The organism is Tenacibaculum ovolyticum DSM 18103 (assembly GCF_000430545.1).
GTDB classification, from domain to species: Bacteria; Bacteroidota; Bacteroidia; order Flavobacteriales; family Flavobacteriaceae; genus Polaribacter; species Polaribacter ovolyticus.
Genome location: NZ_AUMF01000013.1, coordinates 1 through 57,671, shown reverse-complemented (window position 1 = coordinate 57,671; position 57,671 = coordinate 1). Strand labels below are relative to the sequence as shown.

General features: G+C 28.9%; 56 protein-coding genes, 2 tRNA genes and 1 pseudogene (1 of these 59 running past the window's edge). 28 read left to right on the top strand and 31 right to left on the bottom strand.

Features of this window, described 5'->3' with window-relative positions:
- The 5 genes from porL to H518_RS0103795 all read left to right on the top strand — a co-directional run.
- Positions 1–342, top strand: the 3' portion of a protein-coding gene (porL, locus tag H518_RS0103810) for a type IX secretion system motor protein PorL/GldL (RefSeq protein ID WP_028887835.1). Its footprint begins 309 nt before the window's first position; only the last 342 of its 651 coding nucleotides appear in the window; the start codon falls outside the window, past its left edge; it ends in the stop codon at positions 340–342.
- Positions 343–389: 47 nt separating this feature from the next.
- A complete protein-coding gene (gene porM, locus H518_RS0103805; RefSeq protein WP_028887834.1) occupies positions 390–1,922 on the top strand; it encodes a type IX secretion system motor protein PorM/GldM in 1,533 nt (510 codons plus the stop codon).
- Between the two features lie 19 nt (positions 1,923–1,941).
- On the top strand, positions 1,942–2,643 hold the full coding sequence (gene porN / locus H518_RS19175) for a type IX secretion system ring subunit PorN/GldN (RefSeq protein WP_316929589.1): 702 nt from the start codon (positions 1,942–1,944) through the stop codon (positions 2,641–2,643).
- Positions 2,541–2,804 (top strand): type IX secretion system ring subunit PorN/GldN, encoded by a 264-nt coding sequence (gene porN / locus H518_RS21515; RefSeq protein ID WP_316929590.1) that lies wholly within the window; start codon positions 2,541–2,543, stop codon positions 2,802–2,804. The genes porN (H518_RS19175) and porN (H518_RS21515) overlap by 103 nt, the downstream gene beginning before the upstream one ends.
- Positions 2,805–2,881: 77 nt before the next feature.
- Positions 2,882–3,931 carry an NAD(P)/FAD-dependent oxidoreductase gene (locus H518_RS0103795; RefSeq protein WP_028887833.1) on the top strand — a complete coding sequence of 350 codons (1,050 nt, stop codon included), beginning with the start codon at positions 2,882–2,884 and terminating at the stop codon, positions 3,929–3,931.
- Between the two features lies 1 nt (position 3,932).
- Here H518_RS0103795 and H518_RS0103790 read toward each other — a convergent pair whose 3' ends face one another.
- Positions 3,933–4,319 carry a DUF983 domain-containing protein gene (locus tag H518_RS0103790; RefSeq protein WP_028887832.1) on the bottom strand — a complete coding sequence of 129 codons (387 nt, stop codon included), beginning with the start codon at positions 4,317–4,319 and terminating at the stop codon, positions 3,933–3,935.
- Positions 4,320–4,361: 42 nt separating this feature from the next.
- On the opposite strand from H518_RS0103790, the gene H518_RS0103785 reads away from it, so the two are divergent.
- The gene (locus tag H518_RS0103785) at positions 4,362–6,278 is read left to right on the top strand and encodes an ABC-F family ATP-binding cassette domain-containing protein (protein WP_028887831.1); all 1,917 of its coding nucleotides are present in this window, start codon (positions 4,362–4,364) and stop codon (positions 6,276–6,278) included.
- Positions 6,279–6,311: 33 nt separating this feature from the next.
- Here the strand turns inward: H518_RS0103785 and H518_RS0103780 are convergent, their stop codons facing one another.
- Both H518_RS0103780 and H518_RS0103775 read right to left on the bottom strand, forming a co-directional pair.
- Positions 6,312–7,448 (bottom strand): helix-turn-helix domain-containing protein, encoded by a 1,137-nt coding sequence (locus H518_RS0103780; RefSeq protein ID WP_028887830.1) that lies wholly within the window; start codon positions 7,446–7,448, stop codon positions 6,312–6,314.
- A gap of 141 nt (positions 7,449–7,589) precedes the next feature.
- Complete coding sequence (locus tag H518_RS0103775) at positions 7,590–8,339, bottom strand: NYN domain-containing protein (RefSeq protein WP_028887829.1); 750 nt, start codon at positions 8,337–8,339, stop codon at positions 7,590–7,592.
- Positions 8,340–8,510: 171 nt separating this feature from the next.
- Here H518_RS0103775 and H518_RS0103770 point away from each other — a divergent pair, with 171 nt between their 5' ends.
- Both H518_RS0103770 and H518_RS0103765 read left to right on the top strand, forming a co-directional pair.
- Positions 8,511–9,458 (top strand): 1-aminocyclopropane-1-carboxylate deaminase/D-cysteine desulfhydrase, encoded by a 948-nt coding sequence (locus H518_RS0103770; RefSeq protein ID WP_028887828.1) that lies wholly within the window; start codon positions 8,511–8,513, stop codon positions 9,456–9,458.
- Positions 9,458–10,249, top strand: coding sequence for a glucosaminidase domain-containing protein (locus H518_RS0103765; RefSeq protein ID WP_028887827.1), 792 nt, complete (start codon positions 9,458–9,460; stop codon positions 10,247–10,249). Before H518_RS0103770 ends, H518_RS0103765 begins: the two co-directional genes overlap by 1 nt.
- A gap of 167 nt (positions 10,250–10,416) precedes the next feature.
- Here H518_RS0103765 and H518_RS0103760 read toward each other — a convergent pair whose 3' ends face one another.
- Both H518_RS0103760 and H518_RS0103755 read right to left on the bottom strand, forming a co-directional pair.
- The gene (locus H518_RS0103760; RefSeq protein WP_028887826.1) at positions 10,417–11,541 is read right to left on the bottom strand and encodes a vWA domain-containing protein; all 1,125 of its coding nucleotides are present in this window, start codon (positions 11,539–11,541) and stop codon (positions 10,417–10,419) included.
- Between the two features lie 36 nt (positions 11,542–11,577).
- Positions 11,578–12,276 (bottom strand): SIMPL domain-containing protein, encoded by a 699-nt coding sequence (locus tag H518_RS0103755; protein WP_028887825.1) that lies wholly within the window; start codon positions 12,274–12,276, stop codon positions 11,578–11,580.
- A 200-nt stretch (positions 12,277–12,476) separates the two neighbouring features.
- Between H518_RS0103755 and H518_RS0103750 the strand changes: the two genes are divergently transcribed.
- From H518_RS0103750 to H518_RS0103740, 3 genes are read left to right on the top strand one after another with little or no spacing between them, the layout of a single operon-like run.
- Entirely contained in the window at positions 12,477–14,663 is a 2,187-nt protein-coding gene (locus tag H518_RS0103750; protein ID WP_028887824.1) for a tetratricopeptide repeat-containing sensor histidine kinase, read from the top strand.
- 2 nt (positions 14,664–14,665) lie between these two features.
- Positions 14,666–15,397 (top strand): LytR/AlgR family response regulator transcription factor, encoded by a 732-nt coding sequence (locus H518_RS0103745; protein WP_028887823.1) that lies wholly within the window; start codon positions 14,666–14,668, stop codon positions 15,395–15,397.
- 10 nt (positions 15,398–15,407) lie between these two features.
- Positions 15,408–15,923 (top strand): gamma carbonic anhydrase family protein, encoded by a 516-nt coding sequence (locus H518_RS0103740; protein ID WP_028887822.1) that lies wholly within the window; start codon positions 15,408–15,410, stop codon positions 15,921–15,923.
- Between the two features lie 327 nt (positions 15,924–16,250).
- On the opposite strand, the gene H518_RS0103735 is transcribed toward H518_RS0103740, so the two are convergent.
- On the bottom strand, positions 16,251–16,703 hold the full coding sequence (locus H518_RS0103735; protein ID WP_028887821.1) for a hypothetical protein: 453 nt from the start codon (positions 16,701–16,703) through the stop codon (positions 16,251–16,253).
- Between the two features lie 144 nt (positions 16,704–16,847).
- Between H518_RS0103735 and H518_RS0103730 the strand changes: the two genes are divergently transcribed.
- Positions 16,848–17,777 carry an endonuclease/exonuclease/phosphatase family protein gene (locus H518_RS0103730; RefSeq protein WP_240472491.1) on the top strand — a complete coding sequence of 310 codons (930 nt, stop codon included), beginning with the start codon at positions 16,848–16,850 and terminating at the stop codon, positions 17,775–17,777.
- A gap of 81 nt (positions 17,778–17,858) precedes the next feature.
- Here the strand turns inward: H518_RS0103730 and H518_RS0103725 are convergent.
- Positions 17,859–17,927 (bottom strand) — tRNA-Phe (locus tag H518_RS0103725).
- 61 nt (positions 17,928–17,988) lie between these two features.
- Positions 17,989–18,061, bottom strand: a tRNA-Phe gene (locus tag H518_RS0103720).
- Positions 18,062–18,171: 110 nt separating this feature from the next.
- On the opposite strand from H518_RS0103720, the gene H518_RS0103715 reads away from it, so the two are divergent.
- The 7 genes from H518_RS0103715 (at position 18,172) to H518_RS0103685 (ending at position 25,790) form a co-directional block, all read left to right on the top strand.
- Complete coding sequence (locus H518_RS0103715) at positions 18,172–18,903, top strand: type III pantothenate kinase (protein ID WP_028887819.1); 732 nt, start codon at positions 18,172–18,174, stop codon at positions 18,901–18,903.
- A complete protein-coding gene (locus H518_RS0103710) occupies positions 18,896–20,161 on the top strand; it encodes a hypothetical protein (protein WP_028887818.1) in 1,266 nt (421 codons plus the stop codon). Before H518_RS0103715 ends, H518_RS0103710 begins: the two co-directional genes overlap by 8 nt.
- 16 nt (positions 20,162–20,177) lie before the next feature.
- On the top strand, positions 20,178–21,488 hold the full coding sequence (locus H518_RS0103705) for a tetratricopeptide repeat protein (protein WP_028887817.1): 1,311 nt from the start codon (positions 20,178–20,180) through the stop codon (positions 21,486–21,488).
- A 9-nt stretch (positions 21,489–21,497) separates the two neighbouring features.
- Entirely contained in the window at positions 21,498–22,070 is a 573-nt protein-coding gene (gene lptC, locus H518_RS0103700) for an LPS export ABC transporter periplasmic protein LptC (RefSeq protein WP_043706443.1), read from the top strand.
- Complete coding sequence (locus tag H518_RS0103695) at positions 22,070–22,267, top strand: membrane protein (protein WP_028887815.1); 198 nt, start codon at positions 22,070–22,072, stop codon at positions 22,265–22,267. Before lptC ends, H518_RS0103695 begins: the two co-directional genes overlap by 1 nt.
- On the top strand, positions 22,267–23,559 hold the full coding sequence (locus tag H518_RS0103690) for a hemolysin family protein (RefSeq protein ID WP_028887814.1): 1,293 nt from the start codon (positions 22,267–22,269) through the stop codon (positions 23,557–23,559). Before H518_RS0103695 ends, H518_RS0103690 begins: the two co-directional genes overlap by 1 nt.
- Positions 23,560–23,672: 113 nt before the next feature.
- On the top strand, positions 23,673–25,790 hold the full coding sequence (locus H518_RS0103685; protein WP_028887813.1) for a peptidylprolyl isomerase: 2,118 nt from the start codon (positions 23,673–23,675) through the stop codon (positions 25,788–25,790).
- A 348-nt stretch (positions 25,791–26,138) separates the two neighbouring features.
- Here H518_RS0103685 and H518_RS0103680 read toward each other — a convergent pair whose 3' ends face one another.
- From H518_RS0103680 to H518_RS0103640, 9 genes are all read right to left on the bottom strand, one after another.
- Positions 26,139–27,686, bottom strand: coding sequence for a phospholipase D family protein (locus H518_RS0103680; RefSeq protein ID WP_028887812.1), 1,548 nt, complete (start codon positions 27,684–27,686; stop codon positions 26,139–26,141).
- Positions 27,687–27,768: 82 nt separating this feature from the next.
- On the bottom strand, positions 27,769–28,332 hold the full coding sequence (locus tag H518_RS0103675) for a hypothetical protein (protein WP_028887811.1): 564 nt from the start codon (positions 28,330–28,332) through the stop codon (positions 27,769–27,771).
- Positions 28,333–28,792: 460 nt separating this feature from the next.
- Positions 28,793–29,746, bottom strand: coding sequence for a bifunctional helix-turn-helix transcriptional regulator/GNAT family N-acetyltransferase (locus H518_RS0103670; protein ID WP_028887810.1), 954 nt, complete (start codon positions 29,744–29,746; stop codon positions 28,793–28,795).
- A gap of 548 nt (positions 29,747–30,294) precedes the next feature.
- Positions 30,295–31,146 (bottom strand): hypothetical protein, encoded by an 852-nt coding sequence (locus H518_RS0103665; protein ID WP_028887809.1) that lies wholly within the window; start codon positions 31,144–31,146, stop codon positions 30,295–30,297.
- A 71-nt stretch (positions 31,147–31,217) separates the two neighbouring features.
- Positions 31,218–31,718 carry a cupin domain-containing protein gene (locus H518_RS0103660; RefSeq protein ID WP_028887808.1) on the bottom strand — a complete coding sequence of 167 codons (501 nt, stop codon included), beginning with the start codon at positions 31,716–31,718 and terminating at the stop codon, positions 31,218–31,220.
- Positions 31,696–31,869: a hypothetical protein gene (locus tag H518_RS21265; protein WP_169720513.1), complete on the bottom strand. Its 174-nt coding sequence runs from the start codon at positions 31,867–31,869 to the stop codon at positions 31,696–31,698. The genes H518_RS0103660 and H518_RS21265 overlap by 23 nt, the downstream gene beginning before the upstream one ends.
- The gene (locus H518_RS0103650; protein WP_028887807.1) at positions 31,862–33,304 is read right to left on the bottom strand and encodes a sodium:solute symporter; all 1,443 of its coding nucleotides are present in this window, start codon (positions 33,302–33,304) and stop codon (positions 31,862–31,864) included. The genes H518_RS21265 and H518_RS0103650 overlap by 8 nt, the downstream gene beginning before the upstream one ends.
- A 123-nt stretch (positions 33,305–33,427) precedes the next feature.
- Complete coding sequence (locus tag H518_RS0103645) at positions 33,428–34,057, bottom strand: NAD(P)H-dependent oxidoreductase (protein ID WP_028887806.1); 630 nt, start codon at positions 34,055–34,057, stop codon at positions 33,428–33,430.
- A gap of 89 nt (positions 34,058–34,146) precedes the next feature.
- The gene (locus H518_RS0103640) at positions 34,147–34,974 is read right to left on the bottom strand and encodes a peroxiredoxin family protein (RefSeq protein ID WP_028887805.1); all 828 of its coding nucleotides are present in this window, start codon (positions 34,972–34,974) and stop codon (positions 34,147–34,149) included.
- A 37-nt stretch (positions 34,975–35,011) separates the two neighbouring features.
- On the opposite strand from H518_RS0103640, the gene H518_RS0103635 reads away from it, so the two are divergent.
- From H518_RS0103635 to H518_RS0103595, 9 genes and pseudogenes are all read left to right on the top strand, one after another.
- The gene (locus H518_RS0103635; protein ID WP_028887804.1) at positions 35,012–36,286 is read left to right on the top strand and encodes a DUF2851 family protein; all 1,275 of its coding nucleotides are present in this window, start codon (positions 35,012–35,014) and stop codon (positions 36,284–36,286) included.
- A 35-nt stretch (positions 36,287–36,321) separates the two neighbouring features.
- On the top strand, positions 36,322–36,999 hold the full coding sequence (locus H518_RS0103630; RefSeq protein WP_043706441.1) for an NUDIX hydrolase: 678 nt from the start codon (positions 36,322–36,324) through the stop codon (positions 36,997–36,999).
- A gap of 117 nt (positions 37,000–37,116) precedes the next feature.
- Entirely contained in the window at positions 37,117–38,571 is a 1,455-nt protein-coding gene (locus tag H518_RS0103625) for a nicotinate phosphoribosyltransferase (protein ID WP_028887802.1), read from the top strand.
- A gap of 2 nt (positions 38,572–38,573) precedes the next feature.
- Positions 38,574–39,103: pseudogene (locus tag H518_RS19170) on the top strand (NADAR family protein).
- A gap of 10 nt (positions 39,104–39,113) precedes the next feature.
- Positions 39,114–40,130, top strand: a complete 1,017-nt coding sequence (locus tag H518_RS0103615; protein ID WP_043706439.1) for an ADP-ribosylglycohydrolase family protein — start codon at positions 39,114–39,116, stop codon at positions 40,128–40,130.
- Complete coding sequence (locus tag H518_RS19165; RefSeq protein WP_051263653.1) at positions 40,096–40,500, top strand: hypothetical protein; 405 nt, start codon at positions 40,096–40,098, stop codon at positions 40,498–40,500. Before H518_RS0103615 ends, H518_RS19165 begins: the two co-directional genes overlap by 35 nt.
- Positions 40,475–41,233: a phosphoribosyltransferase family protein gene (locus H518_RS0103605; RefSeq protein ID WP_028887800.1), complete on the top strand. Its 759-nt coding sequence runs from the start codon at positions 40,475–40,477 to the stop codon at positions 41,231–41,233. Before H518_RS19165 ends, H518_RS0103605 begins: the two co-directional genes overlap by 26 nt.
- Positions 41,234–41,245: 12 nt before the next feature.
- Positions 41,246–41,761 (top strand): hypothetical protein, encoded by a 516-nt coding sequence (locus tag H518_RS20365; RefSeq protein WP_051263652.1) that lies wholly within the window; start codon positions 41,246–41,248, stop codon positions 41,759–41,761.
- A 182-nt stretch (positions 41,762–41,943) separates the two neighbouring features.
- Positions 41,944–42,702 carry an SH3 domain-containing protein gene (locus H518_RS0103595; protein WP_028887799.1) on the top strand — a complete coding sequence of 253 codons (759 nt, stop codon included), beginning with the start codon at positions 41,944–41,946 and terminating at the stop codon, positions 42,700–42,702.
- 72 nt (positions 42,703–42,774) lie between these two features.
- On the opposite strand, the gene H518_RS0103590 is transcribed toward H518_RS0103595, so the two are convergent.
- The 14 genes from H518_RS0103590 to H518_RS0103520 all read right to left on the bottom strand — a co-directional run.
- On the bottom strand, positions 42,775–45,228 hold the full coding sequence (locus H518_RS0103590) for an alpha-ketoacid dehydrogenase subunit alpha/beta (RefSeq protein ID WP_028887798.1): 2,454 nt from the start codon (positions 45,226–45,228) through the stop codon (positions 42,775–42,777).
- Between the two features lie 116 nt (positions 45,229–45,344).
- Complete coding sequence (locus tag H518_RS0103585) at positions 45,345–48,128, bottom strand: gluzincin family metallopeptidase (RefSeq protein WP_028887797.1); 2,784 nt, start codon at positions 48,126–48,128, stop codon at positions 45,345–45,347.
- A 95-nt stretch (positions 48,129–48,223) separates the two neighbouring features.
- The gene (locus tag H518_RS0103580; protein ID WP_155995155.1) at positions 48,224–48,928 is read right to left on the bottom strand and encodes an LOG family protein; all 705 of its coding nucleotides are present in this window, start codon (positions 48,926–48,928) and stop codon (positions 48,224–48,226) included.
- A 161-nt stretch (positions 48,929–49,089) separates the two neighbouring features.
- Complete coding sequence (locus tag H518_RS0103575; RefSeq protein ID WP_028887795.1) at positions 49,090–49,269, bottom strand: hypothetical protein; 180 nt, start codon at positions 49,267–49,269, stop codon at positions 49,090–49,092.
- A gap of 109 nt (positions 49,270–49,378) precedes the next feature.
- The gene (locus H518_RS0103570) at positions 49,379–49,573 is read right to left on the bottom strand and encodes a hypothetical protein (RefSeq protein WP_028887794.1); all 195 of its coding nucleotides are present in this window, start codon (positions 49,571–49,573) and stop codon (positions 49,379–49,381) included.
- A 71-nt stretch (positions 49,574–49,644) separates the two neighbouring features.
- Entirely contained in the window at positions 49,645–49,818 is a 174-nt protein-coding gene (locus H518_RS21035) for a hypothetical protein (protein ID WP_155995153.1), read from the bottom strand.
- A gap of 83 nt (positions 49,819–49,901) precedes the next feature.
- A complete protein-coding gene (locus H518_RS0103560; RefSeq protein ID WP_028887793.1) occupies positions 49,902–51,191 on the bottom strand; it encodes an HlyD family secretion protein in 1,290 nt (429 codons plus the stop codon).
- Between the two features lie 259 nt (positions 51,192–51,450).
- Positions 51,451–51,636 (bottom strand): hypothetical protein, encoded by a 186-nt coding sequence (locus H518_RS0103550; RefSeq protein ID WP_028887792.1) that lies wholly within the window; start codon positions 51,634–51,636, stop codon positions 51,451–51,453.
- Between the two features lie 2 nt (positions 51,637–51,638).
- Complete coding sequence (locus H518_RS21030; RefSeq protein ID WP_155995151.1) at positions 51,639–51,803, bottom strand: hypothetical protein; 165 nt, start codon at positions 51,801–51,803, stop codon at positions 51,639–51,641.
- Between the two features lie 169 nt (positions 51,804–51,972).
- Positions 51,973–54,159 carry a peptidase domain-containing ABC transporter gene (locus H518_RS0103540; protein ID WP_028887791.1) on the bottom strand — a complete coding sequence of 729 codons (2,187 nt, stop codon included), beginning with the start codon at positions 54,157–54,159 and terminating at the stop codon, positions 51,973–51,975.
- A gap of 85 nt (positions 54,160–54,244) precedes the next feature.
- The gene (locus H518_RS0103535) at positions 54,245–54,403 is read right to left on the bottom strand and encodes a hypothetical protein (protein WP_155995149.1); all 159 of its coding nucleotides are present in this window, start codon (positions 54,401–54,403) and stop codon (positions 54,245–54,247) included.
- Positions 54,404–54,526: 123 nt separating this feature from the next.
- Positions 54,527–56,113 carry a vitamin K epoxide reductase family protein gene (locus tag H518_RS0103530; RefSeq protein WP_028887789.1) on the bottom strand — a complete coding sequence of 529 codons (1,587 nt, stop codon included), beginning with the start codon at positions 56,111–56,113 and terminating at the stop codon, positions 54,527–54,529.
- A gap of 270 nt (positions 56,114–56,383) precedes the next feature.
- On the bottom strand, positions 56,384–57,064 hold the full coding sequence (locus H518_RS0103525) for a response regulator (protein WP_028887788.1): 681 nt from the start codon (positions 57,062–57,064) through the stop codon (positions 56,384–56,386).
- A 169-nt stretch (positions 57,065–57,233) separates the two neighbouring features.
- On the bottom strand, positions 57,234–57,671 hold a 438-nt coding region (locus tag H518_RS0103520), incomplete at its 5' end, for an HlyD family secretion protein (protein ID WP_028887787.1).

Sequence of the window (57,671 nt, the reverse complement as noted above, 5' to 3'; positions counted from 1 at the left end):
GATATTTTAAAAGAAGCAAAGTTAGATTCTACTTTAATCTCTAGTTTAGGAGATAGTATTAAAAATTTCCAAGGAGCAGCAGAAGGATTAACAGCAACATCAGCAACTGTATCTTCTACAAACCAATATAACGAGCAAATGTCAATGGCAGCTGCTAAGTTAGAATCTTTAAACGGATTATATACTACACAAGTAGAAAGTGCAAGTAAGCAAGCTGACATTAACTCTGCTTTAGTTGAAAACACAGCACGTTTACAAGAACAAATGGAATCATTAGCAACAAACTTATCTTCTTTAAACGGAGTATATGGTGGAATGTTAACAGCGATGTCAACTAAATAATCTAATTAGTTTATCTAATTTTTATTAACTAAACAAACTAATTTAAGATGGCAGGAGGAAAACAGTCACCAAGGCAAAGGATGGTAAACTTAATGTACCTTGTATTTATTGCGATGTTAGCAATGAACATGAGTAAAGAAGTTTTATCAGCATTTGGATTAATGAATGAGAAATTATCGGAGTCTAATATTAGAGCTACCGAGAAGAATAATGCTTCATACGAAACATTAGCATTAAAAGCATCAGAGCAAGCAAAGCAATATGGTGAAGCTAAAGAAAAAACGGATAAGCTTAGAAGTATGGCAGATGAATTATTTGCATACATCGGAGATTTAAAAACGAAAATGGCAGCTGACATAGAAGATAAGAAAGCTTATGAATCTATGGATAAGTCAGGTTTTTTAGATCAATATTTTTTTGCTAGTGGAAAAATTACACCAAAAGGAAAAGAATTTGTAGATAAAATAAATCAATTTAGAGAGCAATCTTTAGTTGTTTTAGGTGAGTCGGAATTGTCTACAGTAGTTGCTGCTCGTTTTAGCACAGGTAACGTTACAAATAAAGAAGGAAAGAAAATAGATTGGTTGAAATACAATTATGAAGGTTTTCCTTTAATTGCATCATTAACTAAGCTAACTCAAATTCAGGCAGATGTTAAAACTACTGAAGCTGATGCTTTAACCGCTTTATTACAAGGAGAATTAGAAAGTGCTGTTTCTTTAAAGAATTACGAAGCAATGGTAGTTTTTGAAAAGAACGCATACTATCCAGGTGAGAAATTATCAGGTAAAATCGTTTTAGGAAAGAATGATCCTAATTTAACAGCTGAGAAAGTTATTCTTAACGGAGAAGAAATGCCAGCAGATAAAATTCAAGCAGGTCAAGTTATTTTAGACGGACCAGCTGGTACAGTAGGAGACAAAGAATTAAAAGGAGAGTTCCAATTTATGGAGAACGATTCTTTAGTTACTATTCCTATATTAGGAGGTTACTCAGTAATTCCTAAGCCAAATCAAGCAGTTGTATCTGCTGATAAAATGAATGTAGTATATCGTGGTTTATCTAACCCGTTAACAATTTCTGTACCAGGAGTATCAGGAAATAAGGTTTCTGCATCTGCACCAGGTTTAAAAAGAGTTAAAGGTGATAGATATGCAATGTATCCAGGTAAAGGAAGTGAAGTTACTATTAGAGTATCTGCTACGTTACCAGGAGGTGGAAAAATTAGCACACCAAAAAAATACAGAATTAAAGACATACCACCAGCTGTAGGTATGGTAAGAGGTCAGTATGGTACAGTAAAAATGCCAAAAGCAAGTTTATCTAGAATTAGTGTAGCTGCTGGTTTACCAGATTTCTTATTCGATTTAAAATTAAATGTACATAGTTTTAAAGTTAAAGTACCAGGTCAGGTAACAATACCTGTTAATGGTAGAACTTTCTCAACAAGAGCGAAGCAAGCTCTTAATAAAGCTAGAAGAAATGATGTAATTACTATTTATGATATTAAAGCATCGGTTTCTGGTTCTAATTATAAGATTAGAAAAGTATTACCAGTTAGTATCGAAATTACAAATTAATAAGTAAAAAATTTAAAGTATGAATTGGATGCGTTTTTATATGGTTTTATTTGCTCTTGCTACTATAAGTAGTGCAAGTGCACAAGCTAACCTTTTAAACTCTAAGAAGGTAGAAGATATTGGATTTAAATCTGAAGCTCAAATTATTTCAGAAGATGACAAACCACTTCCTTATGGCTATATTAGTGATAGAGATGTGTTATGGTCTAAAGTAGTATGGGAATACGTTGATTTAAATCAAAAAATTAATTTGCCTTATTATTATCCAATTGATACTACAAATGCAGGTTTAACGCGTCGTTCGTTATTTGATACTTTGTTAAAAGGTATTCAGAAAGGTGAAATAAAAGAAGTATATAGTGATTCTTATTTTACGACTAAGATTGGAATGGAACAGATTAAACAATTAACATTTAACGAGCGTGATGATGGTTATGGAAACATGGATCCTTATTCTGTTCAATCTGCTGATATTAAAGGGTATTTAATTAAAGGTCTTTGGTATTTCGATAAACGAGGTGGAGAATTAAAGTACCGTATGTTGGCTTTAGCGCCAATGGGACCTGACGTTCAAACATTAGGAGTTGAAGAATTGACGATAAAGAGGCTGTTTACGAACTGTTTTGGGTATTTTTTCCAGATGCAAGAAAAACGTTACATTCATCTAAAGTTTTTAATCCAATTAACTCTGCACAACCATTATCATATGATAACTTGTTAAATGCTAGAAGGTTTACTTCTACAATAATGAAAGAAGAAAATATTTACGGAGATAGATCTATTAAGGATTATGTTCGAGGTAATTCATTATTTCAATTATTAGAAGCTGATAGAGTTAAAGAAGGAATACGTGATAGAGAAATGGATATGTGGAACTATTAATTATCATATCATAAAAATATTTAAAAGAGCTTGCTTTGCAAGCTCTTTTTTATTGTAATAAATATTACTTTTGAACCATGAAAACTAACGTAGATTATATTATAGTAGGTTTAGGTTTAGCAGGAATTTCTTTTGCAGAACAGTTATTAAGAGAAAATAAAACATTTGTTATTTTTGAAGATAACTCACAAACTTCATCTATTGCAGCAGGTGGGGTATATAATCCGGTAATATTAAAACGTTTTAATGCTTCTTGGAATGGTCATAAACAAATAGAAAAGGCAAAGCCTTTTTATAAGAGTTTAGAGGATAAACTAAAAGTTAAACTAAACTATAACTTCTCAATTAAAAAAGCGTTTACGGGTATTAGCGATGTTAATAACTGGTTTACTGCATTAGATAAACCTACATTATCACATTATATGAATCCTGAGGTTATTAAAGGAAAGGTTGATGGAGTGATAGGTGATTATGGCTTTGGAGAGCTTACAGGTACCGGAAGAATAGATACTGCTTTATTGGTTAGTTCATATAGAAAATACATAAAGGATTTGAATATGTTAATATCATCAACATTTAAATATGATGATTTAGATATTTCAGAAAATGGAGTTACTTATCAAAATATAAATGCAGGTAGAGTTGTGTTTAGTGAAGGTTTTGGAATAACTAAAAACCCTTTTTTTAAGCATTTACCTTTAGCAGAAGTAAAGGGAGAAACAATAACAATACATGCTCCTGATTTAAATATTGATTTTTTATTAAAATCGAATACTTTTGTAATGCCTTTAGGTGATGATAACTACAGAGTTGGAGCTACTTTTAATTGGACTGATAAAACATGTGATACAACTGATGAAGCTCGAGAAGAATTACAAGAGAAACTTAAAAAAGTAATAACCGTACCTTATACTATTGTTGGTCATACAGCAGGTATTAGACCTACCGTATGCGATAGAAGACCTATGGTTGGAGTACATTCAGAACACAAAGCCTTAATTGTTTTAAACGGATTAGGTACTCGTGGCGTTATGATTGGTCCAACGGTATCAAAAAACTTATTCAACCACTTAGAAAATGGTGAAGAATTAGATAAAGATATTGATATTAAACGATTTGATGTTTAAATTATTCTTTTAAGGGAGAATCCTTACGAAAACTAATAAACATATTTATCCAAATTATTCTAGATAAGCGCAGGCTAAAAGGAGTTAATAAAAAAGAAACAACTACGATTGCTATAAAACTTTGTAATATAGTTAAACCAAAAAGCATTTTAGCAATAACAAAAACACCAACAAATAAAGCTACAGCTATAGCGTAGTTTACATACATTGCTCCAAAGAAAAAAGAAGGTTCCATCATGTATTTTAAATTACATTTTGGGCAATTATCATGTAATTTAGTGATTTTTTTAGGATTAATTGTAACGCTATATTTAAAGAATTCACCTTCGTGACAACGAGGACATTTACCTTTTAAAACACTATATAACTTTGTTCCTTTGTTAATCATAATTTAAGTAGCTTTGCGTCGTTCAAAATTACGCAAAAAAATATGTTAAACGTACATAATTTATCGGTTTCTTTCATGGGATCTGATTTGTTTTCAGGAATCACTTTTAAGTTAAATAAGGGAGATAGAATAGGATTGATAGGAAAGAATGGAGCAGGGAAATCTACACTATTAAAAGTACTTTCTAAAGACATCGAAACCAGTGGTGGTACCATGGCTTTTGATAAAGACATTCGTATGGGGTTCTTGCGTCAGGATATAGATTTTGTTGAAGGAAGAACTATTTTAGAAGAAGCTTACCAAGCTTTTGAAGAGATAAAAGAAATAGAATTAAAGTTAGACGAAATTAACAATCAACTAGCTACAAGAACAGATTATGAAAGTGAATCTTATGGACAGTTAATTATTGATTTAACTGATTTAACTGAGCGTTATGAACTTTTAGGAGGATATAACTACCAAGGTGATACAGAGAAAATTTTACAAGGTTTAGGTTTTCAACGTGAAGATTTTGATAAACTAACCAATACTTTTTCAGGAGGTTGGAGAATGCGTATTGAATTAGCAAAATTATTATTACAAGATAACGATATTTTGCTATTAGATGAGCCTACGAATCACTTAGATATTGAATCGATCATTTGGTTAGAAAATTTCTTAAAATCATATTCAGGTGCAATAGTATTAGTTTCCCATGATAAGATGTTCTTAGATAATGTAACTAATAGAACGATTGAGATTTCTTTAGGGCAGATTTACGATTATAAGAAGCCATATTCTCAATTTTTGGTATTAAGAGCAGAGATTAAAGAGAAACAGTTACAGGCACAGAAAAATCAAGAAAAAGAAATTAAGCAGAAGCAGCATTTAATTAATAAATTTAAGGCAAAAGCTAGTAAAGCTTCTATGGCACAATCGCTAATGAAGCAATTAGATAAAGTGCAACTTATAGAAGTTGATGGAGATGATAATGCAGCAATGAATGTTCGTTTTAATATTTCTAAAGAGCCAGGTAAAATTATTGTTGAAGCTGATGGTTTATGTAAGAGCTACGGAGATAAGCATGTTTTGGAAGATGTAGATTTAATGATTGAGCGTAACAGTAAAATTGCTTTTGTTGGTCAAAATGGTCAAGGAAAGTCTACTTTGGCAAAAATGATGGTTGGTGAAATACCTTTTATAGGAAATCTTAAACTAGGACATAATGTTGAGATAGGATATTTTGCACAAAACCAATCTGAAGAATTACCTCCGGAGAAGACTGTTTTAGAAATTATGGAAGATGCAGCCTCTGATACTAACCGAATGCGTGTTAGAGACATGTTAGGATCATTCTTATTTGGTGGAGATGCTGTAGATAAAAAAGCAAAAGTATTATCAGGAGGTGAGCGTAATCGTTTAGCATTGTGTAAGCTATTATTATCACCATTTAATGTGTTGGTAATGGATGAGCCAACAAACCACTTAGATATAGCTTCTAAGAACGTATTAAAAACTGCATTAAAGAATTTCGACGGAACGTTAATTGTTGTTTCTCACGATAGAGATTTCTTACAAGGATTAACATCAACTGTTTATGGATTTAAAGACAAGGAAATTAAAGAGTATCTTGGAGATATTGATTATTTCTTAGAGCAGCATAAGATGGAAAATCTTAGGGAAGCAGAGAAAAGAACAGTAGTTAAAGTTGAAAAACCTACAGCTAAAAAGGAAGCGCATCAATTATCTAGAGAGCAAGAAAAAGAATTAAAAAAACTTAAAAACAAGCTATCTAAAATTGAACGTGATATTGCAGATTTAGAAGCAGAAATAACTAAAATAGACTTAGAATTAGCAAATAATTATGATGAAGTTTCGGCACGTCCTAACTTTTTTGAAACTTATAAAGGAAAAAAAGCAACTTTAGAAAATTTAATGACTGATTGGGAAAAAGTAGAAGAACAAGTTTCTAATTTTTAAGCTTTCAATATCTATTAAATTATATATAAATGCCTATTGATGATTTTTTCGATAGGCATTTGGCGTTAAACCAGTTATTTTTTTGAAAGAATTGTAATAAGTTGTTTTTGATGAAAACCCACATTCTAAGCCAATTGCTAATAAACTGTAGTTTTCAAATTCCTTATCTAGAATGAATTTTTTAGCATCTTCTACGCGATAGTGATTAATGTAAGTAGCGAAATTATTACCAGTACTAGAATTAACAATTTGAGAAATATAACTCGGACTAATGTTTAGCATTTCAGCAACCTTATTTCTATCTAAAGTGTTGTCTCTATAAATTTTTTGATTAGCGCAAAGACCTTCTAGTTTTTTAAAGTATAAATTGTATTCAGGTGGTTTTGAATGTTCTTTTTGTTTTAATTTCGATGCCTTTGAGATTGAGACAGAAGTTTCTTTTTGATTTCTAAGAGTAAGTATAAATCTAATTTTTTGTTGATCGTTGGCTAATTTAAATTTATATACTCCAAAGTAAGCTACCCAATGAATTAGTAGTGTAGTAAATAAAGCTATTATATGCATAGCGTTGGATATTTTAGATTCAATAAATAAACTTAAAATAATAGCAATTAACCATGATGTTAAAAAAATTACTTCAAAAAGCCACAAATATGTTAACCATTTTTTTTCTTGGATGTTAGTTGATAATTTAATGGATTGAAACGTCTTAAATAAAATAAAAGGAATAAAGAATAATGTAATTATAAAAATAACAAAGCCAAATAGATTGGTGATAAGTAAAAGAATACTAAAATTGTTATCAGGTATGTTTATTGAGACACATTCGTCTGAAATACTATATATAATTGAGAGTATGAATGGAAGAAATAACCAATATGATTTTTTAGAATATTTTGGTTGATGGTTGACTTGATAACTGGCATATAAAAAAATAAAAACAGGAAATAAAAGTGCTGAATCTACAATATCAAAAAAGCGTAAAAACGGATAAGAAATATATGCTTCAGTTTCATCAAGAACAAAATTTAATAAAGAAATAGAAAGCGTAAAAATAGCATAGGCCAAATACTTATTGGTCTCATTTTTGAAAAAAGGCGATCGTAAAATAATAGTACCTAAAACTATACCTTGAAATATTGCTATGTTAAGTAAAGAAACTAATATCAATTGTATATTTTATTTTTAGATCAAAGATCATCTTCAATCTTTTACAACATTAAGAATATAGTTTCGTTTTTTTAGAATTAAAATCTGTATTTTTTTGTTAAAAAGTTAATTTATAAAAGGTTAATTACATTAAATATACTTCTATTTCATTCGTAATAAAGGGTGATTTAATCCACGAACTTCGTTTTTTATAACTTCAAATTTATCGATATTTTCAAAAAGTTTAGTGAGGTTTTTAAAACCATAACTTCTTGGGTCAAAACTAGGGTCTATTTTTCTAATACTAACACCTAAAGTTGAAATGTAGGCATTTTCTTCTTCGTTAGTTGAAATATCAAAAGCTTTATCTATTGTTTTTAAATCTTCTTTTGTTAGTTTAACTTTTTCAAGTATCTCTTTAACTTTTTTATTAGCTGTTTCTTTTGTTGATTTAAGTTTTGTTATTTCATTTTGTTCATCTTTTAAGTTTTCAGTAAAAGTGAAAACTTCACACGATTTTACAAATGCTTCAGGTGTTTTTTTCTCGCCAATACCCATTACAAATAATCCTTGCTCTCTAATTCTTTTTGCAAGTCCAGTATAATCACTATCGCTAGAAACAATGCAAAAACCTTCAATATTTTTTCCGTGTAAAATGTCCATAGCATCTATTATTAAAGAACCATCTGTTGAGTTTTTTCCAGTAGTGTAAGAAAATTTTTGAATCGGACTTATTGAATGTTGATTAATAATTGTTTTCCAACTATTCATTTGCTGGCTAGTCCAATCACCATATATTCTTCGTATAGTGGCTTTACCATATTTAGAAACTTCTTCAATTATTTCTTTTAATAATTTAGGTTGGGCATTATCCCCATCAATAAGTACTGCAATGTTAAATTTACTATCCATGTTTTAATAATAAGAGTTTATTTTTATTGTTGCCGTTTGATAGTCTTGTAATTAACTGACAACATGTAGCTAAGTTCGTGTTTTTTTGTTACAAAATCAAGTTTAGAATAATCGTTAATCCATTGAAAATTCTAGTATTTTTACCAAAATAAATTCTCGACCTTGAACACTATTGAAAATTCTTTTTTTAATCAAGTTTTTGTAACCAAAAATGAACAAATATTTCTTCCAATTTTAGAAGAAAAAAAAGTAACATTGTTTGTAAAAAGAGAAGATGAAATTCACCCGTTTGTTTCGGGGAATAAATTTAGAAAACTTAAATATAATATTGCAAAGGCTAAAAAATTACAAGAAAAGACATTGTTAACTTTTGGAGGTGCATTTTCTAATCATATTGTAGCAACAGCTGTAGCAGGTAGTTTATCTGGTTTTAAAACAATTGGAATTATTCGTGGAGATGAGTTGGGTAAAGATGTAGCCAAAACATTAGCAGGTAATGCAACACTAAGGGAAGCGCGTAAAAGTGGAATGCAGTTTAAGTTTATATCGAGAGAAAAATACAGAGATAAAACTTCTGAATATTTTATTAATGAATTAAAAGAAGAGTTTGGTGATTTTTATTTAGTACCAGAAGGAGGAACCAATGATTTAGCAATAAAAGGTTGTGAAGAAATCTTAATTGAGGAAGATAATAAATTCGATTATATTTGTTGCGCAATAGGAACTGGAGGAACAATTTCAGGTTTAATAAATTCAGCAAAAACACATCAAAATATTATAGGATTCCCTGCTTTAAAAGGTGATTTTCTAACAAAAGAAATTCAACTATTAACAACAAAAGATGATAATTGGAAGTTAGATACTACCTATCATTTTGGTGGTTATGGAAAATATAATACAGATTTAATTCGTTTTATAAATGAATTAAAAGAACAAACAGGACTTTCGTTAGATCCAATATATACAGGGAAAATGATGTTTGGTGTTTTAGATAAAATAGCTAAAAATGAGTTTCCTGAAAACACTAAAATTTTAGTAATTCATACAGGAGGTTTACAAGGAATTACAGGAGTAAATGAAAAGTTAAAGAATAAAAATAAAGATTTAATAAACGTTTAATGAGAATAAGATTAGTTTTTTATATAGTAACATGTGCTGTTTTTATGGTGAGCTGTGGTTCAAATAAAAATGTAGTAAATAGAAGTCATAAAAAAGTGGTGCTTCAAGAAAAGGAAGAAGTATATCCTGAATTGCCACAATTAGAACAGATAGAAAAACCTTTAAAAACAAATTCAAATCATACGGTAGCATATATTCAAAAATTTGCACGTATTGCGGTTAAAAAAATGCATGAACATAATATTCCTGCAAGTATAACTTTAGCACAAGGGGTATTAGAATCGGGTAGTGGAAGAAGTAAGTTGGCAATAAAATCAAACAATCATTTTGGTATAAAATGCCATAGAGGATGGAAAGGTAAAAGTGTTACGCATGATGATGATGAAAAAGGCGAGTGCTTTAGAAAGTATAAATACCCTGAAACATCATACGAAGATCATTCACAATTTTTAATTTCAAGAAAACGTTATGCTAGTTTATTTAAACTAGGAAATCAGAATTATAAAGGTTGGGCTTATGGTTTAAGACGTGCTGGTTATGCAACTGATAAAAGATATCCGCAAAAGCTGATAACGATTATTAAAAAATATAATTTGACTGTTTATGACAGAATGGGTGCTAGAAAACTAAATAAGGGTAACCAGGTTAAGGTTAAATCTTATAAAGTACAAAAGGGAGATACATTGTATTCAATAGCACGAAGACATAGTATATCTGTAGCAAACTTAAAAAGAGTAAACGGGCTAAGTACCAATGAAATTAGTATTGGGCAAGATTTATTGATAAAGTAAAAAAAAGACGCTGGATTTATTTTAATCCAGCGTCTTTTTTTTGTGCCATTTATAAATGCGCTCTTAAGTATTAAGAAAGTCATTACGAGAAGTTTTAACTTAAAAGTGCCCCCGATTAAGAATATTATCCACTTAGCTCGCAATGACGTAATCTTAATAATTTAACCTTACCAAGAATATTTTTTCATTCTAGCTTGTTTCTTTATAGCTTTAATCATTACACTTTCTAATTCATTTTTGTTAGAATTTTCTTTTTGTTTCTTGGCAACGTATTGTTTTCTTTTTTTATTTAATTCTTGAATTTTATTTTGAATATCTACTCGTTCTTTACGTTTAGCATCTACATATTTTTTTATTTCTTTAGATGATTTAGTTTGTAAGTTTTTAGGCAACTGTTTTTTCTTTAAAGAGTTATAATCAATTTCTTTTGCTTCTGAAGCATCTACCAAATCCCACTCAGTATTTTTATATAGCTTAGAACTTTTACTAATGGCACGTTTTACAATTACAACTTCATCTAAAGTTGCAGCATTAGCATCTTGTTTTGCTTGATTACTGTATTTTGAATGTCCCGAATTTCCGTAATGAATGTATGTTTTGTTTAGTTTTTTATTTAAAATAAGAATGTTGCTATCATAAGGAGTTACAATATGAACAATGTTTTTATTGTGATTAATGGTCATATAATCTCCGCCACCATAAGTAGCTCCGTCTTGCCACATACCAGAAACGCCTTGGTTGTAATCACCACAAAAAATAGTGTTAACAGTTATGTCTTTTTCTTTAGCGTTGGTAATGGCATCTTTGTAGTTTAATTTACCTTGAGTAAAAGGTTCGTTTCCTGCAATAAAAATCATTTTTAAATCATGATTATTGTCTCCCCATTCTAATTGGTTTAAAGATGTTTGAATTACTTGTCCGCAGAATTCACTTCCACCATTAGTAGTTAAAGAGAATAAATGTTCTGAAACATCATCTAAATTACTGGTAAATTGTAATGCTTGACGAATATAACCTTCACTAGAAGAAAGTTTGTCGTTACCATATTCATATAACGCAATTTCTAATTTAGGAGTTTCTCCATTACACTTTGCGTGCGATAATTCGTTAATAATTTCCCACAATTGTGCTTTTGCTTGATTGATGAGTCCGCTCATACTACTGCTTGTATCTAGTAATAAAGCGACTTTAGTTGTTTGTTTTTTTGTTTTGTCTTCAGAATTATTTGAATATCCAATTTTAGTAATTAGAATAGTAAAAATGAATAGTGCTTTTAATATATAAGTTTTCATAATTTATTGTTTTATGTTATTAATGTATTTAATGTTTTATTTTATTTCAAAAATGACATAGATAGAAGACGTTAGTTTAATGTTTTCAAACTGAACTATACCTTTGTTATATGATTTTGAAATACTGCTTTCGTATCTGTTAGGTGAATTATTTACGTAGTTTAATTGTGCGAAATTTTGTAAATCGTGGTTTGTTTCATTTACCTTTAAAGGCTTTCCTGTATTGGCATTTATTGCGTTTAATAAATAGTCAGCTTTTTCTTTTGCGGCTTTAATTGCTGCAATTCTATTTTTCTTTTTATAAAAATCTAACTTAGAATGTGTTGCTTTTGTGATACGGACATCTGTAATTTTAAGTTTTTCAAAAATTTTAAAAGCTTCTTTAAGTTTTTTTGGACTGGTTATTTTTAATGAGTATTTACCAGTAGATAATATTTCTTTTGTCCACCATCCTGTTTTAGCAATTACCGAGTTAATATCAGAAACAAATAAACATTCTTTAGGTATTCCAATAATCTCTAGCTCTTCTTTTAAGCAATCTTCTAATTTGTCTAATGTTGTTTTTTTTCCATTTTTAATGCTTTCTTTTAAAGAAATATCTAAATAGATTTCATCTGGACTTATCTCTAGTTCAACTTTTCCTGTAACTTCAATAAATGGAGTATTGTCTTTTATAGTTTGACCAAAAATTGTAGATGATAAAAATAGAATGATTATAATTTGTACTGCCTTCATATCTTGTTGTTTATGGTATCAAAACTACTACCAACTTTCTTTTTAAAAAATCAATAATGAGGAAACGGGTATGTTGAATGAGTAAAGTTGTTCGTAAAATGAGTGAGAGCTGTTTTTCAGTGTTTAATAGTTGTGATTTTTAAGAAGAGCTATTTTCTGAACTCATTTTTTGTATGTATGTTTACAGTAATAAATAAAATATGAACAAATTTTTAAAAATAGTATTAGCGGTATTTTTACTAGCCTTTTCTTCGGTTTTTTCTCAAGACTTTAAAGAAATGAATCAAGAATTTTCTGTGAAAGTAGAAGTTATTGATGATAATACGAGTCAACCAATTAAAGATGCACTTGTAGAGGTAAATGGTCGTGTTTTTAAGTTTTCTAATATAGATAGAAAGTATATAGTAAAAGCAAAAACAGGAAATCAGTTAGTAGTATCTCATGATGGTTTTGAGACTATTTTTTATACAATTAAAGACAATGAAGATGTTAAGGTTTTAGTACAAGACTTTACACAGAAGCGAGTATCTAAATTTAGCTCTTACCGTAAAAGGAAAAAAGATTCATACCCTAAATATTTAGATTCAGTAAAATTTTACAAGAAAAAAGACATCAATAAAAGTTTAGCAGCTATTGAAAAAATGCTATTAAACGCTTCATCTAAAAATAGAAGAGCTATTACTTACAAGGAGTTAGGTGATGTTTATTTTTATTGGAAACAATATGATTTGGCTGTTGAGAATTATAAAATTTCTTTAAAAGAAAATTCAACTTCAAGTGTTCGATTACTACTGGCTAAATCACAATTTTTATTAAAAAAGTACACTGAAAGTGAAGGTAGTTATCAAGAAAGTTTAAAAAGTAGGTTAAGTGATTACGAAAAATTAAAAGCATATGAAGGTTTGGGAGACGTGTTTATGGCTTTAAAAAGTTATAAAAAGGCTAAAGATAGTTACAGTAAAGCCTTAAAAATAGCAAAAAGTAATCAAGTAACCCCTAAGGTAACAGATTTAAATTCGAAGTTAGCACAGGTTTTTGCAGCACAAGGAAATGTTCAGAAAGCTGATGGGTATTTTAAAAACTCATTAAAATTAGCATCAAAAGAAAATCAAAAAAGGTCTTTAAAAGAACAACAAAAAGTAGCTGATTTTTATAATAAATCAGCAAGATATGATGAAGAAATAAAATTACGTAAAGAGAGTTTAGAAGAGGCTGATGATATTATTATGGAGGTTGATGAGAAAGAATCACTAGTAGATTCAATAACCTCTCAAAAGATTAATTATAAAATAGGAACAGCATATATTCAAAAAGAATCATATAGTGAAGCAATCCCTTTTTTAAAGAAGAGTATAAAGGATGCTAATAAAAATGAAGATTTAATTATTGAAAAAGATGCAACACGTAAACTTTCAGAAGTTTATGCTACTGTTGGAGATTATACAAAGGCGTTAGAAACATATCAAGATTTTGTGAAATTAGTAGATACATTGTATTCTAAAAAGGAACAAGAAATACAGCAAGTAAAACGTTTTGGGAAAAAAATATCAGAAAGTCAAAGTAGAATTACAAGTTTAGAAAAGGATAAACAATTAACAGATAGTAAAATAAGTTTAGCTTATAAAGACCAACAATTAATAAAAGAAAGTAACAAGCAGCAAAAAATTATTATTTATTCACTTATTGCAGGCTGTATATTAATGAGTTTTTTAGCTTATTTTATGTTTAGAACGAATAAACAACAAAAACTAGCTAATAATTTATTGGCGTTAAAATCGATGCGTTCGCAAATGAATCCACATTTTATTTTCAATGCTTTAAATTCAGTTAATAATTTTATAGCAGTTAATGATGAGCGTAGTGCTAATAGGTATTTGTCAGAATTTTCAGTTTTAATGAGGTCAGTATTAGAAAACTCAGATGAAGATTTTATTCCGCTAGTAAAAGAAATAGAATTACTAGAATTGTATGTTAAATTAGAACATAATCGATTTAAAGATAAGTTTGATTATAGTATATCTGTAGATGAGCAAATTAAATTAAATAGTTATTCCATACCACCTATGTTATTGCAACCATATATAGAAAATGCTATTTGGCATGGGCTTCGATATAAAAAGGAAAAAGGAAATTTAACTATTGCTATATCACAAAAAACAGCTGATTCAATTTTAATTAGCGTACAAGATGATGGAGTTGGGCGAAAGAAATCTTTAGAAATAAAAACAAAACACCAATTAAAACAAAAGTCGAAAGGAATGAGTACTATTCAAAATCGAATAGCTATTTTAAATAATATGTATAAAGAAAAAATAAAGGTTTCAGTTTCTGATGTTTTTGAAGACGGAAGCGGAACTAAAGTTGAACTTATTTTAAAGAAAAATTAATTATGAAGTTAAAAGCAATCATAATTGAAGATGAAGCTATTGGTAGAGACATTTTAAGAAATTATATATCAAAATACTGCCCTAATGTTCAATTGTTAGGAGAAGCAAGTAATATTGAAGAAGGACAAAAATTAATAGAAGAAAATGAATTAGATTTGGTTTTTTTAGATGTAGAAATGCCTTATGGAAGCGGATTTGATTTGTTGGAAAAAATAGAGAATCAAACATTTGAAACTATTTTTGTAACCGCTTATGATCATTATGCAATAGAAGCCTTAAATAACCAAGCAACTTATTATTTATTAAAACCAATTTCAATAGATGAATTAATAAAAGGAGTAAGTTTAGTAACAGAGATTAAGGAGAAAGAGAGCGAATTAGAAAATGTTGTTCTAACACCTAAAACTACTTCTAGTTTAAGTAAAATAACAATTCCGCAGCAAGACGGTTTTGAGGTTGTTACTGTAAGTGATATTCTTTTTTGTAAGGCTGATGATAATTATACCGAGATTTATTTTAAGAATACTAAAAAGTTGGTAAGTAAAACACTAAAACATTTTGAAGATCTTTTAAAAGAAAACTCTTTTGCTAGGGTTCATAAATCGTATTTAGTAAATGTAAACGAAGTAGTAAAATATAAAAAAGGAAAAGGAGGAAGCGTAATCTTATCAAACGGAAAAGAGGTGCTGGTTTCTTCTTCAAAAAAAGCAAACTTATTATCTTATTTTAAATAGCAATAAACAAATGAAAATTATAAAAACAGTAAACGGAAAATCACCGCAAATTCCAGGAGATTGTTATGTGGCAGAAAATGCAACAATCGTTGGAGATGTGCAAATGGGTAAAGAGTGTAGTGTTTGGTTTAATGCTGTCATAAGAGGTGATGTGCATTACATTAAAATGGGAGACAAGGTAAATATTCAAGATGGAGCAGTAATTCATGCAACTTATCAAAAATCACCAACTACAATAGGTAATAATGTATCTGTAGGGCATAATGCTATAGTTCATGGTTGTACGATACACGATAATGTTTTAGTAGGTATGGGAAGCATAATTATGGATGATTGTGTAATAGAATCAAATTCAATTATAGCTGCAGGAGCTGTAGTTTCTAAAAATACAGTTGTAAAAAGCGGAAGTGTTTACGCAGGTATCCCAGCTAAAAAAATAAAAGATGTTTCAAAAGAATTAATTTCAGGTGAAATAGATAGAATAGCTAATAATTACGTAAAATATTCTAGTTGGTTTAAAGAGTAATATCAATTCGGATATAAAATGATTGTAAATAAATACGTTTTAATTTTCGCTAGTTTAAGGCATAAAATTGAAACATAGCCTTAGCTATATTTCAATTTTATAACGAAGAAATAGTAGAAAAGTAAATGTGTTTCACCGATTATATTATGTCTGAATTGGTATAATAGTTGGGCGTTACCTTAACAGGTCGGGCTTTACATTATATCTTTTTTCGTGCCTCAAAAAGGATTTCACTTCAATCCCTAACGCAAATTTCATAATAATACATAGAAAACCTCAGTTTTGAAAATAAAACTGAGGTTTCAACCAAAATCAATCCATTACTATTTATTGTTTAGAATCTTTTTTGTGTTTTCTGTTTTTCATTCTTTTTTTAGCTTTATGTGTTTTTCGAGCGCTCATTTTTTCAAAACGTTCATATTGTTGTTTATTTAATACACGCTTCATCTCAGCTTTAAAAGCAATTTTGTTATCAAGTATTTTACTTTCCTTTTTAAAACGTTCGTCAGCTGATAATTTCATTCGCTTTTCACCGCTCTCTTTCATTGCTTTCCTTTTTTGGTGCATAATTTTACGTTGTGTAATTTTTTCTGCCAATAAAGGTTTTATTTCACGTTGTTGACTAGCGGTTAGGTCTAACTGTAAAGTCATTTTTTTAACTGCTAATTCTGTTTGTTGCTTTGCAGTTAATTTTTCTAATTTATTTCTTTTTCCTTTTTGTGCCTGAGTTGCTGCTGTAAAACTAACTGCTAAAATTAATACTGCTATTATTTTTTTCATTTTTATAAGATTTAAGTTTTTATTTATACATCTATGACTATGCTTATTTAAAAAAGTTTAAATTTGAAAGTGATTTTAACACTTTTTTAATTCTTTATGAAAAATATAATCAACTTTATATTAAAGTTACTAGTCTTGATTCTAGTGGTATCTTCAATCTTTTTTTTCTGGGCATCATCTCCAACAATGGATGAAGAAGAGTATGCTAAGTTGATAGAAAACGAGAACTATACAAATGTAGATAATGATTCGATATATAGTGTTGTTACTTATAATGTTGGTTATTTAAGCGGAATGACAAATAACTTACCAGTAGCAAAATCAAAAAAACTATTTGATGGTAATTTAAAGAAAGTAAAAGATGAGCTTAAAAAGCTAAAAACAGATATTATTGCTTTTCAGGAGATTGATTATAATGCATCAAGATCATATGAGGTAAACCAGGAAAAAGAATTTATGAAATTGGGGTACAATTATGCGGCAAGAGGTGTAAATTGGGATGAGCGATATGTGCCATTTCCTTATTGGCCACCAAGTATGCATTTCGGAAAAATTATATCGGGCCAATCAATAATAAGTAAATATAAATTAAAAGATTACGAACGTATTGTTTTAGAAAGAGTTCCTGATAATCCTTTTTATAGAGACGCACTGTATTTAGAACGCTTATTACAGGTTGTTAAAGTTGTATTAGAGGGAAAAGAAGTGGTTTTGATAAACATCCATTTAGAAGCTTTTGATAAGGCTACACGTGCACGTCAGTTTGAGTATGTTGTAAGTGTTTTTAATAAATACAAAAATAAATACCCAACAATATTATTAGGTGATTTTAATTCAAAGGCAAGAGACAAAAATGCTGTTGTTCAAAAACTACTAAAAATGGATGGAGTAGGAAATGCAGCTTTTAACATTGATAATCCAGAAAATACCTTTGATACAAAAGATTTATATGAACGAATAGATTATATTTTTTATACTAAAAAATCAATTGAGTATGTAAATGGACAAGTGTTAAACGACTTTGGTCAAACTTCGGATCATTTACCTATAGAAATGCAATTCAAATTAAAGTAAATAACAAAAACTCATTACTAAGTAATGAGTTTTTTATTATATAAAACAAAAAAACCTGAACAGATGTTCAGGTTTTTGCGGTGGTGCCTCCAGGAATCGAACCAGGGACACAAGGATTTTCAGTCCTTTGCTCTACCAACTGAGCTAAGGTTTGTTGTTTATTGATGCTTATTTAAAGTAACAAATAGAACTATTATTAATAGTTTTATTGTGGTGCCTCCAGGAATCGAACCAGGGACACAAGGATTTTCAGTCCTTTGCTCTACCAACTGAGCTAAGGCACCAGTTTGTGCTTATTTTAAATTGGATTCAAATATACAATGGATTTTTAATTATACAAAACATTTTTATTAAAAAAATGTAACGTAAATTTGAAATCTTAAGAAATATAGATATGAATTTAATTATCGATGTAGGTAATACTAGAGTTAAGGTAGCTGTTTTTGAATTGAATACAATTAAAGATGTTTTCACTTTTAAGAGGTTAGAAATTATACCAGAATTAAAAAAAATAATGAATAATTTTTCTGTTTCGGCTTCTATTATCTCTTCTGTGGTAACTTTTTCAGATAAAACACAACAAGAACTAGTTCATTTATTAAATCCAGTATTCCTAAATAGTGAAACTAAAGTTCCTTTTAATAATTTGTACGAATCACCAAAAACATTAGGAGTTGATAGAATTGCATTGATTTCGGCAGCAATAACAAAATACCCAAATAAAAATGTTTTAGTTATTGATGCAGGTACTTGTATGACTTTCGACTTTGTTAATAAAGAAAAAGAGTACTTGGGGGGAGCAATATCACCTGGTATAGTAATGAGATATAAAGCATTAAATAGCTTTACATCAAAATTACCATTGCTAGAAACAAAAGAAATTACTAATTTTATCGGGGTTAACACAAATACATCAATACACTCTGGTGTTATAAACGGTGTGTGTAATGAAATAACGGGGGTTATTAGTCAATATAAGTCTAAGTATAAGTATTTAACAATAGTTTTAACAGGTGGAGACACATATTTCTTGGCTAAACAATTAAAAAGTGGCATATTTGCCCATCCAAATTTTGTTTTGGAAGGATTACATACAGTTTTGACATACAATTTAGCGAATGATTAAGAAGTTTATATTAGGAGTATTTGTATTTAGTACAATAGCAATAACAGCACAAAAAAATAGTGCATCACCTTATTCTTATTTTGGAATTGGAGAAAATTTCGAATCTTTAACCGTAGAACAAGCTTCTATGGGAGGTATTGGTGTCGCTTTAAAAGATACATATCATTTAAATTTTACAAACCCTGCAGCAAATGCAAACTTAAGAACAGCAACTTATGCTATTGGGGGAAGTTTAAATTTTCTAACTCTTAAAGAAGGGAATACTTCTCAATCAGGTAAGTCAACAAATTTGCGTTATATATCTTTAGGATTTCCTATAGGTAGCAAGGCAGGTTTATCAGTAGGGTTACAACCATTCTCATCAGTAGGTTATTCTTTGTTAGATAACGAAAACACAAGTAATATTACTTTATTTAGTGGAGTAGGAGGAACTAATAAGATATATGCTAGTTTTGGTATGTATGCAGCTAAAGGGCTTTCTTTAGGTGTAGAAGCTGGTTTTGTTTTTGGTAATTTAGAAAACAGTGTTTTAAATCAAAGAACTAATGTTGTTTTGGCTACTAAGCACGAGGAGTCTATTAATATTAGAGGAGGTCAATTTAAATTAGGAGCACAATATAATAGAGAGTTAAAAAACAAATTACAGTTACATACAGGAGCTTCAATTACTTTACAAAGTGATTTTTCTGCAAAAGGAAACGAAAAAATGTATTCATTATCAATATCAACAGGAAATGAAGTTCCAAGAGATGAATTATTTAACAGAACAGTTAATGGGGATATAAATATGCCTGTTAAAAGTATTTTCGGTTTTGGTTTAGGAAAAGAAAATAAATGGTATGTAGGAGTTAATCAGCAATTTCAAAGTGCATTAAGCACAAATAATTCACTAATTTCTAATGGAGGAACCTACAAATATGATGATTCAAGTAAATTTTCAATAGGAGGTTATTATCTTCCGAAGATGAATTCTATATCAAGTTATTGGGATAGAGTTACTTATAGAGCTGGTTTGCGTTTTGAAGATACAGGACTACTAGTAAAGGCTGGTAATGATTTTACTAAAGTTAAAGACTTTGGCATAAATGTTGGATTAGGATTGCCATTGCCAAGACAATTATCGAATGTAAATATTGGATTTGAATACGGGCAAAAAGGAACAACCAATAATAGTTTAGTAAAAGAAAACTATTTTAATATTAGAATGAGTTTATCTTTAAATGATATTAAGTGGTTTGTAAAAACAAGAATAGATTAATAAAAACTGAGACAAAATGAAGAAAATTACTTACATATTAACAGGACTATTTTTGTTTGTAGCTGTCGTGGGGGCAAGTGCACAAGCAAGTCAAGAATGTAACATAAAATATAATCTTTTTAAAGGAGATGCCAATACAGGTAAATCTGAAGAGGCTAAAGTAAATTTAGAATACTTACTTCAAAACTGCCCTAAGTTGTCAGTTAATATCTATAAAATTGGAGCAAAAGTAGCTGGTAAGTTAAAAGATCCTGTTTTAGCAAAAAAAATATATGAAACTAGATTAGTAAATTTCCCTGCAAAAGGAATTGCAAAAGCACATAGTGATTATGCAACTTACTTAATAAAAAATAAATTAGCAACAGACGCTGAAATTTCTGTAATCTTAAAAAAGGCATATGATATTTCTCCTAAAGATATGGGAGTGAAAAATATCTTTAGATACTTTAAAGTTATAACTGAAGAAAATAAAGATACGAATCCTCAAAAAGTATTTGATACTTATGATGATGTAATGGAATCGGTTCAAGAAAAGTTAGATGATTATAGTAAAAAAATAACTTTATTGCAGGAAAAAGATTCTTTAGGTACAATAGGTGCAAAAGAAAAGAGAAGGTTAAGAGGATATACAATTAATTCTTCTGCATTAGGTCAGGTAGAAGGAGGTTTGGATGCGATGATTTCTAAAATAGCAACTTGTGAAAGGTTAATACCAATTTATACTAGAGATTTTGAAGCAAATAAAACAGATGGTGTTTGGTTAAAAAGAGCAGTATCTAGAATGTACAACAAGGGTTGTCAAACTGATCCTTTATTTGAGAAATTAGCAAATTCTTATGCTGAAACAACTCAATCAGCCGATGCTTATAACTTCTTAGCTGGAGTATTAGCTAAAAACGGAGATAAAAGAGGTGCTGCAGAAATGAAGAAAAAAGCATTTAATTTAGAAACTGATCCATTTAAAAAGGCAAAGTACAAATTAAGAGAAGCTCAAAATGCTAGAGGAAGTAGAGCGAGAGCTTTAGCTTATGAAGCATTAAGATATAATCCTAACATGGGTAAAGCGTATTTATTTATAGCAAGTTTATATCAAAAGAGTGCAAACTCTTGTGGTAGTGATGAATTTGAAAAAAGAATGGTATACGTAGCAGCTTTAAATAAAGCTTTAAAAGCTAAAAAAGTAGATCCAGGTTGTGGAGCAGGAAGATATATTTCTAGTTATAGAAAAAATATGCCATCGAAAAAATTAATTTTTCAAAAAGGTGTTACTTCAGGAGCATCTCATAAAGTAGGATGTTGGATAGGAGAAACTGTTCGTATTCCTTAAAAATATCGAATGAAACAATTTTCAATAAATATATATAATAGCATTGCTACCATTTGTATGGTGGCAATGCTTTTTTCTTGTACTAATTCTAAAAAAGAAGTGCGAGATTTTCTAGCAGATAAAAATTTGCCTTTAGGAACAGCTAAAAATATTTATCATATTAAAAAAGATTCAGGTAGGGTAGTGTCAAAAACAAAAGCGCCTATTTTTTACGATTTTTCTAATCGTAATGAACATCCATATAACGAATTCCCAAAAGGAATTAAGATTGTCTCAATAGATAAAACAGGAAAAGATTCTACTACAGTTAGTGGTAATTATGCATTAACATACCATAAAACTAAAGTTTCTGAGATTAGAGGAAATGTGGTTATCTTTAATCACAGCGAAAAAACAAAATTAGAAACCAACCAATTATTTTGGGACCAGAAAGAACATTATTTTTTTACTGAAGATGGTTTTAGATTAAGTACACCTAATGGTGTTATTAATGGTTTTGGTTTTGAATCAAAAGAGAATTTAAAGAAATGGATTGCTAAAGATATAACAGGAGATATAGAAACTAAAGCAGACGGATTATAATGAATACATTTTGGAAATATTTACAATACGGATACCTTGTGATTGGGGTTATTTTTTTTATTGAAGGAATTCTTAGATGGAATTCTGATAGGCAAGAAGCATTTATTATGTTTGGATTTGCTATCTTTATTAGTTTAATATTCTTTTTTAAACGACACTTTAGAAGAAAAGTAGAAAAAAGAAATCAGCAACGTTAATGCAATCTGAAATTATCATAATTTTTGTTTCTATATTATTTTCAGCCTTCTTTTCAGGTATGGAAATAGCTTTTGTTTCTGCAAATAAACTTCACATTGAGTTAGAAAAAAAAAGAGAAGGATTCTTACCTAAAATTTTAGCGATACTCACCGAAAAGTCATCTAAATTTATCACTACGATGTTAGTTGGTAATAATGTTGCACTGGTAGTATACAGTTATTTTATGGGGCAATTATTAATGAATTCATTTCAAACAATATTACCAACAAATATTACAGTAGTAAATTACCTATTAGATGATTTAAGTTTGTTAACACAAACAGTATTATCAACACTTATAATATTAGTAACTGCTGAGTTTCTTCCAAAAACAATATTTAGAATTTATGCAAACGAAACACTAAAAATTTTTGTTGTTCCTGCATATATTTTTTATCTGTTATTTTATGGAATAACATGGGTTATTACTAAAATTTCAAACTTTTTTCTGTTTCTTTTTTTTAGAATAAAAGAAGACGAAACTAAAACAGAATTCAGTAAAGAAGAATTAGGTAATTATATTTTACAACAGTTAGGTGGTGGTAATGAGGAAGATACAGTGGATTCTGAAATTCAAATTTTTCAAAATGCTTTAGAGTTTCATAAAGTAAAAGCAAGAGAAATTATGGTGCCTCGTACTGAAATTGTAGCGATTGATTTACACGAATCTGTTAATAGTCTTAAAGAAAAGTTTATAGGAACAGGATTGTCTAAAATATTAGTATATAAAAATTCTTTAGATGATATTTTAGGATATGTAAACTCTTTTGAATTATTTAAAAAACCTAAAACAATTAAATCAATATTATTACCTGTAGAGTTTGTTCCGGAATCGATGATTATAAACGATGTTTTAAATAGTTTAATCAAAAAAAGAAAAAGCATTGCTTTAGTTGTTGATGAGTATGGTGGTACTTCAGGTATTGTTACTGTTGAGGATATTGTTGAAGAATTGTTTGGTGAGATTGAAGATGAACATGATAATCAAGAATTATTAGAAGAAAAAATAAATGATCAAGAGTTTAATTTCTCTGCACGATTAGAAGTAGATTATTTAAACGAAGAGTATGATTTAAATATACCAAAAGAAGAAGCTTACGAAACTTTAGGAGGTTTTATTATTAATCATACTGAGACAATTCCTGCTCAAAATGAAGTTTTAATGATTGATAAATTTCAAATTGAAATATTAAAAGTAAGTGCCACAAAAATCGATGATCTTCACTTTAGAGTCGTTACCAAAGAAGAATAAAACGCGTTTTGTTCTAAAATAAAGTAAATTACCTTAAAAACAGCCTTGAAAAATATTGCATTATTTAATGTGAAATTGTATTTTCGCACACTGTTAATAAAATAAAAAAACGTATGGCAATTTTATCGAAGATTAGAGAACGTTCAATGTTCTTAATTCTTGTAATTGGTTTAGCACTTTTTGCTTTTGTATTAGACCCTTCTACAATATCAGATTTTTTTAGTGCAAGTAAAGTAAATGAAATTGGTGAAGTAAACGGAGAAACAATCTCTCGTCAAGAATTTGCTGAAGCTTTAGACGCGTATAAAGCACAAACAGGTAGTAGTGTTTCTGAAATGCAAGCAGCAAAAACTGTTTGGAACAATTTAATTAGGCAGAGAATTTATAAAACGCAATTAGAAGAATCTGGGATCACTGTAGGTGACGCTGATATTATGAATGCGTTATATGAATCTCCATCTTTACAAGGTGATGCAAGATTTCAATCTTCTGGTCTTTTCGATAAAAATAAGCTTAAAGCACATTTAGCTACTATTAAAGAAGTAAATGGAGAAGAATGGAAGGCTTGGCAAAACTATATGAATTCGTTAAAGAATAATATAGAAAAAACTACCTATGATAATTTAGTAGCGTCTGGTTTAGGAGCTTCTTTAAAAGAAGGTGAAGCACAGTATTTAAATGAGAATACGAAAGTAAATGCTAAATTTGTATACGTACCATACACATCAATAGCAGATAGCGCTGTTGTGATAAAAAATAGTGATGTTAAAAATTACATTAATAATCACAAACAAGATTTTCAAGTAGAAGCATCAAGAGATATTAACTTTGTAAAGTTTGATATTAAGGCAACTATTGAAGATGAAATGGCAATTAAAGCTGAAGTTGCAAAATTAATTGAAGATTCTGTTACTTCTGGTAATGTATCGGTAAAAGGATTAAAAAATGCAACGGATTATGCTGAGTTTTTAGGAGAAAATGATTCTGATGTTGCTTTAGATCAAAGCATTAAATTTAAATCGCAAGTACCACAGGTAATTGCTGAAGAAATATTTAGTGGTAAAGAAGGTGATGTTTTCGGACCTTATAAGGATGCTGATCAATTTAAGTTATCTAAAATTACTGAGGTTAGTCAGTTACCAGACTCGGCTCAATCACGCCACATTTTAATTCCTTTCTTAGGAGCATCTAGTGCGACTGCTACAGTGACTCAAACTGAAGCTGAAGCAAAAAGTACTGCTGATAGTTTATTAACTGTTTTAAAAGCTGATAATTCTAAATTTGCAGCACTAGTAAAAGAATTTTCTTCAGATAAAGGATCTGTTGAAAAAGAAGGTTTTTACGACTGGTTTGGTTATAATAGAATGGTACCTGCATTTAGAGATTTTGTATTTGAAGGTAAAAAAGGAGATTTAGGAGTTGTTAAAACTCAATTCGGATTTCATGTTATTAAAATTGAAGACCAAAAGAATTTTCAACCAGTTGTAAAATTAGTAACATTTGGTCGTAAGATAGAAGCTTCAGAAGCAACAGAAAATACAGTGTTTCAAAATGCTGAAACATTTGCTTTAGCTTTAGCAAATGGTAAGAGTTTTGATGCAGTAGTAAAAGATGAAAAATTAACTTCTCAACCTGCAATAGGTTTAAAATCGTTAGATGAAACAGTGCCAGGTATTGGTAAAGAAAGAGAAATTATTACTTGGTCTTTTGGTAAAGATATAAACAAAGGAGCTTCTAAGCGTTTTGATGTTGAAGGAGGATATGTTGTAGCTGTTTTAACAGGTAAAACTGAAAAAGGTTTAATGCCAGTTGAAAAAGCAGTAGCAGGAGTTCGACCTATTTTAGTGAACGAAAAGAAAGCTAAAATGATTGAAGCTAAAATTAGCGGTGCTACTTTAGCAGAAATAGCAAAATCAGTAAGCCAAACAGTAAGAAATGCAGCAGCAGTTAATTTAAATTCACCTTTATTATCTGGTGTTGGTAACGAGCCGAAAGTAATCGGAGCAATGTTAAATTCAAAAGAAAAAGCTGTAGTTAAAAATGTTGTAGGAGATAAAGGAGTATTTGCTTTTGAAGTATCATCAAAAGAATTACCAACAGCTTTACCTAATTATGATAGCTTTAGAAAACGTTTAGTAAACGAAAGAAAAAATAAAACATATCAAATGTATGAGGCTGTTAAAAAAGCTTCAAATATTGAAGATAATATGAAATCTTTTTACGGAATTTAATAATTATCTAAATTATAAAATAAAGAAACCGAACGACATCCGTTCGGTTTTTTTATGCTTTAATTTTAGGTGAAATTAATGTCTATAGGTTTTTAGTTGTGTTTTAATGTGGTTATTCTTTGTAAGAATAGGTGTATAATAAGCAATAATAGAAATTCTTTATGTTTATAACTTGTTCTGTATGCTATGCCATTTCTAATTTAAAATAATCGTAATAAAGCACCAGTTTTCCCTTTCTATTTTAGAATAAAAAGAAACCATAGATAGTAAGGATATTCTTTAGTTTTATTATGCATAGAAAGAAAAAATATCATTTTATTTCACAGTGATTTCAAACAAGAACTGGTATTATAATATTTCTTTAGGAAGTATTTTTCTTGTCCAGGTTTTTAAACGTTTATATTTATTCACTTCAGCGTCTGGATTAAAATTTAAAGTTGTTTCCCATGAATTTTCAGGTTTAAACTCTATTTCCATGCCTTTTAGTACACCTTTAGAAACTTTACTAGAATTTACTACAACAATACATTCAGTATTTAAATTAGCACTCCTAGGATCTAAATTAAATGTACCAATAACGGTTGTTTGTTCATCGATAACCATAGACTTTGCATGAAGACCAAATGTAGGTTTGTGATCTAGTTTTTCTTGTAACTCACCCGTCATTATTTTTGTGCGTTCTGCAGCGTCTGGACGGAATTCAAATATTCGAACACCACTTTTTAGTAGTTTTTCTCTATCTGTTTGATAACTGCTAAAAGCTTCTACATTATCTGTTGAAGCCAAACTATTAGTAAGAATTCTAATTTTCACACCTCTATCTACAGCTTCTTTAAATAGGTTCTGAGCTAATTTAGTGGTAATTAAATAGGGTGTTTGTATATCTATAGTTGATTTGGCTTTTTTAACTAAATCAATTAAAGCCGTTGTAGAGATTCCACCACCTCCTAAACCATGTTTTCCATCATTTTTACCAGGATTATCAGAAATAAATTTTACATCATCTAACCATGTTAATTTTCCTGAATTTTTAATATCAGCAAACGTAGCAGGTAAATTTTTTATCCTTTTTCTTATTTGTGGCCAAAAATTAGCTGGGTTACAGGCATACTCATGTAAGTTGTCGAATCTATCTTTCAATAAAACATTTTTAGGTTTTTCTTCTATTATGTTAGTAACCTTTTTACTTAAAGGGCTATTCCAAAATTGTTCAAATGATTTATTGACTTTTTCTGATTCTTTACCTATTAATAAAATATCACGATCTCTAAAATTGTATTCATGATCATAATCAAAATATTCATCAGCAATATTACGACCACCTGTAATTACAACCTTACCGTCAACTACAAATGTTTTATTATGCATACGTTGATTTGCAGACCTAAAATCTGTTGCAAATTTATGAACCTTGTCAAAAATATTCTTTCCTAAATTCACACCTGGATTATATACTTTTACTGTGATATTTTTATGAGAATTAAAGGTTAATATGTCTTGAATGTCAGAATCAACCATAATGTCATCAACAATGATTCTTATTTTAACCCCACGATCAGCAGCTTTTATTAAGTAATCACAAGCAATAAGTCCTACATTATCGGTTGAGAAAATAAAGTATTGAATATCTATACTTTTTTCAGCATATTCAGTTAACCATGCTCTAGCAACCATAGATCCGCTACCGTCTTCTAAAATATATACACCCGTTTTTGTTTGCATAAGCTTTTCAAACTCCTTTAATTCTTTAGAAAGAGTAATACTTTCATCTCGATGAATATTCGAGCAAAAGTTAGTTTTAGGTGTTGTTTTTTTTGCTTGACTACAAGCTGTAAATAAAAGTATAGTAATGATATAATAATACCTTAATCTAAAAAAATCTTTAAATTGAATCATCTTTTAATCGCTATTTTTTTATAAAAGTATTAAAAAACAACAACATATATTACACAAAAATAATTTAGATTATATATTAGATTTAGTATTTGATAACCGAATCTAAAGAATATTCATTATCATTAGGTATAATATATTCATTACCCCGTTTTTTAACAGCTTCGTAATTATTTAATGAAATATCTATCCAATAATCATCACCTAAAAGGTTGAAAAAATAACGATTATCTATATGTTTTTGAAAAAAAGCGTGTATTTCTGATTTGTGTTTATACTTAACAGTACCATCTAATGAATCAAGATATTTTGTATTTATTCGCTTTTTTTTAAGATAACGTATGTAGGTTGTATCATTCTTAAAAACAAGTTGTTTTGGTTCTGCTGTTCCGCCATTCCAATTAATATCTCCTGGTTTTATTGATACTTTATAAGAAAAATGATGTGATGTTCCGTAATTATGTTTACTAAAAATACCTATAGATGTGGTTTCCTTATTTGTTTTTTCGATAATTAAACGTTTTCCGTTTGGTAATAGATTACTGGTTTTATCAATTGTTTTTTCAGTAGTATTGTTACAAGAATTTAATAAATAACTAATTGTTAGTAATAAGAGAAGTTTGTTTTTCTTTTGAAATTCTGGAATCATTTTACGTAATATATTGTTACAGGTAAAAATTAAATTAAGTCAACCTGTTTGATATTTTAGAACTTAAAGATAAGAGTAATCTTTCTTTATTTGATAATTTGATTGCCTTTTTACTGTAATTCTTGTATATAAATGTTCGTTTTTAAGCTTATAATCGAATGATAATAAATTAACAAGGCAGTATGATCACAGTTTTTTTGTGTTGCTAAAATATACTATGATTATAAATAAACTCAAAAACTTTATAAAGTAATATTTTTAATATAGATTTAATTTTCTTTGTTTAATTCCTTCGAAAAAAACTCTCGATTTGTACTTTATTTATTAATTTTAATACATCAGAATTGGTTAGTTAATGAAACATTAATAAATGATTTAACGGTCTGTCTCAAAAACTAGTGTAAATAGAAATAATATTTAGATTCAGTCAACTAAATAACTTGCCTTTTGAGCGTCATAATTACTTTAGTTTTAATTCCATTTGAATATTGCATCTTTCGTATGGTGTGTAATGACCAATAACTTTTTTAAATTCCAGTTTTTTATATAATGAAATAGCAGGTTTTAAGATTGTATTACTCTCTAGGTATATATATGAAGCGTTTAATTTTTTTGCTTTTTCAATTATATTTTTGCCTAGTAGGTAACCAACACCTTTGCCTTGAGCTTTTGGAGAAACTGCCATTTTAGCAAGCTCATAATCATATTTACTATCTTGCATTTTTAGTAAGGCACAAACCCCTAGAATAACTTCATTTTGAATAGCAACGATTATTTTCCCTCCGTTATCCAAAATATATTCTTTAGGATTGCCTAATGCTTTTCTGTCTGCATCTTCTAATTTAAAATATTTAGTAATCCATTCTTCGTTAAGTTCTTGAAAAGCTGTAAGATGTTCTGGTAAATAGTCTAGAATTTCAATGGTTGTAGATTCTCTTGTTTTTTTTTGTTCAAGAACTCTTGTAAAAAGAGTCTTTTCTTTTAATAGATATTCAAATTCCTGAATAGCTAACCAAAGATTGTGGGTCGTTAGCTCTAGTGTGTTTTTTATTGCGTTTTCAACGTCGATATATTGTTCTTGTATTTTTGCTGATATTTCTGATCCTTTTTGGGTTAAAAGAATATTGTTTATTCGACGATCAGATTTATCTTTTTCTTCTATGACTAATCCTTCTTTTGACATTTCTCGGATAATTTTAATGACAGATGGGTGTGAATGCCCGATTTCATTCGCTATTGAAGTAATTGATTTTGCTTCATTTTGATTAGATAAAAAATAAAAAACAGGAAACCATTTAGGTTTAAGTGCTATATCATAAAGGGTATATATATTTTCAGCATCTCCTGTAACTTTATCACTTAAAGCTCTTAATCTACTTCCTATTGCCATTTCACCAATTTTATCAAAATCCATTTTAAATATGTTTTTAAATACGTAACTAGTTACGAATATATGTAAAATATTTATTTTTTAATTTTAATTTCTGAAATTTAGTAGGCAAAGTATTCATTTGTTAAATAACAAGGGATAATAAAGAAGTTAAATTTGGAGTAAGAACTGGTGATTAGTTTTAATGCTTTATGGCTAAAAAAGGTTGTTTTGTTTGATAGATAAAGGCTACAGAAGGCAATGAAATTAGTATTGTGTTTTTTGTAAAAGGCAAAAGAAAGCACTAGTTATTGTACTTTCTTTGCCTATCCTTTTTTTTTATACGGTTACATTGTAATTAGCAGATGTAAATCGGAGGAACACTATCATTAGTTTAATCGCTGAAAATTTGCCTTTCTTTAAGCATAAACTCTTTTTATTAAAAAATTGAAGTGTTAATTTCGAGAATATATTATCTATTTCAGTATCATTAAATGCAAGATATCTAGTAAAATGTTTTTTATTTGATCTTTCATTTTTGTTGAACTTTATGACTGCTGTTTTTATTTTTTTTTATAATGAAGCTAGCGAAGTTATTCCTTTTCGATACGTTGGTTAGAATATTTTGGCGCTACCCATTTTTTATAAATAAAAAATTCGATTAGTGGCAGACAGATAATAATGAGTAGTAAAATTAACTGAAACAAAACCAAAGATTTATATTGGTCGTATAGTAAATAATCAAACCATTTTATTAATTTATCTTTTATTCCTTGTTCAATGTCTTTATATCCTACATTTAATAAGAAATCCATTCCTGTGCTAAATTCCTCATATGACAATGACTTATTAATAGTAACATGAGTTTTTGACTCAGCGAGATTAAGCATTCCGTAGATCGCTATTTTATAAATATCATTTCCATATTTATCAATTAGAAAGGCAGCTATTTTGTTTTTATTATCATCGATAACAGAATATCCTGTGTTATATGCTGTTGTTGTTATTTTTAAAGATTCTATAAGGGCATTGGAATCATCTTTGGCTTCTATTGCTGATTGCTGTAATTTAAGAATAAAATCATTTTTACTTTTTTCTGATTCAAAAGATAGTTTAAGAAGACTATTATAAATGCTAGATGTGATAGTTTTATTTTCTTTTTTCAAAACCTTGTATATGCCAGTAATAAAACCAATATGCCCAAAAATAAATAGAAAACTAATTATCAGTATAGGGATGTAAAGCTTTACTGCCCAATTATAATATTTTGGTTTTCTTTTTAAAACCTTCTTTTTTTGTAGAGCGATAATGTAAAAAAGCGATAAAAAGAAGCCAAGAAGTAAAAAGATAGTGGTGTTAAAAATTAAGGTACCTGTGTGAGGTAGCACAATATCTTTAATAATATTCCAAAGGAAACTCCATTCTATTTTGTTAAAATACTCCATTAATTTTGATTAATTACTGATGCCTTTTACACACTAAATTTTTAATGACAGTAAAAGATTGGTATAAAAACTTAATGATGTGTAAGTTTTGTAATAATTGCTGTATGTTGAGGGAAAAGAGCTATTAATTCTTTTCTTTTAGGTAATACAAAATCCTTAAAATCAAAACCCGGAGCTACGGTGCAACCCGTAAAGGCATAAGAATTCTCTTTTATAATTTCCGCAGCAAACCAATAAGTTGCAGGTACTACAAATTGTGGAATTTCATTGTTTTCTATGTCGTTACCAATAAGAACAAAAGAATAGTCTCCGTTTGGCGAAATCATATGTAGTTTTAAAGTACTACCATTATAAAAATGCCAAATCTCGTCTTGGTTTATTTTATGAAAAGCAGAAAATTTATCAGAAGTTAATAAAAAGTAAATAGAAGTACTGTAGTTTCTATTTCCTTCAAAATTAGGAGTTAAGTTTTCATTTTCAATGATTCCCTCACTTCTATAAGTTTCTTTATAAAAACCGCCTTCAGGATGTTCTATTAAATCGAATTTATTAATTATTGCTTGTACTGTCATTTTCTTTTTGTTCATTCATTTTTTTAACAAGCGCTTTTAAACGCTCTTTGTTTTGTTGTTTTTCAAGTTTTACCTTGTTTTCTTTCTGTTTCATTAAACGAGTATGCTTCGCTTTATTAGCAGTGTTTTTTGCTTTTCCTTTTTTAGGCATTTTTATGTTGTTTTATAGCTAATAACCCTAAGAAAGTAAGTAGTCCGTTAAGAACCAAAACAAAGAATCCAAAATCGAAATTTAATTGCGTTTTACTAAAAAGACTTATTAAGTAGGTGAAAATAGGAGAGATTATGCAAATTATCGGAACTAAATTATCTTTAACTTTAAATTTGGTAAACAATCCGAAGGCATATAAACCTAATAAAGGACCATAGGTGTAACCTGCAAATTGAAATATTTTAGCAATTACACTGGCATCTGCAATAAAATATTTAAAAACTAAAATAGTAGCTATTAGTACGAATGAAAATAGAATATGTATTTTCTTACGAATCTTCTCTTTTTCTTGATCATCTTCTTTCTTGTCAATTTCTAAAATATCAATACTAAACGAAGTTGTTAATGACGTTAAAGCACTATCAGCGCTTGAGTATGCTGCTGCAATTAAACCTAATAAGAAAAATAATGAAGTAACCAATCCTAAATTACCACTCATAGCTATCATAGGAAATAGTTGATCTTTGTGAGCAGCAATACCATTTATAGTAGCGTAATCGGTTAATAAAATACCTAAGGCTAAAAAGAAGAAGTTTACGATTACTAAAACAATAGTAAACCAAAACATGTTTTTTTGAGCGTCTTTTAAATTACGACAAGTTAAGTTTTTTTGCATCATATCTTGATCTAAACCAGTCATTACAATGGCTATAAATGCTCCAGATAAGAATCGATTCCAAAAATAATTCCCAGCTTTCCAATCCTCAAAAAAGAATATTTTAGATAGTTTATTATCTGATATATAAGAAAACAAGCTATCAATTTGCATTTCATCTTTAATCATAACAATACATACACCAACTGCAATTAACATAAATAAAGTTTGCAAAGTATCTGTCCAAACAATTGTTTTTATACCACCTTTAAAAGTATATAACCATATTAAAAGAATAGTGATGGTAACGGTTGCCCAAAACGGAATTCCGTATGCATCAAACAGTATTAATTGTAACACATTGGCAACTAAAAATAAACGAAAAGCAGCTCCTATAGTTCTAGATAATAAAAAGAAAGCAGCTCCGGTTTTATACGAAAATCTACCAAAACGATCTTCTAAGTAAGTATAAATTGATGTAAGGTTTAATCGATAGTAAAGAGGCAGTAAAATTAATCCGATTACTGCATATCCAACAACATAACCCAACACCATTTGCATGTAGCTCATCTGTTGCCCTTCTACCCAACCAGGCACCGAAATAAAGGTAACTCCAGATAATGAAGCGCCAATCATACCAAAGGCAACTAAATACCAAGGAGAAGAGTTGTCAGCTTTAAAAAAGGTGTTGTTGTTTGCTGATTTACCAGTGATGTAAGAAATAAGAATTAATACACCAAAATAGGCAAGAATAAGTAGTAGTATATATAGTGGTTGCATACAGTTTAATTATGAATTACGAATGTACTAATTTGTAATTATAAATTAAATGTAATAAGTTTAATAAATGTCAGTTTGAGCTGAGTTGAGATTTTTTTACGCTGCTCAAACTGACAAAGAGTATTAAAATTCAATAATAACTTCTTCCGTTTTTTTACGAACTTTTATTAAATCTTTCATATAGTCATCTTCAGCTCTAAAACCAACAGGTAATACTAAAACAGATGTTAAGTTATGTTGATCTAATTCTAAAATTTCATCATATTTTTCAGGAACAAATCCTTCCATAGGGCACGAATCTATTTGTTCGTTTGCAGCAACTGTCATTAAATTACCTAAAGCGATATATGCTTGGTTTTTATTCCAAACCTTTAATTCTTCAGACGATTTACTTCCGATAGACGAAGTAAGCATTTCTTTAAAAGGATTTAAAATTTCATCAGCAGTATTTCTAGTAGCTTTTACTAATGAGAAATAATTATCAACATCTTTTGTACCGTATTCTTTAGGTATACATAACACTAATACATGTGAAGCTTGTAATACTTGTGGTTGATTCCAAGAATGTTCAACTAATTTTTGTTGAATTTCTTTATTCTTAATTACCAGCATTTTAACAGGTTGCAATCCGTAAGAAGTAGCCGTTAAATTAAAAGCTTCTTTTAGTGTATTTATTTGTGTTTCTGAGAGTGATTTATTTTCGTCGAATTTTTTAACAGCATAACGCCATTGTAAACTTTCTATACTATTCATTTTATTATTATATTATTTATAAAGCAAAACTACAATTGCTTTTAAGAAAAATTAATGTTTAACTATTTTAAAAACTTATGGTAATAAATTTAATTGTTATAGTTGTCTATAACTTTAATGAAAGTCTCTGGTTCTGGTCGTACTCGGTAATTATCGGTTAAATCAGCAAAAATAATTTTATTGTTTTTATCGGTAATAAGAACAGTTGGTAAAATAACATCAGCTTCATAACCAAAAACTTGAAAACCTGCGGGTAATCCGTTTTTATGAAGAATACCAAGTTGTTTCGCAACAATGTTATCGTTGTCTACTAAAAAATGAAAAGGAACTTTATGTTTTTTTGCCAAATTTTCAGTGAATTTGTGAGGTTGAGAACTTATTAAAACCATATTGGTATTTCTTTTTTCTAATTCCTTATACTGATTTACAACTTCTTGTATTTGAGCCATGCAAAGCGGACACCAATTACCGCGGTAAAAAATGAATATATTAAAATCTCCAGATAAATTATCTATTGAGATATCTTCTTCTTGGTTATTCTTAAGAGTAAAATTAGGAAGTGTTTTTCCTAGATCTAAAATTGAAGTATTTCTAAAATTAAAAGAAGAGTACCAAGTTAAATAAGCTAACCAGCCTAAAGTTAAAATTACTGCTATAAGAAGCGATTTTTGTTCGAAATTAAAAAGATTTAAAGCAAAACCGATAACAATAAAGGTTGAGTAGAATTGTAAATTTTTCGTTGTTCTAGCTACTGGTTTTATAAATAACATTGAAAAGAAAACAATAACAGTAAGAGATAAAATTAAGAGTCCTATTTCATTGATATTAAAATCAATATTTATAATTGTTTTTATAAAAATAATTAAAGAAAAAACGGGAAATCCGCTGATAAAAAGTGATTTGTAAATATTTTTCATATCTTGATAGTCGTAAAATAATTGCTAATTTACGGTTATGAAAGAAGAATTTCTACATTTTATGTGGCAATACAAATTGTTTGATGTAAATAATTTGAAATCTGAATTAAATGAAACTATTCAGATAGTTAAAGCTGGTGTTCGTAATACAAATGCTGGCCCTGATTTTTTAAATGCTCAGTTAAAAATAAACGATCAACTATGGGTTGGTAATATTGAAATTCATATTAATTCTTCCGATTGGTATGCGCATAAACACGAACAAGATAAGAATTATGATGCTGTAATTTTGCATATAGTTTGGCAGCATGATTGTGAAGTATTTATGAAAAATAATAAACCTATGCCAACGCTTCAGTTAAAGAGTTTAGTTAATGAAGATTTATTGGGTAATTATCAAAATTTATTTTCTAAAACATTACGTTGGATTCCTTGTGAAAAGGAGATAATTAATGTTGATTCATTTTTAATGGGTAATTGGTTAGAGCGATTGTACCTAGAACGGTTAGAAAATAAATCAGTTTTAATAAAAGAATTATTATCGCGCTCAAATAATGATTATGAAGCTGTATTATTTCAATTATTAGCTAAAAATTTTGGATTAAAAATAAATGGAGACGCTTTTTTACAATTAGTGCAATCGTTTAGTTTTTCTACTCTAAGAAAAGTTTGCTTTAACGAACAGGAGCTTTCTGCTTTATTATTTGGTCAAGCAGGTTTTTTAGAAAAGGATGTTGAAAATGAATACTTCATTCAATTAAAAAAAGAGTATGATTACTTAATGCATAAACACGATCTAGAACCCATTGCAAATAATTTATTTCAGTTTTTTAGAATGCGCCCCACAAATTTTCCGACCATTCGAATTGCTCAGTTAGTGGCATTGTTTCATAAACATCAAAATTTGTTTTCAAAATTAATGCAATTGAGCAAAATAGAAGATTTTTATAAGTTATTTTCAGTTGAAGTAAATGATTTTTGGAAAGAACATTATACGTTTGAGACAGAATCAAAAAAAACATTGAAAAAACTCACAAAATCATTTGTTGATTTATTACTTATAAATACGATTATACCTTTACAATTTGTATACAAACAAAGTAAGGGAGAAGAAGTTAATGAAGAAGACTTTTTTAAATTAATTAAGCAAATTAAACCAGAAAAGAATTCAATTATTGATAAATTTTCTGATTTAAAAATTGATGTAACCAGCGCTTTTGATAGCCAAGCTTTATTAGAACTTAAAAATAATTATTGCACAGAAAAACATTGTTTACAGTGTGCGATAGGTAATCATTTGTTGAGAGCATAAATTTAACTATTTTTGTGTATAAACTACACATATATATGAGTGAGCAATCTATAAAACTATCAGTAGATGCAGTTGTCTTTGGTTATGAAGCAGGTGTTATATCAATATTACTTATTAAAAGAAAATACCAACCTTTTAAAGGTAAATGGGCGATACCTGGTGGTTTTGTTTTAAATACGGAATCATTAGAAGAAGCTGTGGAGAGGGAGCTTAAAGAAGAAACAGGGGTAAAGATTAATTATTTAGAGCAGTTATATACATTTGGATTACCAGATAGAGATCCTAGAGGAAGAGTAGTATCTGTTGCTTACTTTGGATTAGTACGCCCTAATGAATTTAGAGTACAGGCATCAACTGATGCCGAGCAAGCAGAGTGGTTTAATATTAACGAATTACCAGATTTATCTTTTGATCATAAAGAAATACTGAAAGCGGCTATAGAAAGATTACAAGGGAAAATTACTTATGAACCTTTAGGTTTTGAATTACTTGATGCAAAGTTTCCGTTTTCAGATTTAGAAAAATTATACACAACTCTTTTAGGAAGAGCTGTTGATAGAAGAAATTTTAGGAAGAAGATTATTGGTTTAAATGTACTTGACGAACTCGATGAAAAAGTATCTAAAGGTTCTGGTAGACCCGCAAACTTATTCCAGTTTAATAAAAAAAGATACTTTCAACTTAAAAAAGAAGGGATTGTTTTTGAAATTTAATCACTTGTTTATAGTGGTTTATGTTATTTGTGTGTAAATAACGCAAATAAAATTAGTTTAAAATTAAAATACATTATATATTTGCGTCATAACAACGCAAATAAAAACATTATTTCTATGAATGGATTATTATTAACCGACGGTTATAAAACAGGACATCACCAACAATACCCAAAAGGAACAAAAGAAGTTTATTCTAATTGGACACCAAGAAGTAATAAATATGCACCTAAAGGATGTGATAAAGTTGTTTCTTTCGGGCAGCAATATGTTATTAAATGGTTACACGATTATTTTAAAGATAATTTCTTTTCTAAAAATAAAGAAGAAGTTTGTAACGAAATCAAAGAAGAACTTTCTTTATACCTAGGAGCTGAATATGATGTAACTCATTACGAACAATTACATGATTTACAATATTTACCAATACAAGTTAAATCATTACCAGAAGGCGTAGAGGTGCCAATTAGAGTACCTATGCTTACTGTTGTAAATACACACAAAGATTTTTATTGGATTACTAATTTTTTAGAAACTATATTATCTACCATGCTATGGCAACCAATGACATCGGCTACAATAGCAATTTTATATAAACGAATCTTTAAAAAGTGGGCATTATTAACCGATAGCGAAAATGTTGCTTTTATTGATTTTCAAGGACACGATTTTTCAATGAGAGGAATGGGAGGTTTACAAAGTGCTTTATCTTCAGGTATGGGACATGCAAGTGTTTTTATGGGGTCAGACACGCTTCCTGTTATTAGTGGATTGCGTAAATATTACAATGCAAAAGGATTTGTAGTTGGATCTGTAAATGCAACAGAACATTCTGTAATGTGTGCCGGAACAAAAGATGATGAAATAGGTACATTTAGAGCATTAATGAATACATATCCAACAGGAATATTATCTGTAGTAAGTGATACTTGGGATTTATGGAAAGTGCTTACTGATTATTTACCAAAATTAAAAGAAGAAGTTTTATCTAGAGATGGTAAGTTGGTAATAAGACCTGATAGTGGAGATCCTGTAGACATTATTTGTGGAGAGAATAAAAGTATAAACGGAACAACACCACAAGAAAAAGGAGTAGTAGAATTACTTTGGGATATTTTTGGAGGTACCGTAAATAAAGAAGGTTTTAAAGTTTTAGATGCACATATTGGTGCTATTTATGGCGATAGTATAACCACAGAAAGAGCTGAACAAATATGTAAAAGATTACACGATAAAGGATTTGCATCAACAAATGTTGTTTTAGGTATTGGTTCTTTTACCTACCAATTTAATACAAGAGATACTTTTGGATTTGCAATGAAAGCAACATCTGTTGTTGTTAATGGTGAACGAAGAGAAATTTTTAAAGACCCAATTACAGATGACGGAATAAAGAAATCGGCAAAAGGGTTGGTAAAAGTAGATTTGGTTGATAATGAATATGTTTTAATAGATCAAGCTTCTGTTGAAGAGGAGGAGCAAGGTGAGTTACAAATCATATATAAAGACGGTGCCTTTTTAAATGAGGTAACATTACAAGATGTTAGAGAACAAATCAATAAAAAAATATAAAAATGAAATATAATAATAAATGGGCTAATGAAAAGGTTAATAATGAACGTGTAAAATTCATTTATTTCTGGGGACATCAACCACAAAAAAATGGAGAAATAGGAAAATCATGTTTCAGTCAGTGGTTTGAAATATGTTTTGAACATGATGGAGATGTTTATAAAACAGCTGAACATTGGATGATGGCTGAAAAAGCAAGATTATTTAAAGATGAAGAAATTTTACTTAAAATATTAAAAAGTAATTCAGCAGGTGAAGTAAAAAAATTAGGAAAGAGGTTTGGAACGAAAACAAATTTGATATCGTTGTAAGAGGGAATTATTTGAAGTTCAAGCAGAATAACAAATTAAGTGAATTTCTTTTAAGTACTAATGATAGAATTATTGTTGAAGCAAGTCCTTATGATGCTATTTGGGGAATTGGGATGCTTGCGACTGATGAGAATTCAGAAAATCCAGCCAAATGGAAAGGGGAAAATTTACTAGGGTATGCATTAATGAAAGTTCGTGATTTATTAAGAGAAGAAATATAATATAACCTTTATGATAAAGGAAATACTTATTGGTACAGCTATTGGTGATGCGTTTGGTGCAGGTGTAGAATTTCAGGATAGGAATTGGATAAGAGAGCATGTTGATTTTTCTAGATTCGTAAATGCTAGAGGTCAGATAAAAGTAGCTAAAGAGAAAAAGGAAATTTTCACTAAAAATTATAAAGAATGGGATTATACTGATGACACAGAAATGACTATTGGATTAATCAATGCCCTGATATCTAAAGAACCATTTTCGGAAGATTTATTAGTTCGAAAATGGAAAGAAGAATATGATAAAGGAATAGAAATTAAAGGGCACGGAAGAAACGGTCATGGATCTATGAGTTGGTATTATTCAGGAGATAAAACAATCGAAGAAGTTCGAGATTTTCAGAGAGATAGACCAAACCCCGGTAATGCTCCTGCAATGAGAGCTGTTTTTTTGGGATTATTAAATGATAATTTAATAAATGAATATGCTTTAATAAATGCAAATGCTACACACCCAAATATAAACGCAATATTATCAAGCCAATGTATTGCCAGAGCATCAGAGTATATACTCGTTAAAAAAGGTGATCCAGCAAATATTATAGAGTATTGCTTTGATAAGGTAATATTAAACGATGAATATAAAAGCTATTTGGAAGAAGTAAATAGAATAGGAGTTTATGAAAATTTAAGCGCTGAAGAATTAACTGTTTTATGTGGTAATCAGCCAATAGAAGCTCCTTATTTTTTACCAGGGATAAATGGAGTTCCTTCAGATTCAAAATTTACAACAGGTGCAGTTCTTTATATTCTTAAAAATGCCACAAATGCTTTTGATGCATTAAAAAAAGCTGTTTTATTGGGTGGCGATGTAGATTCTATTGCATCAATTACAGCTGGTATTATGGCTGGGAGATTTGGTTTAAAAGAAATTCCTTCGTTTATGATAAATAATATTGAAAATAGCGCTTATCTAGAGGAAATTGCAAACAATTTTAATGATAAAAGAAGAAATGGATGTATTAGAATTTGATTTTTATAATCGATTAAAAACTGATTATATAACACACAAAAGCCTTTTTGTAGCATTTGATTATGATAATACGGTATTCGATTATCATAATATAGGGATTGATTTTACAACAATAATTAAATTGTTACAAGACTGTAAATCTTTGGGATTTACTATGATTTTGTTTACAGCAAATGAAGGGACAGATTTAGATAGGGTAAAAGTAGATTTAGAAAACAGAAAAATACCGTATGATTTAATAAATGAGAATCCGTTAATGAATACACGAAAACCATATTACAACATTTTATTAGATGATAGGGCTGGTTTAAACGAAGCATATGCAAACTTAAAAAGATTGATAGATGAAATACGAAATAAAGAAATTTAAAGATGGGCAAGTTGCTGCTAAAATTATAGAAGCGGGAGATTTACATATTAAAATTAGAGGGAATTCTTACGAAGATTTATTTAGAATAGCAGCTGTAAAAGAAGCATGGAATGCTGTAAATGCTACAAATAAAAACGCGATAGCAACATTAACAATTACTTGTTTAATTGGGCAGCGATCAGACAGGCGTTTTAATATTGGTGAATCTTTCGATTTAAAAGTAATAGCCAAGTTTATTAATTCACTAAATTTTGATAGTGTTGAAATATTGCATCCACATAGCTCAATAAGTTTAGCTTTAATTAATAATTCGGTTGAATTAAAGAATTTTGAGTACGTTAAGAAAGCGTATCTAAAAATGGGAAATCCAATATTAATAAGTCCAGATGCAGGCGCTTATAAAACTACGCATGAAATAGCTGAAAAACTAAATGCAGATTTGGTACCATCAAATAAAGTAAGAATAAACGGAGTACCTATAATAAGTATTCAGGGAGATGTTAAGGGTAAAGAATGTTTAATTGTTGATGATTTAGCTGATGGAGGCAGGACGTTTAAATTTTTAGCAGAAGAATTAAAAAAACAAGGAGCACTAAATGTTTCTTTATACGTGACGCATGCACAATTTAACTATGGTTTTGATGAATTAAAAGAAACTATAAATCATATATATTGTACAAATAGTTATAAAGATATTAAAGATGACTTTGTTACACAGTTTAAGGTTATATAGTTTAAATATAATATGCTAAAGATTAATAAAAAGAAAGAAGAAACAGAAACTCACCATTTTCTACCAAGTGGAGAATGGGAAGGGTTTTATTGTTATAATAAATCTTCTGAACAGCATAAAATGGAAATTAATTTAGTCTTTAAAAAAGGAATTGTCTCAGGTAATGGAACAGATGATATTGCTCCATATACTTGGAAAGGTAGTTACTGTTTAAAAACGTTTAAAGTTTCAATGATAAAACGTTATGCAGCCCATCAGATAAAATATAATGGAGATATTGATGAACAAGGAATATGGGGTGTTTGGGAAAATATTGTGCAAATGCCACCAGGAATTGATGTAGCTCTGTTTGAAAGGATGAAAGCAGGTTTTAGAGATACGATGATAGGCGGGTTTCATATATGGCCAAAAAAGACAGCGGCTAATTCAGAAAAAAACAAAGCAGAAGAGAAGCTAACAGCATCAAAAAAATTAAAAAAACTAGTTAAAATGAGTTCGTTAAAAGAAACTGTAATCAGTTCTATTTAATTTTAGAAGAGGAGCAATAAAGTTAAAATAGATATAGAAGGGCTGATCAATTATAAAAAGTCTTTCTTAAAAGCAGGAAAAGTAATACTTTATTGAGCAAATGAAAATATAATGAGATTTCAATTAGGTGCTTTTAAATAGATATTAATAAAACTCATATATTTGTAAAAAAATCATAAAAAATGAAAAAAGTATTTATTGCAATTGTTTTAATATCTTCTTTGTTTACAGCATGTAAAGAAACAGCGAAGTCTAAAGAATCTGAAAAAAGCGTAACAGAAAATGCTGAGGAAGCAGAAAAAGTTAAAGCACCAACTACAAGTGCTATCTGTTTATTAGATAAATTATCTATAAGAGAAACTCCATCATCAAAAGGAAAGTGGATAACTTCAATGAGTTTAGGAGAGAAAGTAGCTTTTACTGGAGAAGAAATTACTGATAGTAAATCAAAAAAACAGTATTATAAAGTTAAGTTAACTGATGGTAAAGAAGGGTGGACAAGAGCTACCTTTTTAGCTGTAAACGGTAAGGTTGGAGCTATGCTTGAATCAGCAAATGTTTATAAAAGACCAGATTTACTAACAAAAACTGAAAAGAAATACAGTGTAATGGATATTATAGCTGTAACAGAAAATCAGGGTGATTGGATGAAAGTAAAAGGTAAAAGAGCAGAAGGTGAGTATGTTGAAGAAGGTTGGATAAAATCATCAAATATAACAAATGATGAGATTGATATTGCTACTGCAAAATTTGCAAGTTCAGCAATCAAAAAATCAACGATGACAGAAAGAATCAAAGCATTACAAGAAGTGATTGGTAACCCAGATTTATCATCTTCTAAGTTTGTAAGTATTATAGAAGGTAAAATTAAAGATTACGAGTTAAGAAATAAAGAGATTGATGTAAAGGATGTTAAGGTAGAAGAAGAGCCTAATTCTTAGATTTTAGACATAAAAACAAAAAAGCCTTTTAGAATTTTTTCTAAAAGGCTTTTTTGTTTTTATATAGTATTTTTAATACAAGTCTTTAAACTTTGTAGGATTAGCTTCATTCATAATTTCGTATACCTTTTCGAAAATATCTTCAGCAGAAGGTTTAGAAAAATAATCTCCGTCAGTACCATAAGAAGGTCTGTGTGCTTTTGCTGTTAATGTTTGAGGTTTGCTATCTAAATGTTTGTATCCGTTTTGATTTTCAACAATTTCTTGTAATAAATAAGCTGAAGCTCCACCAGGAACATCTTCATCAACTACTAATAAACGATTTGTTTTAGCTACAGATTTTACTGTATCATGATTTAAATCAAAAGGAAGTAAACTTTGTGCATCTATAATTTCTATATCAATACCAACTTGCGTTAAATCTTTAGCAGCCTCTTCAACAATTCGTAAAGTAGATCCGTAAGAAATAACAGTAAGATCAGTTCCTTCTTTTATTGTTTCAACAACACCAATCGGAGTTTTAAATTTTCCTAAGTTTGTTGGTAACTCTTCTTTTAAACGATATCCGTTTAAACATTCAACAACTAAAGCAGGATCATCACCTTCTAATAAAGTATTATAAAAACCAGCAGCTTTAGTCATATTTCTAGGAACTAAAACATGAATTCCACGAACATTATTTATAATTCCTCCCATAGGAGAACCTGAATGCCAAATACCTTCTAAACGGTGTCCACGAGTACGAATAATTAATGGTGCTTTTTGTTTACCAAAAGTACGGTAACGAAGTGTTGCTAAATCGTCACTCATTATTTGTAAAGCATATAATAAGTAATCTAAGTATTGAATTTCAGCAATTGGGCGTAAACCACGCATTGCCATTCCAATACCCTGACCTAAAATGGTCGCTTCACGAATACCAGTATCTGAAACTCTTAATTCACCATATTTTTCCTGTAAACCTTCTAACCCTTGATTTACATCACCAATATAACCCGCATCTTCACCAAAAATTAAAGTTTCTGGGTATTTTTTAAAAATAGCATCAAAGTTGTCACGCATTATAACACGAGCATCGACCAATTTCTTTTCGGTAGCATAAGTAGGTGCTTCAGAAGGTACGTTTTCGGTAGCAAGTGCTGTTTCGCTTAATAAATGAGAAGAAAATTTAACAGACGCGTTATCTATTGATGATTTAATAAAGTTTTGCAATGTTATTTTTTCTGCAAAATTTTCATCTTTTAAGTAACGTAATGCTTTACGAGCAGCAACTAAAAGATCTTTTCTGATAGGTTCGTCTATAGCGGCTAAATCATTCTTGTATTTTGTAATAAAAGAACCATTATTACTTTTCTGAGCTACTTTTTCTAATAAATCTATAGCAACAGAAACTTCAGATTTTATTTCATTTGAATATGCATTCCATGCATCGCGTTTAGCTTTACTAACTTCTTTTTTAGATTCTTTATCTATTTTTATTAATTCTTCTTCAGAATCAATAAACTTTAAGATATCTCCGTTTTCGTCTTCTAATTCAAATTCTAAAATCCATTTGCGCATTTGAGTAAGACAATCAAATTCTTGTTCCCACTTTAAACGTTCTGTAGATTTATATCTCTCGTGAGATCCTGAAGTAGAATGACCTTGTGGTTGTGTTAATTCTTTTACATGAATTAATACAGGTACATGTTGTTCTCTTGCAATTTTAGATGCTTTATTATAAACATCTATTAGTTGTACATAATCCCAACCATTAACTACAAAAATTTCATATCCGTTAGTATCATTTTCTTTTTGAAATCCTTTTAAAATTTCAGAAATACTTTCTTTTGTTGTTTGATGTTTTGCATGAACAGAGATCCCGTATTCATCATCCCAAACATTCATAACCATTGGTACTTGTAAAACACCAGCAGCATTAATAGTTTCAAAAAATAAACCTTCAGAAGTACTTGCATTACCAATGGTACCCCATGCAACTTCATTACCTTTATTAGAAAAATCAGTGAAGTTTTCTAACCCTTTTACATTACGATAAATTTTTGAAGCTTGAGCTAATCCTAATAAACGTGGCATTTGACCAGCGGTTGGAGAAATATCAGCAGATGAGTTTTTTTGAGCAGTTAAATTTTTCCATTGACCGTTTTCATCTAAAGAATGTGTAGCGAAATGACCACCCATTTGACGACCAGCAGACATTGGCTCTACATTAATATCAGAGTGACCATATAATCCTGCAAAAAATTGTTGAGGTGATAATTGGCCAATAGCCATCATAAATGTTTGATCTCTATAATAACCAGAACGAAAATCACCATTTTTAAAAGCTTTTGACATTGCTAATTGTGGCACTTCTTTACCATCACCAAAAATCCCGAATTTAGCTTTACCTGTTAAAACTTCTCTACGTCCTAACAAACTACACTCTCTACTTATTCGAGCGACTCTATAGTCGTTTAAAACTTCATTTTTAAAATCTTGAAAAGAAAGTTGTTGAGTGTTAGTTACTTCGGTCTTTTGCGTCATGATTCTCTATTTTGGGATGGTCACAAAGATAGTTTTTTTAGTTGAAATTTAAAAATTTCAATTTTCATTGAATATTCTTTAAAAAAACAGTAAAAAAATAGAAATTATTGAAGTATCTATAATAAACCTCTTCTAATGAAGTTGTAAATTCTATCAATACTAGTTGTTATAACAAATCTTACTTTTGTAGGATAGGCTTCTTTGGTAACTTCAAATCCTTCATTAGTATATATAGGGAAGTAAAACTCAAAGATATTTGGAATGAAATTTAGGCGTACTCCATTTTCATAAAAAAACCTTGGAGAAGAATTTTTATTTTTTAAATAAGCAAAGTCATTATATACTTCTGCCCATCTCCATACGCTGACACTTGTATTTAATGATGTTATTAAATTGTTTGAAAATTGAGGACTATTAAATTTAGATTTGAACCCTCCTTGATCAACAATAAACTGCTGGCTAAATATGCCATCATTTTCAGATCGTCCAAACAAATTTTGTTCAAATAAATAATCAGAACCACGATTTAATCCGAAACTAAAATAATTTCCATCAGTTTTATTATGTAAGAAAACACCTCCATAAAAACGTAGTTCAAAACTTCTGTTTTCTGTAAAGAAGCGACGAAAACGAAAATCAGTGGTTATTTTACTAAAATTAGAATTAAACTCTGCGTTTATAGCATATTGGGTTCTGTTAATAGCGTCAAATTTATAATGAATATACCGTAAGTTTAAAATATTGTATTTATCACTGTCAGTTTTAATTTCTCCCAGTTTTGTTTGTTTATTTACACTAATTAAACGGGTTGTAAAAAGCTTTAAACCAATATCACGAAGTGTATTTCGTCTAAATAGAATACTAATAAATGGTGAGAAAGTTTTGTATTCAAGTTCAGGAGCGTAATGAAAATTACTACTACTAAATCCATAGCGAATTTTGTAAATTTTAGATTTTTTAAAAAAATGATTGTAAGAAAATGAATATGACCCAGTAAAATTTTTACTTTTTGTACTGTAATTAGGCGTAAGGCTAAACTCAAAATTATGATTTACAAGAGATCTATTATTAATATTTATACCTAATATAAGGCCGTCATATAAATTGTATTTAAAGTCAGGGTAGTAAAATAATTGATTGTAATATGGGTTTTCTATATCTTTAAAAAAGCGAAATTGAAGTGGTTTGTTTATTAGGTTATTGTTTATTTTTCTAAAATTATCTAATGAATTGTATTCGGGATAACTATTCTCATAATTTAAAGCGAGTTTATTAAAATCACCTTTTTTTATTTTAACAGTTTTAGTAGAATCAGTTCCTGTAATCCATGTTTTAAATTTTATTTCTTTTTTTTGTATTCCATATAACGCTACAGGCGATGAGAATTTTCTTTTATTTTTAATTGTAACTTCTAAAGAATCTTTGTTTTTTGTATTGCTTATTTTAGATATTTTGTAGTCAATTTTTTTATCTGTTTTTATGTAATCGTTAAAAAACCATTTTAAGTTTTTTGAAGAGTTTTTTTGAAGGATTTTTTTAAAATTATTACTATGACTTAACTTTAATTGATTTTTTGAATAAAACTCTTTTAGTGATTTAACTAAAGTATCTCCTCCTATAAAATCTTGAAGATATAATAAACCTAAACCTGCTTTATATTTGCTAACAATTTTTCTATTAAAATTTGAAAGAGAGTCAGAAGGAGTTGTTAAAGATTGATCATAGAATTTACGTGCACTAAATTGATATACAAAAGCATATTTTTCAAGTTGTTTTAGTTTAGATATATTATATGTTTTTAAAGGCCAGTATTTAGAGTATTTTCCTAATATAGTTACATTAGGATAATATTCTTTAATGTATTTCATCATTAAAAAAGTTTCTAAACCGTCGGTAAGCCAGTAATCTGTTCTTTGATTTAAGGTTAAAACATCCTCGATATATTTTTTAGTAAGTGCCTTAAAAAAATTAATTTCCCATCTAAAATTTTTAGGAAAAGGTTTTAGCCAACTAGGTAAACCATATATTTCATGCAATGAGTTTTTATGAATGCTAGTTGCATCGATAAACATTTCAGTATGTGGGTGTTTTCCTATAAGACCTTCAATAAATTTAACTTGTTTTTTTATAATTTTTGAGGTAGTATCTCGAGGAATACTTTTTAAATAAGCATCGGTTTTTATTTCTTTATTCTTTGTTTTAAAAGAAATAAATCGACTAAGAGAATCAATATGAATAATAATATCTTTTTTCCTGTTACCTACTAAATGATAATTTGTAATTTTCTTTTCTTTTGTTTCATATTGATATAAATTACTTTCAACCGTATATTTTTTTGGAACATCAAGGCTTATTGTGTAGTTAGTTAAATCTTGGTATAAGTCATCAAGGTTTAAATTACTCATTAACTGCCACTTTTCTTTATATACACTAGGAACTATATGCCAGAAGCGTAAATGATAACCATTTTTAATTTTTCCATAACCTGTGAATTTTGCATTAGGAATCTTTACAGTATAAGTTGTTGATAAAATTAAACTGTCTTTAGGTTTTAGTGCTTTATTTAGGAATACTTCAATTATATCTGATTGATTTTTTTTTTCTTTAAAATAAACTTGTTGGTAATTTATTGATATGTTGTGAATTTTTGAATAACCTTTATCTTTTTTTTCTGTAAAGTAAAATTTTTTACTGTAATCTTCAATAAACCGTTTCCCTAATGGGGTATCATTGTTTTTATAACTATTGGCCCAGTTGTGAAGAAGAATAGAATTTAAATTTATTGTAGAATTGTTATAAAAAATAGTTTTTTGTTGAATTAGAAGTAAATTACTTTTATCATTTAGTTTTGCTTTTATTTCAATAGTATTTGTTTGTGCTGTTAGAGAGTAACAGTACAAAAAACAAAAAGAGATAAAAAGGAGTAATTTATTTTTCAAAATCAAAATAAAAAAAGCTTATTGAATACGGTTCAATAAGCTTTGGGTGAGAAAAATTAGAAATTAGGTTTTAATTCATATTTAGAGTAAAATTTATTCAAATGATCAATTGCTTCACTCGCAGTATCAACAACTCTAAATAAATTTAAATCTTTTTCACTAATATTACCTTCTTCAATAAGTGTGTTTTTGATCCAGTCTAATAAACCTCCCCAGAATTTTTTACCTACTAAAACAATTGGAAAACGCCCAATTTTATTTGTTTGTATTAGCGTAATTGCTTCAAATAACTCATCTAAGGTACCGAAACCACCAGGCATTACTACAAAACCTTGAGAATATTTTACAAACATTACTTTACGAACAAAAAAGTAATCAAAATCTAAACTTTTACCTTGATCAATCCAAGGGTTATCATGTTGCTCAAAAGGGAGTTCTATATTCAGACCAACCGAAACACCTTTACCACGATGTGCACCTTTGTTTCCAGCTTCCATAATTCCTGGTCCACCACCAGTAATTACACCAAAACCATTTTGAGTTAATTCATAAGCAACTTCTTCAGCTAATTCATAATACTTATCACCAGGTTTTGTTCTGGCTGAACCAAAAATTGATACGCAAGGTCCAATTTTACTTAATTTTTCATAACCTTCAACAAATTCTGCCATGATTTTAAAAATAGCCCAAGAATCGTTTGTTTTTATTTCATTCCAAGTTTTTGGCTGTAATTTTTCTTTTATTTTTCTATCATCATTCATACTCATATGCTTTTAAATTAATGTAACAATTTACAATGCTAAATTTACTTTTTTAGCAAGCTTGCTAATTTAGTTCTTTTGTGCAAATAAAAATAATAGTTCATAAAAAAAGCGAACAAAAGTTCGCTTTAGTTTTATTTATTTTTTTTTAAAATTGGAAATTAATACCAAAGGCAACCATTTGGCGTACATCTTCCAGCATCGCAAAACTGCCCCCATTGAGTTTGTACACAACATCTACTACCAGTTCCTGTACATGAGCGAAAACGTATACCACCATTAACTTCCTTTTGTTCTGCTTTGTTTAAAGCTTTTCCTAAGTTTAAAATTGATTTTTTCATTTTTAAAATAATTTAAATTTGATTAAATCCTTGATTATTTAAAGACACTCAAGGTTTGTGTCTACTCCTCGCGAGAATGTTTTATATTAATAAAGGTGTTTTCTTGCCTTTATCTTGGAAAACAAGAAACATGTACCATAACACAATTCTGATGGTAGAAAGGTAAAGCATTAAAAGCATCACAATTATTTTGATCATAATAAATAGGGCCAGAATAAGTATTACATTGATTCATACCACCATTAATTTCTTTTTGATCTGCTTTATTTAAAGCTTTTCCTAAGTTTAAGATTGATTTTTTCATTTTTTAATTCGATTAAATTCTTAATTACATTTGAGTAATCAGGGTTTATATTTATTATTAAAGCGAGAGTCTTAATCTCTACAACAAGCAACAGAACCATAGATTGGGTGAGGATGATAACCTCTTCGGCAAGTATCTTGGTCGTTAAAATAACCTGATTTGCATACAGGCCCAATTCCACCATTAATTGATTTTTGTTCCGCTTTATTTAAAGCTTCACCTAAGTTTAAAATTGATTTTTTCATTTTTAAAATAATTTAAATTTGATTAAATCCTTGATCATTTAAAGACATTCAAGGTTTATGTCTATTCTTGGCGAGAGAATGTTTTATTTAATAATATTTCTTAGTTGATAGAAAAAGCGTTCAATCAACCGTAAGTCTTCAGTTACGATATCGGCAGTCCCTTTCATTTCTTGTCTGAAAGCTATTTTTTTATCGTAAGTTGTTTTTAAATCTTGTGGTAATTCAACATCGATTAGGTAATTACCTTCTAAATTTGGTATTTGAGAAATAGAAAGCACTTTTCCGTTTAATTCCCCAAACTCATCAGAAGGGTAATTTAAAAGTTTTATTTGTACTCTTTGCCCTTTTTTTATTTTGCCTGAGTTTGCAGCAGGCGCTTTAATTTTTCCTATAAAAGAATTGTTCTTGGTAGGTATAATTATAAAGATTAATTCACCTGTTTTTACAGTTTGACTTTTATTCCAAAATGATAAAAAAGATACTTTACCACTAATAGATGAAGTTAAAGCATATTGTTTTTCCCAATCTTTTATTGCTTTTTTTAAGTATAGAAATGATTGAATTGCTTTCTTTTTTAAACGCGAGTCGTTTTGAGTTTTTTTAATAGAAGTACCTTCTAAGTTTTTAGCAGAATTACTTATTAATTCTCTAATTTGTGAAATCGATGCTTCTAAACCTTTGTAAGACCTTTTCGATTGTAAAAATTCTATTTCTTTTTGTTCTTTTTCTTTGGCAGAAATAACCCCTTGTGTAAACATTTTTTTACTTCTGTTAAGGTCTTTTTCTTTAAATTCTAATTCTTTTTGGTTAAGGTTTTTTTGTGATAATAGAATTTGTAATCGTCCTTTAGCCTCAATTACAGACATTCTGTTTGCAAAAGTCTCAGATTTATATGGAGTAAGCTTATTGTTTAAAATATATTCAGAATAGTCGTTTTCAAACTGTGAAAAACTAGTGGTAATATCTCCTAAAATAAGAAATGGAAGTTTCTCAATAGGGAAAGAAAACTCATTATGATGAAAAGTTATGGTATCTGTGATGCTTTTTAAGAGTAATACATCTTTATAGGAAGCGCTATTTTCTATGACAGCTAATATTTCATTTTCTAAAACATTTTTATCTTCACTAGTTAAAAATACTTCAAATTTACCTGTTGATTTAGCATATATTTTCTCTGGAGGAAAAGATGTTGTTACCATAACTTCAGAAGAAATAATATCAGGGTATTTTACAAACCATGTAATAAATAGTAGCATTAAAATTAACACTAAAAACAAAGTGTTTCCCCATCGAATCATCCAATTGGGTACATGGCTCAAAATTTCTTGAACTTCTTCGCTCCGTATTTCTATGTTTTGATTATTATTTGGCATTTATTTTATTCTAAAAATGATGCTTGCTTATAAAAACAAGCATCAAAAGTTAATTGAAATTTATAAAGAGTATGGGCCTGAAAGACTCTCACATATACCTGCTAGTATACCAACACAAGGTCTTCTATTACAGATGAAACCATTTGAACAATGATCATCAAAAGCGCATTGATTAACGTATCTTCCAGATATTTCCGTCTCATTAATTCCTTTTTATTCTACCTTACTTAATGTTTTACCTAAGTTTAAAATTGATTTTTTAATTACAATATTTTCTATAATCACTACCTAGCATACATAAACCAATGTATGGTGCATTTTTACAACATCCCATATCACGTGGACAATCAGAATTACCGAAACAAGCAAAAGCAGCTCCTCCATTAATAGTTTTTTGTTCTGCTTTGTTTAAAGATTTCCCTAAGTTTAAAATTGATTTTTTCATCTTTATAAATCTCCTAAATATTCACAGCTATTTCCATATACAATACAATAATCATACGATGGAGGGCAAATAGGATTATTATAGCAGATTATTGGTCTTCCACCTTGGATTTGAATTTGCTCCACTTTATTTAAAGCTTTTCCTAAATTTAAAATTGATTTTTTCATAATTTAATATTTAATAATTTATTACCCCTTGAAAATTTAAAGACACTCAAGGTTTATGTCTATTCTTCGCGAGAGAATTTTTTTGCCATTGCGAATAAAATGAAGCAATCTTGTTTGTGTTGATAAAATTACTTCGTCTCTTCTCTTCTCGTAATGACGTTTATATATTTTATTTACCTAAATCTAGTTGATTTTTTACTAGATGATGATAATTTCCTTTTAATTTAATTAATTCTTCATGAGTGCCTTTTTCAATGATTTTTCCTTTGTCTAACACGACTATTTGATGTGCATTTTTAACAGTACTCAACCTATGGGCAATAACCACAGCCGTTTTATTAGAGAAAAACTCGTTAAGTTTTCCCATAATTACTTTTTCATTATTCGCATCTAGTGCTGAAGTAGCCTCATCAAAAAATAAAAAACGAGGATTTTTATAAACAGAACGAGCTATAAGTAATCGTTGTTTTTGTCCTGTACTCAATCCGTTACCTTCGCTACCTATTTTAGTATTATAACCAAGGGGTAGCCCTTCTATATAATCGGCTATATTGGCTACGTTTATAGCATGTGCTAATTTATCTTTATCAACATAATCTTCACCAACAGCAATGTTTTTAGCAATAGAGTCATTAAAGATGTAGCCTTCTTGCATTACTACGCCACAGTTTCTTCTCCACTCTTTTTGAGAAATGTTTTTAAGATTGAAATTATTTACCATAATATCACCTTTATCTACTTGATAAAAGCCAAGTAATAATTTCATTAAGGTTGTTTTTCCGCTACCACTCACTCCAACAATTGCGGTGGTTTTATTAGCTGGTATTTCTAAAGATAAATCGTTTAGTACGGGCTCTAAACCACCAGTATATCTAAATGAAATATTGTTTAATTTTATAATAGCATTTTCAGGAATATGTGATACTTTTTCATCATTAGGTTTTTCTTCATCTTCCATATTATGAATTTCACCAAGTCTGTCAATAGAAATTTGAGCATCTTGTACATCACGCATAAAATTGATTAGTTGGGTGATTGGTCCGTTTAATTGGCCAACGATATAACTAATTGCCATCATCATCCCTAATGTAATATTTCCATCAATAACTAACTTTGCAGAAAGTACTGTTATGAACATGTTTTTTAGTTCATTAATAAAATTCGAACCAACACTTTGTGTTTGTTCTAAAGCTAAACTTTTGGTGGCTACTTTAAATAATCGAGCTTGTACATATTCCCAGTTCCAGCGCATGCGTCTTTCAGCATTGTGTAACTTTATTTCTTGCATTCCGTTAATAAGTTCAATGACTTTACTTTGTTCTTGACTTACCTGAGAAAATCGTTTGTAATCTAATTCTTTTCTTTTTTTGAAGAAGAATAATACCCATCCGAAGTATAAAACACTTCCTATTACAAATACACCGAATATTTGTAAGCTATAGTAAGCTAGTACTAAACTGAAAATAATTAGGTTAAAAAAAGAGAATAAAACGGTTAAAGAAGAAGTGGTTAATATTCGTTCGATGCGTTTATGGTCGTTTATTCTTTGTAATAAATCTCCCGTCATACGAACATCAAAATAGGAGATGGGTAGTTTCATTAATTTGATAAAGAAATCAGAAATTAATGAAATATTTATACGAGTACTTAAATGTAATAAAATCCAACTTCTAATGATTTCTAAAGAGGCTTTACCAATAAAAAGAAATAATTGTGCAAAAAGAATAAGATATACAAAGTTTAAATCTTGATTTTTTATACCGACATCAACAATGCTTTGTGTTAAGAATGGAAGTATTAATTGCAGTAAACTACCTGCAAGTAGTCCAATAATTAGTTGGACTATAAATTTTTTGTATTTGAATAAGTATTTGAATATAAATGAGAAACCAAACTTTTCATCTTCTTCAAATTCTTCATTATAAAAACGAGGAGTAGGTTCGATTAATAGCGCAATACCTTCCTCAGTATTTTCATTAGCATTATTTCCAATCCAAGATTGAATAAACTCTTCTTTGGTAAAAGAGATTAATCCATGAGCAGGATCAGAAATGTAGATGGTGTCTTTCTTAATTTTATAAAGTACTACATAGTGGTTTTTGTTCCAATGTATAATACAAGGTAGTGGAGCTTCTAGTAATTTATTAAACGAGAGTTTAATACCTAAAGATTTAAATCCCATCGATTCAACGGCATCACTTAAACCAAGTAAACTACTACCTTCTCTAGTGGTTTCACTTAGTTTTCTTAATTGTTGGGTATTAATAGTTTTACCATAGTGTTTAGCTATGATTTTTATACATGTAGGCCCACAATCTTTGGCTTCAGTTTGTTTGTAATTTGGAAATTTTTTCAATGCAGTTTTTTAATTGGTTTAAAAGAGCGGGTTAAAATAACCCGCTAATTTTGCTCTAAATAGCTAGAGTCAAAAGCATAATTTATTAAAAAGGCATAAAATTACAGTAAAACTCTGCACAATGTCTACCAGAATCTTCACATACACCGTCGTGATTTGAATCACATTGTTTTCTACCACCATTAATTGTTTTTTGTTCCGCTCTATTTAATGTTTCTCCTAAGTTTAAAATTGATTTTTTCATTGTTAAAATAATTAAAGTTATTTTTGCGGCGAACATTTAAAGACACTCACCGTATGTGTCTATTCTTCGCGAGAGAATTTTGTTTAAAATGCAAAGCCCTTTTTGGGCTTTGTTTTTATAAAATTAAACCATTATTAATGGTTGGTTATTTTCTTCTAATTCTTCAATAAAAAATATTAAGTCTGTTCTGTTGTATTCTTTTGGAAAAGATTTTCCATTTATTAATATTTCTGGAGTAAAATTAATAGTGTTTTCAGCACACCAGTTACTTCCTTTTTCTAATTCAGAAATATAATAGTTGACGTTATTGCAATTCCCCCATTTTTTTAACCAAACATTAGTATCTCCATGGTCATATATTTCAGACATTGCTTCAAGACAAATTATTTCTCCTTTTTTGTCGTATATTTCTAATAATCTACTCGTTATTTTAACGAGTTTGTTTTCTTTATCGTTGGCATTAATATTGAATCGAGTAATTATTTTTACATTTTGATGGTACCTATGTAATATTTCATCAATATGTTTATGAACAGGTTTACAATGTCCACAAAAAGGGTTTGTTACTATTACAATTTCTAGGTTAGAATTTGGGTTTCCAAAAATGATTTCTTTGCAGTTTTCTATTTGAGTATTTACTTGTGGAGCTTTTTGTAATAAACTATCAAACAAGGTATAATTTCTTTTAAATTTTACATTTTCAATTTTTTCTTTCTTTAACTGATGATTATCGGTAAATAAAGGTTTTAGATAGTACCAAGATAACCAGGTAGCTAATGTAATTAAGCTAAAAATAATGACGTCTGTAATTATGAAGTTAGTGCTGTAAGTATTTGTAATTAAAGGAATAACAGCCTGTAGCCATAATATTCCTACAATACTTAAACAAAGTAAACACCATTTTTTTATAACAGCATATTGGTAGTATAATGAATAAAAAGTAACAGGAATTGCAGCCAGAGTTATAGTATATGAAATTGTAGGGTTAGCTGTTTGAAAAAAAGTTAAGAGTGTTAGCCCAGTAAAATACAAAATACTAAAATCGCTTAGCTTATAGTTTTTAAATATTTCAGCACCTTTGGAAGTCAATACAGCATCACAGTCTTTTTTATCATCAGTACCAGCGCAAAAAGCATCTCCTATTGTTGTTTTTAAACCTAATTCTTGTTTTATAATAGCAACACTAATTACAATACCAATTATAGATAAAATTAAATGTATAGGAGTAAATAAAGAGGTTGTGTTTTGATAAACTATAAATGAAGCTAGCAATACTAAAGCACTTCCTACAATAATTTTGGCAATACTAGAATTTGTTTTTACAGGTAAGTTATCTTCAGATTGTTCTACAGCAACAATAATACCGGTGAATTTTTGAAGAAAATCATTCTCGGAAATTTTATTTTTTTTATTATCGGTACTGATAATAATATAGTTTTCCCCTTCTTTTTCTACAGTAACTAAATCTTTATTCTGTTCAGTATTAACTTGTGCAATGAAACAGTCAGGTAGCTGTGTAAGTGTTGCTGAGTTTACAGGTACATTAGCAGCTACATTTTCAATATTGAAATGATCTAATACTCCTGTTATTGCATGTAAACTTGGGTATGAAGGATGACTTTGTATTTGAAAAGACAGTTCTTCTTTATCAAATACTATTTTATTTTTCTTTAATAAACGTTGTACTAAGTTGATTAATGTATCTTTCAAAAGGCGTGTTTTTTAGAGGTAGTAATTTTTGTTTTTCCAAAGCTATTTTTTTAATTTTAATAAAACTAAAAAAAAACCATAATAAAAGTAAGGTTTAACCTTACTTTTATTATGGTTTTTTTCTTTATATATTAATATAAGTTGCTTATAGTGAATTGTTTTTTTTGTTTTGTAGTTTTTACTTTAACCTATATAGGTCATCAAACAAAAATATACAACCACATTAATATATGTTTTTATAAATAAATTGTATGTTTATAAAGTGAAATTTTATATAAAGCCTTTTTCTTTAGCTGTTAATATTAGTTCTCTGTCTCCTTTATCTTTTACATTAAATATTTTTTTCAAGTGACGTTTTCTTTTTTCAATACTAGCAGCTGATAATGGAATATAGTTAGGCATGTCTTTCATTCTTGCTCCGATTGATAGTTCGTATAATATTTTTCGATCTACACTATCAATTAAAAAGTTTGAAGATATTTCTTTTCTTAAAAGTCTTAAAATAGATTTACTATAAAAAAGATCATCATTAATAACAGAATTTACTGCTGCCTTAAATTCACTAGAAGTTAAGTCTCTTTTTAAAATAAACCCTTCTGGGTTTATTGTTTTAAAAATATTATGAATTCTAAAATTATCATCAGATGTTGTTGAGATAATAATTTTAGTATCAGGCAATGTTTTTCTTATTGTAGCTGCTAAATCTTCACCAGATATCTTTTTTTCGTCAATTTTTTGAGAAAACTTCAACTCTAAAATTGCTATGTCGAGTGTTAATTCATTTTTGGTTATTCTATTTATTATGTCGTAACCTCCTTCTGCACAGTGTGCTAAGTTTGTGTTTAAAGATTGGTGGTTTGTCTTGTTTATTGAATTAATTAGACTTTTGTATGCTTCACATATTAAAGGGCAGCTATCTATGATTAGAATAGATTTTTTTTCTTTTTTCATAAAGAGGAGTTTTAAGGAAGCAACATAGCTTGCGTAAATCTAAGTTTAAAAACAAGTAATTACAATACCCATTACCCCTAATTGATAAATAGGGGTATCCCTAATAAGATAGGGGTAACCCTATTTTCTTTAACATTTCTTTAACATTTTTACTGATGAAACAATGTTTTTATTTAATGATATTTCTTAGTTGATAAAAAAAGCGTTCAATTAACCGTAAGTCTTCAGTTACGATATCAGCAGTACCTTTCATTTCTTGTCTGAAAGCTATTTTTTTATCGTAAGTTGTTTTTAAATCTTGTGGCAATTCAACATCGATTAGGTAATTACCTTCTAAATTTGGTATTTTGGAAATAGAAAGCACTTTTCCGTTTAATTCACCAAATTCATCAGAAGGGTAATTTAAAAGTTTTATTTGTACTCTTTGCCCTTTTTTTATTTTTCCAGAGTTTGCAGCAGGCGCTTTAATTTTTCCTATAAAAGAATTGTTCTTATTAGGTATAATAATAAAAATTAATTCACCTGTTTTTACAGTTTGACTTTTATTCCAAAATGATAAAAAAGATACTTTACCACTAATAGATGAAGTTAAAGCATATTGTTTTTC

Excerpts from the sequence above, each read along its gene's own strand:
- H518_RS0103650 (WP_028887807.1), bottom strand. The coding sequence starts at position 33,304 with ATGCAACCACTATATATACTACTACTTATTCTTGCCTATTTTGGTGTA.
- H518_RS0103535 (WP_155995149.1), bottom strand. The coding sequence starts at position 54,403 with ATGAAAAAATCAATTTTAAACTTAGGAGAAACATTAAATAGAGCGGAA.
- H518_RS0103575 (WP_028887795.1), bottom strand. The coding sequence starts at position 49,269 with ATGAAAAAATCAATTTTAAACTTAGGAAAAGCTTTAAACAAAGCAGAA.
- H518_RS0103715 (WP_028887819.1), top strand. The coding sequence starts at position 18,172 with ATGAATTTAATTATCGATGTAGGTAATACTAGAGTTAAGGTAGCTGTT.
- H518_RS21035 (WP_155995153.1), bottom strand. The coding sequence starts at position 49,818 with ATGAAAAAATCAATTTTAAACTTAGGTGAAGCTTTAAATAAAGCGGAA.
- porM (WP_028887834.1), top strand. The coding sequence starts at position 390 with ATGGCAGGAGGAAAACAGTCACCAAGGCAAAGGATGGTAAACTTAATG.
- H518_RS0103710 (WP_028887818.1), top strand. The coding sequence starts at position 18,896 with ATGATTAAGAAGTTTATATTAGGAGTATTTGTATTTAGTACAATAGCA.
- H518_RS0103785 (WP_028887831.1), top strand. The coding sequence starts at position 4,362 with ATGTTAAACGTACATAATTTATCGGTTTCTTTCATGGGATCTGATTTG.
- H518_RS0103590 (WP_028887798.1), bottom strand. The coding sequence starts at position 45,228 with ATGACGCAAAAGACCGAAGTAACTAACACTCAACAACTTTCTTTTCAA.
- H518_RS0103765 (WP_028887827.1), top strand. The coding sequence starts at position 9,458 with ATGAGAATAAGATTAGTTTTTTATATAGTAACATGTGCTGTTTTTATG.
- H518_RS0103675 (WP_028887811.1), bottom strand. The coding sequence starts at position 28,332 with ATGATTCCAGAATTTCAAAAGAAAAACAAACTTCTCTTATTACTAACA.
- H518_RS0103735 (WP_028887821.1), bottom strand. The coding sequence starts at position 16,703 with ATGAAAAAAATAATAGCAGTATTAATTTTAGCAGTTAGTTTTACAGCA.
- H518_RS0103760 (WP_028887826.1), bottom strand. The coding sequence starts at position 11,541 with ATGAAAACTTATATATTAAAAGCACTATTCATTTTTACTATTCTAATT.
- H518_RS0103560 (WP_028887793.1), bottom strand. The coding sequence starts at position 51,191 with ATGCCAAATAATAATCAAAACATAGAAATACGGAGCGAAGAAGTTCAA.
- H518_RS0103660 (WP_028887808.1), bottom strand. The coding sequence starts at position 31,718 with ATGACAGTACAAGCAATAATTAATAAATTCGATTTAATAGAACATCCT.
- H518_RS0103665 (WP_028887809.1), bottom strand. The coding sequence starts at position 31,146 with ATGGAGTATTTTAACAAAATAGAATGGAGTTTCCTTTGGAATATTATT.
- H518_RS0103775 (WP_028887829.1), bottom strand. The coding sequence starts at position 8,339 with ATGGATAGTAAATTTAACATTGCAGTACTTATTGATGGGGATAATGCC.
- H518_RS0103690 (WP_028887814.1), top strand. The coding sequence starts at position 22,267 with ATGCAATCTGAAATTATCATAATTTTTGTTTCTATATTATTTTCAGCC.
- H518_RS0103750 (WP_028887824.1), top strand. The coding sequence starts at position 12,477 with ATGAACAAATTTTTAAAAATAGTATTAGCGGTATTTTTACTAGCCTTT.
- H518_RS0103550 (WP_028887792.1), bottom strand. The coding sequence starts at position 51,636 with ATGAAAAAATCAATTTTAAACTTAGGGAAATCTTTAAACAAAGCAGAA.
- H518_RS0103615 (WP_043706439.1), top strand. The coding sequence starts at position 39,114 with ATGATAAAGGAAATACTTATTGGTACAGCTATTGGTGATGCGTTTGGT.
- H518_RS0103745 (WP_028887823.1), top strand. The coding sequence starts at position 14,666 with ATGAAGTTAAAAGCAATCATAATTGAAGATGAAGCTATTGGTAGAGAC.
- H518_RS0103740 (WP_028887822.1), top strand. The coding sequence starts at position 15,408 with ATGAAAATTATAAAAACAGTAAACGGAAAATCACCGCAAATTCCAGGA.
- H518_RS21265 (WP_169720513.1), bottom strand. The coding sequence starts at position 31,869 with ATGCCTAAAAAAGGAAAAGCAAAAAACACTGCTAATAAAGCGAAGCAT.
- H518_RS0103625 (WP_028887802.1), top strand. The coding sequence starts at position 37,117 with ATGAATGGATTATTATTAACCGACGGTTATAAAACAGGACATCACCAA.
- H518_RS0103790 (WP_028887832.1), bottom strand. The coding sequence starts at position 4,319 with ATGATTAACAAAGGAACAAAGTTATATAGTGTTTTAAAAGGTAAATGT.
- H518_RS0103755 (WP_028887825.1), bottom strand. The coding sequence starts at position 12,276 with ATGAAGGCAGTACAAATTATAATCATTCTATTTTTATCATCTACAATT.
- lptC (WP_043706443.1), top strand. The coding sequence starts at position 21,498 with ATGAAACAATTTTCAATAAATATATATAATAGCATTGCTACCATTTGT.
- H518_RS20365 (WP_051263652.1), top strand. The coding sequence starts at position 41,246 with ATGCTAAAGATTAATAAAAAGAAAGAAGAAACAGAAACTCACCATTTT.
- H518_RS0103645 (WP_028887806.1), bottom strand. The coding sequence starts at position 34,057 with ATGAATAGTATAGAAAGTTTACAATGGCGTTATGCTGTTAAAAAATTC.
- H518_RS0103630 (WP_043706441.1), top strand. The coding sequence starts at position 36,322 with ATGAGTGAGCAATCTATAAAACTATCAGTAGATGCAGTTGTCTTTGGT.
- H518_RS0103705 (WP_028887817.1), top strand. The coding sequence starts at position 20,178 with ATGAAGAAAATTACTTACATATTAACAGGACTATTTTTGTTTGTAGCT.
- H518_RS0103525 (WP_028887788.1), bottom strand. The coding sequence starts at position 57,064 with ATGAAAAAAGAAAAAAAATCTATTCTAATCATAGATAGCTGCCCTTTA.
- H518_RS0103580 (WP_155995155.1), bottom strand. The coding sequence starts at position 48,928 with ATGAATGATGATAGAAAAATAAAAGAAAAATTACAGCCAAAAACTTGG.
- H518_RS21030 (WP_155995151.1), bottom strand. The coding sequence starts at position 51,803 with ATGAAAAAATCAATTTTAAATTTAGGAAAAGCTTTAAATAAAGTGGAG.
- H518_RS0103570 (WP_028887794.1), bottom strand. The coding sequence starts at position 49,573 with ATGAAAAAATCAATCTTAAACTTAGGAAAAGCTTTAAATAAAGCAGAT.
- H518_RS0103685 (WP_028887813.1), top strand. The coding sequence starts at position 23,673 with ATGGCAATTTTATCGAAGATTAGAGAACGTTCAATGTTCTTAATTCTT.
- H518_RS19165 (WP_051263653.1), top strand. The coding sequence starts at position 40,096 with ATGATAAAAGAAGAAATGGATGTATTAGAATTTGATTTTTATAATCGA.
- H518_RS0103635 (WP_028887804.1), top strand. The coding sequence starts at position 35,012 with ATGAAAGAAGAATTTCTACATTTTATGTGGCAATACAAATTGTTTGAT.
- H518_RS0103670 (WP_028887810.1), bottom strand. The coding sequence starts at position 29,746 with ATGGATTTTGATAAAATTGGTGAAATGGCAATAGGAAGTAGATTAAGA.
- H518_RS0103605 (WP_028887800.1), top strand. The coding sequence starts at position 40,475 with ATGAAATACGAAATAAAGAAATTTAAAGATGGGCAAGTTGCTGCTAAA.
- H518_RS0103695 (WP_028887815.1), top strand. The coding sequence starts at position 22,070 with ATGAATACATTTTGGAAATATTTACAATACGGATACCTTGTGATTGGG.
- H518_RS0103680 (WP_028887812.1), bottom strand. The coding sequence starts at position 27,686 with ATGATTCAATTTAAAGATTTTTTTAGATTAAGGTATTATTATATCATT.
- H518_RS0103595 (WP_028887799.1), top strand. The coding sequence starts at position 41,944 with ATGAAAAAAGTATTTATTGCAATTGTTTTAATATCTTCTTTGTTTACA.
- H518_RS0103640 (WP_028887805.1), bottom strand. The coding sequence starts at position 34,974 with ATGAAAAATATTTACAAATCACTTTTTATCAGCGGATTTCCCGTTTTT.
- porN (WP_316929589.1), top strand. The coding sequence starts at position 1,942 with ATGAATTGGATGCGTTTTTATATGGTTTTATTTGCTCTTGCTACTATA.
- H518_RS0103795 (WP_028887833.1), top strand. The coding sequence starts at position 2,882 with ATGAAAACTAACGTAGATTATATTATAGTAGGTTTAGGTTTAGCAGGA.